The organism is Marinobacter sp. OP 3.4, from assembly GCF_036224885.1.
In the GTDB taxonomy this organism is placed as follows: domain Bacteria; phylum Pseudomonadota; class Gammaproteobacteria; order Pseudomonadales; family Oleiphilaceae; genus Marinobacter.
This window is the reverse complement of sequence record NZ_JAVVLT010000070.1, coordinates 1-50,321: the sequence shown is the minus strand read 5'-3', so window position 1 is coordinate 50,321 and position 50,321 is coordinate 1. Positions and strand designations below refer to the sequence as shown.

Below are 50,321 nucleotides of genomic sequence, written 5' to 3'. Positions count from 1 at the left end.
GGGATGGACCGTGAATTGCGGCGAAGAAACGCCCCCAGACCCCTACTAACCCTCGGACCCGCCCCCCAATCCAAGCACCATTCACAACGAAACCACCACCAACCCTTGACCTATGAGCAACTCACAGGTTCTAGTCTACGCTGACAGATCAACCAAGTTGAGATAACCGATGAAAGTCAGCGAACTGGCAAAAGCAGCCGAGGTAAACCCGGACACCGTCCGGTTCTACACCCGGGAAGGTCTGCTCAACCCCACCCGCAATCCGGACAACAACTACCAGCAGTACGACGCCGAAGACCTGCGCCGGCTCCGGTTTGCCCGCAAGGCCCGGCAACTGGGATTCTCGCTGCCGGAAATCCGGGCCATCCTGGAACAGGCGGACGAGCACCACTCCCCCTGCCCCATGGTTCGTGACGTATTCGAAGACCGGCTGGCCAGCGTGGAGCGGGAAATCGCCGAACTCCAGCAACTGCGCGAGCGCATGAAAAGCGCCCTCAAAGCCTGGCAGGCCATGCCCGACGGCACCCCGGACGGTCATACCATATGCCGGCTGATCGAACACTGGGACGATGACCAACCCCATCATAACGGAGACTGCCACCATGGCTGATGTAGCAACCGTCACACCCGCACTCTCCATATCCGGGGCCAGTTGCCAGGGTTGTGTCGACAGGATCAGGGCCGCGCTGGCTCCCCTGGTGGATAGCCCGGACGATGTGGAGGTCGACCTGGAGCGACAGACCGTGGCTCTCCCCGACCGTGTGAACCTGGACGATGCTGCCGCAAGGGTGACCGAGGCCGGCTATCCGGCCCAGGCCCTGACAGCAGAACCGGCCTCGTGCTGTCAGGTAGGTGGTGCTTCTGAAAAACAGCAGGAAGCGCCCACGCAAACGACAGGGCCCGCCAGCTGGGAAGATCAGATACAACTCGCCGTTACCGGCGCTACCTGTTCCTCCTGCGTCGCCACCATTGAAAAGGCCCTGACCTCCGTATCGGGCATCACCAGTGCGTACATGAACCTGGCCGACAACACCGCCACCGCATACGGCAACGCCGACGCCGAGACCCTGCTACAGGCCGTGGAACGTGCCGGCTACGGCGCCTCGGTGATTGAGGACGCGGAGGCTGCGGATCGCGAAAAGCAGGCACAGGACCGCAGGGACTACCGGGACATGCTGGTCAAGATGGCCGTCAGCCTGGGGCTGGGGATTGGCCTGATGGCCTATGGCATGGGCTTCGGGTCCATGATGGTCGGCGATACCAATCAGCTCACCTGGATCAACCTGGGCATCCTGACCCTGGCGGTCATGGTGGTGACCGGGCGCCATTTCTTTATCGGGGCCGCCAAGGCCTTCCGCCATCACAACGCCAATATGGATACCCTGATTGCCCTGGGCACCGGCACGGCCTGGGTCTATTCGATGGTGGTGTCCATCTTCCCGGGTGTGTTTCCCGAGATGGCCCGCCATGTGTACTTTGAAGCCTCCGCCATGATCATCGGCCTGATCAACCTGGGCCAGGCGCTGGAACTCCGGGCCAAGGGCAAGACCTCCGAGGCGGTCCGCCGCCTGCTCGACCTGCGGGCGAAAACCGCCCGGGTGATCCGCGATGGCCAGGAGCAGGACCTGCCGGTGGAACAGGTTCGCAAGGGCGATCATATCCGCGTACGCCCCGGCGAGAAGCTGCCCGTGGACGGTGTGGTGGTCGACGGTAGCACCCGTATTGACGAGAGCATGCTCACCGGGGAGCCCATGCCCGTGGCCAAGGCCGAGGGTGACAACGTCTCCGCTGGCACCCTCAATACTCACGGTGCCATTGTCTATGAAGCCACCCGCGTGGGCAGCGAAACCGCCCTGGCCCAGATTATCCGGCTGGTGAAGAAGGCCCAGGGTTCCAAGCCCGCCATCGGCCGGCTGGCCGATAAGATCTCCGCCGTGTTCGTGCCCAGTGTGATGTTGGTTGCGGTGATCACGGCTCTGGCCTGGTTCAACCTGGGACCGGATCCCAGGGTGGTCCATATGATGGTGGCAGCCACCACGGTACTGATCATCGCCTGCCCCTGTGCCCTGGGGCTGGCTACCCCCATGTCGGTGATCGTCGGCGTGGGCAAGGCCGCCGAATACGGTGTGCTGATCCGCCAGGGAGAAGCCCTGCAAACCGCCGGCAAGCTGGACCTGGTGATTCTCGACAAGACCGGCACCATCACCGAGGGACGCCCCCGGGTTACCCATGTCCATGCGGCCGATAACGACAGTGAAAGACTGCTGTCACTGGCCGCCGCCCTGGAACGGCACTCCGAACACCCGCTGGCGGAGGCCATCGTGCATCATGCCGAAGCGCAGGCGGTGGCAATGGAAACCGTGACCGGTTTTGAAGCCCTCAACGGCAAGGGCGTAAAGGCAAACCTGGATGGCCAGACCCTGCGTCTGGGCAACCGCCGCTGGCTGGAAGAAGAGGGTATCAACCTGTCCTCCCTGGAAGACGCCGCCCGGTTGATCACCGACGACGCCGGTACACCCCTGTTCCTGGCCAGGGGACCCCTGGTCCTGGGAGTGATTGGCGTGGCCGACGCCATCAAGGAAGACTCCGGTGACGCCATCCGCCGCCTTCACGATGCCGGCATCCGGGTGATGATGGTAACCGGCGACGTGCAGGCCACCGCAGACGCCATCGCCCGCAAGGCCGGCATCGACGACGTCCGCGCCGAGGTGCTGCCCGAGGACAAGGCCGGTATCGTGGAAGAGATGCGTGGCAAGGGCTACACCGTGGCCATGGTGGGCGACGGCATCAACGATGCCCCGGCCCTGGCCGCCGCCGACGTGGGCTTTGCCATCGGCACCGGCACCGATGTGGCCATCGAAAGCGCGGCCATCACCCTGATGCGGGGCTCCCTGCACGGGGTGGCGGATGCCATCGAAGTGTCCCGGGCCACGGTACGCAATATCCACCAGAACCTGTTCGGGGCCTTTGTCTACAACACCCTGGGCATCCCCATCGCCGCCGGTGTGCTCTATCCGGTGTACGGCGTGCTGATGAGCCCGATCCTGGCGGGGGCCGCCATGTCCCTGTCCTCAGTGACGGTAGTCAGCAACGCCAACCGCCTACGGCTTTTCAAACCCGGTCACATAACCACCTCAAAGGAGGGGAACCCATGACAACGTTACTGGTCAACCTGGCAGGGCTGGCGCTGATGGGCGCCATTGTCTGGTGGTTCTGGCTTTCCGACACCGATGCTTCTGATACACAACACGATCACCACTGAGGAACGCACCATGAAACAACGGATCCTGGCCGCCGGCCTTATCGCGGCAATGGCCACCAGCTACAGCGCCATCGCCGAGGAAAACACCCTCTCCATTGAGGTTTACAAGTCCCCGTCCTGCGGCTGCTGTGGTGACTGGGTGGACCACCTGGAAGAGAATGGATTCGAGGTGGATGTCACCGACACCGCCAACCTGAACCAGGTCAAGATGGACGCGGGGCTGACACCCCAGCTATCCAGCTGCCATACCGCCTTTATCGGCGATTATGTGATTGAGGGTCATGTGCCTGCAGCGGATATCAAACGTCTGGTGGAGACGGCACCGCAGGCCCACGGCCTGACCGTACCGGGTATGCCCGTTGGCTCTCCCGGCATGGAGATGGGTGACCGGAAGGACGCCTATCAGGTACTGCTGTTCAACGAGGCCGGCCAGACCCGGGTGTTTGCGGAATATCAGTGATTCGGCCTCATAGGGCCACGCTGACTACGCATTGACCAGCAAGTCGTTTATGATTGGGGCCATTGTCCCGGCCCGTGAATTCACTGACTCATGACAGGGCGCCCAGACCTTCGTCAGGGGGGAGAAAACCCGCCGGGACGCGGTATCCAGTCCGGAAGGAAAACGCCTTGAGCCTCAAGACACGCATTCTGGGCCTGGCCACGGCCCTTATCCTGGTGGCTTCATTCGCCACCTGGGTGGCCTACCGCGCCCTGTCCGAGGACATCATCGAGCGCTGGGGCCAACAGGTGGCGGAGATCCAGGTACGGTACGACAGCGCCCGACTGCTGCAGTCCCTGGAACGGGAAATCGGCCTGGCCCGCCAGATGGCCGACTCCTCCACCCTGATCCAGTGGGCCCAGTCTCCGGATGACCCGGCCCTGGAGGCCGCCGCCATCCGACAGATGGAGAGCTTCCGCGCCAATTTCCACGACAACAGCTATTTCGTGGCCCTTCGGTCCAACGGCCACTACTACTTCAACAACGCCAGCAACGAATTCGCCGGCGATCAGTTCCGCTACGTACTGGACCGCCAGGATCCGGACGACGCCTGGTTCTTCCAGTTGATCGAGGAAGGCCGCGACTTCCACCTCAACGTCAATCCGGACACCGAACTGGGCGTCACCAAGCTCTGGATCGACGTACTGATGCGGGGCTCGGACGGCGAGATCCTGGGCATGGTGGGGACCGGCCTGGAGCTGGATTCGTTCCTTCAGGACATTGTCGATATCGGCCAGGATGGCATCACCACCCTGTTCGTGGACTACAACGGCGCCATCCAGCTCTACCGCGACCGCAACTACATCGACTTTGCCAGCATCATCAAGCCCGAAGGCCAGAAGAACACCGTTGACCTGCTGTTCGACGACCCGGACGACCAGAAGAAGGTGCTGGGCATGCTGCAGATGCTGAAGAACAGCGGCGGCGAACAGGGCAAGGTGACCAGCAGTTTTGTCACCGTGGATGGCCGCAAGCATCTGGCCGGCGTGGCCTACCTGCCGGCCATTGGCTGGTTCGAGATCACCCTGCTGGACCTGGAAACCCTGCTGCCGGTGAGTTACCTGTGGCCGCTGGTGGCGGTATTCCTGGCCACCCTGCTGGTGACCCTGCTTCTGTTCCACCTGCTGATCAGCCGGCGGGTACTGAACCCGGTGATGGCCCTGGAAGAGGCCGTGAAGCAGGTCCGCCAGGGCAATTTCAGGCTGCCGTCGCTGCCCAAGCCCAACAATGAGATCGGCCGGTTAAGCAGTCACTTCGAGCAGATGGCGGCCGCCCTCAAGGACTCCACCGAAGACCTCCAGGGTCAGGTGGACGAGCGCACCCGGGACCTGCACCGGCTGGCGCGCCGGGATCCGCTGACGGAACTGGGCAACCGCCGGGCCCTGGATGAACTGTTCGCCGGCGAGATCGAACGGGCCCAACGGGAGGGTAACGGCTTTGGCGTACTCTGGCTGGACATCGACCACTTCAAGACCATCAACGACGAACAGGGCCACCAGAGTGGCGACGCCATCCTCTGCGATGTAGCTCACTGGCTGCGGGCCAGTCTGCGCCCCTATGACCAGGCCGGTCGCTGGGGCGGCGACGAGTTCGTGGTCATCCTCTCCCCCTGCGACAGCCATACCCTGGCCCACATCGGCCAGCGGGTACGCAGCCATGTGGAAACCCAGAGCCAGGCCATGGGCATGCCGGTCACCATCAGCGTCGGCGGCCACCTGGCCAGACCCGGGGAAACCCTCGACGAGATTCTCAGACAGGCCGATCAGGCCCTTTACCAGGCCAAGCAGTCCGGGCGCAACCGTCTGGTGACCAGTGACCAGGAGGTGCCGGATACCGAGACCAGCGAATAACGGTTAACCCGGCAGCAGCTCGATCGGATAGCGGATGGTGGAGCGGCCAGCGCCATCCTTCTCACCGAAGTTCACCAGTTGCAGGCGGGCGCAGATCTTCGCCTCCAGGGTCGGCTGGTCCAGGGACGACTCCACCACCTTGCAGCTTGAGACCGTACCACTTTCCTCGATGACCAGTTCCGGCGTCACCGTGCCCCGTAGGGAGGGGTTACGCCGCAACGCACGGTTGTAGATGCTGAACACCGCCGCCTTGTTGGCGTCCATGGTGCGGCGCAGTTCCTCACGACTGCGGCTGACCTGCCGGGGCGGCGCCGGGGTGGGCTCGGCCTGGGGAACGGGCTCTGGTGAGGCGGTTTCCCTGGGCGCCTGCACCTGGGTTTCCTGGCGCTGTTGCAGTGCCACCTGCCGGGCCTGTTCCTCTGGCTGGTGGTCGGAGACCCCCTGGGAGCGTTCGCTGGTAGCCTGTTCGGCCAGGCGATCGGTATCCGTGGCCGCCGGCGAATCGCTCCGCGCCCTGGGGCCCTGCAGCGAGGTGTTACCGGAACGCTCCCGCAGGGCGGACAGTTCGCTGCTCATAGCCATGATACCGGTGTTGCGGGCGGTTTCCCGGGCCTGCTCCTCTTCCGAGGGTTGCGGGCTGGGGGGCTCGGGCTCCGGGGCTGCAGCGGTCTGTTCCGCCGGGGCCGGCTGGGGTGCCGGCTCGGGCGCGGGCTCCGGTTCCGGCTCAGGCTCGGGCTGGGGTTCCGGCTGCGATACCGGTTCCGGCGTGGGCTCGGGCGCGGGTTCTGGCTCAGGTTCTGGTTCGGGCTCCGGTTCCGGTTCTGGCTCGGGTTCAGGTTCAGGTTCAGGCTCTTCTTCCAGAATCAGCTCCGCCAGCTGCGGCGGCTCCTCTGTCTCTTTCGGCGGTGGCTCCGGTATCGGCATGAACTCCAGCACCACAATGGCGACCAGGAACACCGGCGCCAGCACCCAACTGATAATCCGCAGACGACGACGGTCGCTGTCACTCTCTTCCCAGGGCAATCCATAGCGGCGCTCAGCCATGTTACGCGCCCTCCGGATTCTTCTGGGTGACCGCCAGGGAAATGGCCGAGTATCCCGCCTCGGTGCAGGAAGCCATCAGCTTGCGCAGCACGGCGTAAGGCAACTCCTGGTCCGCCAGGATATTCACGGGTCGACCCGGCACCGCCTCGTCATCACCGGCGGCAGCGGTTTCCCCGGCCCGCTCGGGCACCTCCAGTGCCGACAGGGCCTGGGTCAGGGGCGGGGCAACCGCCGCTTCACTGGCGTCCAGATCCGCCCGGGTCATGATCAACTGGCCATTGAGCAGGATATTGTCTTCGGTGACGATCAGGGTCGGGGCGTCCTCCGGCGACTGCTGGGATGTGGACTCCGGTAGCACGATTTCCGGGTTGTCGCTGATCAGCTGGTTGTCCGCCGAGGAATTCACCATCAGGAAGAACACCAGGATGGTGAAGATATCCATCAGCGACACCAGGTTCAGCTTACCCTGGTTCTTGGTACGGCGATGATGGCGCCGCAGCCGGCGGGCCCGTGGGGATTCCTTCACGGCGATACCTCCCCGACACGGCCCTGCGGGGCGTCACCCACGGAGATATTGGGGAACAGCTTCACCTCCACCAGGCTGGTCACCTCCACGGTGTGGAACGAGCGCACCGTGTCCATCACCCCGATCAGGGTCTGATAGTGGGTGTCGGGGCTGGATTTGACGGTGATGTCCTCCTGCTCCGGCCATTGCTTCTTGAGCTGCTTCATGACCAGCAGCAACTGGTCGTAGTCCGGCGTTGTCGTGTCGCCTTCGTCAACGTCGCTCACCGGCAGCGGCGGGATCTCCCGCAGCACATGGCCCTCGCTGTCGGTGACCGCAAGTTGCTGCCCGGTGATGATCACCACGGGCCGTATCGGCTGTTCCTCGGCGGCGGCACCGGAACTGCGCGGGAAGTTGAGCTCGATGATGGTGGTGCGGGCAAAGACCACACTCATCAGCAGCACCGGCACCAGCACGATCATCAGATTGAGGAACGGGGTGACGTCCAGGTCCGCTTCACTTGTCAGCCGGCGATGTCTGCGCCTCATGGCGTTCTCCTGACCAATGGCATCCGCGGGAGCACTCAGTTCGAGGGAGTGCCCGTCGCCCTGGGCGATTGCGGCCTTGCCGCCTGGGAAGCCGGCGCGCTGGCCGTGGCCGGATTGGCATCACTGATCAGGTTGAGCACCTTGATGCCCGCCATCTCGAAGCTGTCGACGATCTCGTTGGTGCGGGTCTGCAGCAGGGCGTGGATCAGCAGCAGTGGAATAGCGGTGATCAGTCCGAAGGCGGTGGTGCTCATGGCCAGGGAGATACTGCTGGACAGCATGGCCTGGCGGTTGCCGGCGGCTTCGTCGGCCCCCAGGGCGGTAAAGGCGTCGATCAGGCCGAAGATGGTGCCGAGCAACCCCAGCAGGGTCGCCACGTTGGCGAGGGTCGCCAGGTACTGGGTGCGCTTCTCCAGCCTTGGCATCACCTCCAGCAGCCCCTCCTCCATGGCGTACTCGATATCCTCCCGGGGCTGCTTACGGGCCAGGCGCAGCAGGCCGGCGCCGATCATGGTGGCCATGGCACTGCCGGAGTCACGGGCGTAGTTCAGGGCGCCCTTGAGATCCTTGCGGTGCAGCATGTCGTGTAGCTTGCGGAAATCCCGGCGATTGATGTGTTTCTGGGTGGTCAGGTACAGCCAGCGCTCCACGGCGACAATGAGTCCGATCAGCAGGACAATGGCGATAACGACCATGAAGGGGCCGCCGTCCTGGAAGAAGCCAGCAATGGATTCGATCATGGGGGTTTACTCCTGGGTGTCCTGTGATCGTGATTCAAGTCGGGTCTGGTGGTAGTCGAGGCGCCGGCGGAAGTTCTCCCGCTCCAGCGGTGCCGGGGTCTCCCCCGTCATCAGGCGGCGTTCCATGGGTTCCGGCCCCTCGCTGGCAACCGGTTGCCAGGGCACCAGGTAGAGCACGGTGGGCAGTTCCTGTTCTCCCTGGATGCGGGTACCCTCGATGGTCACCACCTGGCCCTGGCCGCCCGCCTGCTGACTCTGGGCAGGTCCGGCGATCAGTAGCATCAATACCGTCAAGGTTAACGACATCCGCCCGTGGCGACTGTGCCGGGTTTCCCGCTTTTGTGTTCTGACGTTGTTCATGTCACTCATAAGGACCATCAAAGTCGGTTTTTGAGATCGGCTACCCATTGCGCCACCATCGGATCCGGCTCCGGCAGTAGCGCTTGGTATTGCTGGTACAGGTCCAGGGCATCCTGGTGCCGGCCCTGGTACAGGTCCAGCAGGATGCCCAGGTTGCGAATGCTGGGCAGGTGCTCCGGATCGGCGGTCAGCGCCTGTCGGTAGTAATCCTCCGCCTGTCCGAACTCACCGTCCTGGCGGGCCAGCACGCCCAGATGGTTGAGAGCATCCGGCTGTTCGGGATCACTGGCCAGCACGTTTTCAAAACAGGCTTCGGCGGCGTCGGTCTCCCCGGCCCTGAAATCCAGGATGCAGAGGTTCACCAGTGGCCCGGACAGGTCGGGCCGCTCCCGGTGCAGTGTGGTCAGGGCCCGGCGGGCCTGGTCCGGCTCATTCGCCATCAGGGCCACCGCCTGCTGGAAGCGGCCACGGAACTCCGATGAAATCGCGGCCCCGCTGCCAGAGTCATCCCGTCCGATATCCGGTGTCGACGCACACCCGGCCGCCAGCACGACGACCCATAGCCACCCCGCCCGCCAGGTATCATTCCAGTTCATGGACGGCACCTCCGGTCTGTTCCGGCTTGTTGTATCGCGCAGGCAGCAGTTTGCCCAGGGCCTCGAAGCTGCGACGAATCCAGCTGTCATAATGGCCGTCGCGGGTCTGCGCCACGTTCTGCTCGTGGATGGCAATGGCATCGTCCTCGAAAGGGTAGGCCTGTTCCTCCAGCAACAGCTCGTACTGCATCTGCTCCATGTCACTCAGGCCCGGCGGGCGCTCCGACGCCATCAGGTCCCGGGCCAGGAGACGATAGAGCTCCGCCAGCCGGTAGCCCGCCTGGCTGTGGTAGTCCTCGTGGCCATAGGCGGCGGCTTTTTCATAGCCATCGGCGGCCTCGTCCAGGGCATCCATCTTGGCCCGCAGGTTGTCCTGCAGGGGCAGGGTCAGCTGGATGGCCTCGAAATCGGCCCGGGCCTGGTCCGCCAGGGTGATGGCGGCCTCCGAGGCCAGCATGGCGGTACGGTTGTCGGCGCTGTCGCCAAGGCGATCGGCGGTGGCAACCTGCTGTTCCAGCCAGTACCGGCGCTGGCCGTCGTCGCCCTGTTCGCCGCTGAGCTCCGCCAGCCGGTTGGCGGCCTCCATATAGGGTGACACGGGTTCCGGATACTGTTCGGCGTACTGGCGGTAGGCACTGATGGCCTCGGCGCGGTTGCCGCCCCGGTCATAGAGTTCCGCCGCCAGCCAGCGGTTTTCCCGCTGCTGTTCCGGGTCGGTGCTGGCATCCGCCAGGATAGTCAGCTCCTCCGCCGCCAGTTGCCACTGGCCGGTCTCCCGGTAGGCCAGGGCCATGCGGGAGGGCAGTTGCCCGGTCAGTTCGTGGTTGGGCTGCGCCGCGCGCAGGTCATTCATCACCATCAGGGCGTCGTCGTAGTCGCCCATCTCCAGCAACAGGCCGGCGGCGTCGTAGCGGGCGCGGGCGCTGATCTCGGTGCCCGGGGCCGACTGGGCCACCCGCAGCCACTCGGTGACGGCGCCCTGCTTCTCGCCGGCGGCCAGCAACTGTTCACCCTGCTGGTAGACCGACGCCGCCAGGCTGTCCTGCAACTGGCTGCGGCGTGGGTCCTCCGCCGGCATGTCCGCCAGCGCCTCGGTGTAGGCCAGCTCGGCGCTGCGATAGTCGCCGGTTTCGTAGTAGCTCTGGGCCTGCAGCAGCCGGGTTTCCAGGGCCAGGGTGGGATCCTGCAACGGCTGCCAGGACAGCAGGCGATCACCCAGCTCCTGCACGCCCCGGTGATTGCCAACGGCGGCCTCGTACTGCACGGCGGTGTAGAGGATGGATTCGGCCCGGGGATCTTCCGGGAAGCGGGTGGTAAAGCGGATGCGGCTTTGCTGCTCCAGATCCGGCCAGGGGCTGTCGGCGTCGTCGGTGAGGCCGGATTGCCGGTAGGCCAGAATGGCGGCGTAGCCGGCCTCGGCGGCCCGGTCATGCTGACCGTGGTCGTAGGCCACCCGCTCGAAGAGCTCGATGGCATTGCCCCACTGCTCCTGGGCCAGCCGGGTCTCCGCCAGCAGGAACAACATTTCCGGGGTCTTCGGGTGATCCGGGAAGGTGTCGGCGAAATCCAGGTAGTAGGTGGCCGCCAGGTCGTACTCCTGGTCCCGGGTGGCTGGATCGGTCGCGTCCTGGGCCTTCAGGTAGTGGCGGTTGGCCAGTTCCGGCAGCAGGATGATCAACTGGTCGCGGATGGCGCCCCGCACCGTATCCGGGGCCTGTTGCCAGTAGGCACTGCGTACACCGTACCGTTCCACGAATTGGGCCTGGGCCGCCGGAACCGCCTCCGGGAAGTCGCCGGCCCGGTAGATGTCCATGATGCGGACGGCGTAATGGGGTGCCTGGTCGCTGAAGGGGTGGGCGTCGATGTACTGCTGATAGACCGCGATGGCGTCGGTGTACTGCTCCCGCTCCTGGAGGTGTTGCGCATAGCGCTCGTAGACCAGGGGTTCCCAGGGTTTGGGGCCGACGCGCTCGAACAGGTCGGCCACCGCTGGCGCGCCACCCTGGTAGGTGAAGGTCAGGCCCAGCACCCGGAACAGGTCCTCCACCAGGGTGCGGTGCTGGCGGTCCAGGTCCCCGGGGGTGGCGTTGTCCGGCAGTAGCCGGTCCAGGGCGTGGCTGTAACTGATCACCGCCGTGTCGTAGTCGCCCTGGCGGAACTCGGACCAGCCTTTCATATAGAACGAATGGGTGGCGAAGGTCTGCTGGCGTTCGTCCGGTGCACCGTCGCTGGCGCGGATCACGGCCGCATAGCCGGTTTCCGCCGCCGGATAGTCACCCTCGATAAACAGCAGTTCGGCACGGCGGAACTGGGCTTCCACCCACAGGGGCGAGTCCGGGTACTGGTCAATCAGGGCTTCCAGTTCCTGTCGCTGGGCGGCACGATCCCCCTTGAGGTCATGGATGCGGGCTAACTGATAGCGGAATCGGTGGTTCTCACTGTGCGCCGGATTCTCTGCCAGCAGCTTTTCGTAACCGGCGATCACCGGGTCAAAGGTATCCTCGGCGGTATCCGCGTAGCGACGCTCGGCCTCGATGAACATCAGGTCGTAGAGCCGGTATTCCGCGGCGTGGACCGCCTCAGGCTCATCCAGCAGCACCAGCAGTTCCCGGTACCGGGTTATCAGCTCGTCCAAGTTGGCCGCCAGGGCTTCCGGTGCGATTTCCAGGCTGTCCCGGTCCTGGCGGAACTGCTGGTCCAGCAGCCGGGTTTCCGCCAGCCTTGAGGCCAGCAGGTAACGGTGGGCCTGCTGCTGGTCGCGGCGGTAGTAATCCCGCAGTTGCGCCAGCAGGCGGTCGCGGGCATCCGAACGGGCGTCGGCAATGGCACTGGTGAGCCCTTGCAGGCGGCGCTGGCTGTCCTCCACCCGTTGCGACAGGTCGCCGACGGCGCCGGGGCTGGCCATTTCCTGTTCCAACCGGGCCTTGCGGTCGGTGAGTTCGTCCAGGGCGGCGTCGAGACGGTTCAGTTCCCGGCGCACCCGCCAGCGGTTGGGCCCATAGTTGTCCGCCAACTGCCAGGTCAGGGCCGCCGCCACCCGATCCAGCTTGCGGCGCTGCTCCGCCGTGCGGTCATCGTCGGGCAGTTGCGCCAGGCGTTCCCGGGCCCGCTCCAGCCGGTCGCTGAGGGCCCGCTGTTCGCGGGTCATGAAGTAGGCCGCGTCCTCCCCGGCCTCGGCCTGCTCCACCTGCTGGTGGAAGGCCCGCTGGCGCTGGTACCACTGGTCGTCCTCGATGCCCGCCAGGGCTTCCCGGGTCTGGCGGATACGGTCCTCACGCTGCTGGCGACGGGTCTCCAGCATCAGGTTGAAGGAGGCCAGCTTCTGGTCGCCATCCGCCAGCAGCCGCGCCATCTGGTTGAGTTCGTGGAAATCCTTGAGGGCCCGCTGGAAGCGTTCACCGGCTACCAGTTCCGCCAGCCCGGCGGCGTCCTCGTCCACGCCCGGCGCCGGCATGACCTCCAGGCGACCATAGGGATCGGTGACGATAGCCTCGGGGAATTCCAGCAGGGTGGGCCCGGGCAGCCAGCGTTGCTCGCCCCGTTCTTCCGACGCGAACACCACGGCCGCCAGCAGGTCGGCCTCGTCCGGTGCCACCAGGCGACCGGCGGCACCGTCGTAGCGCCCCTGCCAGTAGGATGCCGCATCCCGGTAGGCCACCAGCGCCTGGTCGCGGCGACCGGCTCGTTCATGGAGCACGCCCCGCACCAGGGCCATCTGTTGGGGGGAAGCCTCACCGCTCTCGCTGGCTGCCCACTGGGCCAGTACCTGTTCGGCTTCCTCGCCCTCGGCGGAGAGGGTTTCCAGGCGTCGGGCCCGGGCGCCGAACAGGCTGTCGTCATCGATGCCCGCCAGGATCTCCGGCACCTGGCCATGGTCACCGGACTGGTAGCGCAACGCCGCCAGGGTCAGGCGGATACGGTCCTGTAGGGCCTCGCGCTCGCCGGCGACGGCGTCCTGCCAGTCATCCTCTTCCGCCAGCTCCCCGGCGAGGGAGGCCAGCGCTGGTTCCCGGTTGTCATCGCGACCGGTCAACAGGCGGTTGTAGCGCAGGTAGGCGGCAAACAGGCTGTCGTCCGGCAAGGCGGCCAGTACCCGGTCGAGTTCCGGAGCGCGGTTGCCGCCGTCATCCTGCAGGGCAATCTGCCCCTCCAGGTACAGGGCTTCCCGGTAGAGGGCCGGTTGCTGTTCCCGGAATACCTCCTGGTCGAGTTGCGCCAGGGCGTCGCGGCCGCTGTCGTGGTCCCCTTCCAGGTAGAACACTTTCGCCAGGTAGAACCAGGCCTGGTTGCGCTGGCCCGGGTCCACGGACTCGTCCAGCAGCTGTTCAAAGCGGTCCCTGGCCTCCCCCAGCATGCCCCAGGACAGCATCAGCCCGCCCTCCACCAGATCCGGGTGCCGGCCGTGCCCCTGGATACCACCTTCCTGGCGGGCAACGGCGAGACGGGTCAGGGCATCCAGCGCGTTACCCTGGTAGTACTCATAGAGCACTTCGCCCCAGGCAGGGTCCTGGGCACGGGTTGGCGCTTCCTCCGCCGCCATCACCGACAGGGAAACACCAACCACCAGGGCCACGCTGGCCTGGCGGATGCGCAAGGCCAGGCGATGACGGGTGAAGCCTGGTTTCACGGTTACTCCCACTCCACCAGTTCAACGGCTGGCTGGTAATCCGATGAGCGGTCGCGGATGCGAACCTCCAGGGTGGCGGTGCCGGTCCCCTTGTCGAGCTGGTAGGTGGCCGCCTTGCGATAGGGCCGGTTCTCGGGGCCGATGCCATCCACGAACACGGTCACCTCGTGCTCACCGGTCTTGAGGTTACCCATGTGCAGACGCTGCATGCCGCCCCGGCGCAGGGCATCCACCTGACGGGCGGTATACAGGTGACTGGCCACCACGTCGTCCCCCACCTTGAGCTTGACCGCGTCCAGGGACAGGAACTCGCCGGTCTCCACACTCAGGAACACGGCAAACTGGGTGCTGGCCGGGAACAGCAGGTCCTCTTCCAGCACGAACAGGTCGCGGTTGAGTTCGATCACCTGCTTGCGCAACTGCTCCACCTCCATGCCCACGGACTCTGCCTGGCCGTCGTTATCCTGGGCCATGGACAGGGGCGACCAGGCCAGCATCAGCAGGGCCACCCAGGTGAGGAGCCGACGGTTGGGGGTGCGATGGTCAGGTGTCATAACAGGCCTCGGAAATTCCACTGGTCCGGCCCCCACGGGGGCCGGAGATCGTTCAGTATTCAAACAGGACGGACGCCCGGGTCACCCAGGCATCAAAGCCGTACAGGGGCTCCTGCCCGGGCAGGTAGTCGCCGCTGGCGGTCACGTCACGGAAGTTGTCATAGTCGAAATCCAGGTAGTCCACCAGCAGCCCCAGTTGCAGACGGTCGACGCCGGGCACCGAGATCTGCTCCCACTGGTACTGAACACCGGCACTGAAGGTGATCCCGGAGAAGGTGCTCATTTCCTTGTCCCGGGCCAGGTGGGTCTGGGAGTTGGCGTAGTCGTACAGATCGCTGTAGAAATCCGCCTGGTCCTGGCTGTAATAGCGGATGCCGCCCTCCAGGGTCCAGTTCGGCCCCAGACCATGGACATAGCCCAGCTCCACGGTGTGGGCATCGATGCCCCAGTCATCGGTGAAGTAGCGATAGCTGCCTTTCACCGAAGCCCGCCAGGGCAGGTAATAACGGCCGTTTACCGCTGCCGACACACTGGTCCGGGTATCCGGGTAGCGTTCCGGCTGGTAGAGGTAGTTGGTGGGATCCGACGGGTCGACGTAGCGGTTCACACGATAGGGGTTCTCCAGGAATCCCTCGTCGGTGACCACCTCAAAATCCAGCCCCATCACACTGTTGGGGGTCAGCACCTGGCTGATACCAAGCTGGTAGTTCTGGCGGTCCGCCTCTTCCTCGAAGCTGTCGTTACCCACTTCCATGACCGTGTCCCAGCCCCGGGCGTATCCGATGGTGAGGGTGGTCATGTTGCCGAAGAATTCCTGGCTGATGCCCAGATAGAGGGTGTTGGCCTCGTAGTCGTTCTCGCTACTGTTGGTGTAACTGAGGCTGAGGATGGAGTTCCCCTCCAGGTAGTCCGCCCCCAGGGTGTACTCGGTGCGTTCCTCGGTATAGGGGCTGGCGGTGGCCAGTACATCCACCGAGGCGGCGGATACGGAATCCACGTAGTACTGACCGCTGAAGGAGACCTGGTTGCCAGCCCCCTTGCGGACCAGCACCGAGGGCCCGTCGATGGTCATGCCGCCACCTTCATAGCGATGGTAGAACGCATCCACCTTGTCTTCCGGCAGGGTCGCCCCATGGGCGCCGGTGGCCATCAGCAGGAGCATCCACAGCAGCGCAACGGTGGCAGGGCGACGGTCAGTTACAGCCACAACCACCTCCTGAGCTACCCTCGGCCCCACGGGCGGATTCCCTTGCACCGTAGACGTGCTGGATATAGTTACCGGCTTCGCCCCGGCGGCTGTCCAGCATCACCGGGTCGGCCAGGTTGGCCCGCTGGTAGGGCTTGACCCAGGGTTCCGGCGCGGAGCACCCGGCCAGTAACAACACCGGCAGGACACAGGGCAGGAAACGACGCATGCTGGCGGCCCTCATGATCGGATCACTCCCGGATCAGTTCGCGGATCTGGGTGCGGTAGTCGTCCTCGTACCCCGGCTGGTAACCGTGGTGCACATGACGGGCCTGGCCGTTGCGGTCGATCATCACCGTGGTGGGCATGGCCTGGACGTCGTAGAGCTCACTGACGGTACTGTCGTGGTCCCAGAGGATGGCGAAATCCACCGGCACCGATTCCAGGAAGCGCTCGGCGTCGTCCCGGTTCTGGTCCACATTGACCGCCAGCACCCGGAAACCGTAGTCCCGGAACTCCTCCTCGATGGCGTCCATATGGGGCATTTCCTGACGGCAGGGGCCACACCAGGACGCCCAGAAGTTGAGCATGATGACCTCACCCCGCAGATCCTCCAGGCGAAGGTTTTCGCCGCTGCGACTTTTGAGGGTGAAATCCGGGGCGGTGGTGCCGGACACATCGGCCGTCGCCAGGCCGGAAAAAAGGAAACCCAGTGCCAGGATAATGGCCATTGCCCAATTGGAAGCCTTCACTGTTACAACTCCTTACTTATAAATAACCGTGTCACACTATTGTTGTGACCTGATTAAAAGAAAACAGAAACGGATGTACTGACTTCGGTATTCACAAAGGTTTTGTCATCACCAAGGATATCGCTGTCAAAAAGATACTGACGGACATTCAGATGCAACGACACACTGTCCGTGAACAACACCTGATAACCGGCGCCATAATTGACGGTGAACCGGTTATCACCCGCAAAATCCGTTGCTCCGGCACCGGCGGTCAAATACAGGTTGGTATTGAACACATAATCACCCGGGACAAAGGCTTCACCGGGTAATATCCGGTATCCGAGATTGAGGTTATACCAGCGGTAGTCCCGGTCATCGTCCGGCAGCAGTTCCACATCCCCGGCCAGGCGTTCGAAACTGGTTTCCCCGGCCTCGGCGAAACCGATGCCCCCCTCCACGAAGAAGGATTCGCTGATGTTGTAGCTGAGGCGGGCGCCGTACATAAAGGAGGATTCGAAGTCCTCGATGTTGAGCCAGCCGACCACGGCGGCCACCTCGAAGTTCTCGCTGTCCACCAGCGCCTGTTCCACCGGCTGTGGCTCCACATCCGGCTCGATCAGCGGGGGCTCACGCTCCGCCTGGGCCCGGGCATCTTCCGGTGTGGCTGCCACGGTCATTACAACGGCGACCGCCATGATCAGTTTTAAAAGAAAATACCGAGTCCGAGTTTCCATTCCGTCACTTCTTCGTTGGTTTGTCGTTCGGTGAAGACCTTGTAGTCGCGGACTTCCGCCCGCACGAAATAGCGGTCCGCCACGTAATAGCGCAGCCCCAGGCCGATGTGGGCCGTGGGATTCTCGCGCCGCTCCGTCTGCGCCAGGGTCGCCTTGGGGCTGATCCAGGCGTAGCCACCCCCCATGGTGAGGTAGGGGGTGATCCGCCAGTCCGGGAACGGCTGGTGCTGAATGCTGACATTGGCCAGCCGGATTTCCGACCGGCTGCCCAGCACCTGGGTGGCCTGGAACTCCAGGCCCAAATTGCGGGTGAACTGCCAGCTCGCGACGGCACTGATGGCCGCGGCGCCCTCGAAGTCCCCCATCATGGCAACCACCTCGCCAGTCCGGTTGCGGAAGTCGTCCCGTTCCGGTCTTGGTTCGATGGCCACCTGACCATCCTCGGTCAGGGTGCCGCTGGCCAGGTCATCCTGCAGTACCCAGCCCTCGCGGCCACGGCTGTCACTGACCTTGATCCAGCGGGTTTTCTGCATCAGCAGGGTCAGCCGCTCCCCTCTCTCGCTGGCATGGAACACCGGGTAGCCAATCGCCGGCCCGGTGCGCCATTCCACATAGGGCGCCGTCACCACCACGCCCCCCGGTTCATCGCCGCCGGACCACAGCCAATCCAGCATCCCGGCGTGCGACGGCAGGCTCCAGAGCAGACAGCACATCACCAGCAACCCCTTGCGGGCCATAGCACCTGGACCCATCAGTTCTCCGGCGTGTCAAAGGGGTTGTTGTAATACTGGGCTCCCAGGTCCAGCCACTCGCTGACCAGGCGCCGTTCGGCGTCGGTGAGGAAGTCCTCGTGGATCCCTCCCGTGGCAAACGCGTCCATGAACCCTTCGCTGGCCAGTGCGCCGGCGGTGCTCATGATCGGGTCCACCGGCACCCGCTCAAGGATGGGGATCGGATTGTCGTCCTCATCCAGGATCAGTTCGCCGTCCTCGTCCCGCAGGTATTCGCCGGTATCCACCTGGCGATCCACCAGCACGCCGTCCACCACTTCCTGCTCGAACCGGGTGGCCAGCAACTGCCGGTAGGCTTCCAGGTGACGGGGTTCATCCGACGAGGCGCCATCGGTCAGATCCAGGTGGGCGGCGGGCACCTGGACCGCACCGTCAGAATCGGTGCCGGCATGGCAGCCGGTGCAGGTGTAGTTGTCCACTTCCATGCCGTCGCTATCCAGAATCACCCGCTCCTTGCTCCACAGCGGGTGAATATGGGTCTCGTAATGGATCACCGACCGGCAGTAGGCGCTCCAGTCGGTCATGCAGGACGCGGACACCGGCGCCGGAGTTTCCAGGTCGTCATAGCGCAGGGCATAGGACGGCGCCGGGGTGGTCAGGGCGGAGTCGGCCCACTGGTCCTCGAATTCCACATCGGGAGACAGGCGGCGCACGTCATTGAGGCGACTCCAGGTCTCGGCCATGGTCTCCCCCATTTCCGCCCACAGGGTGCTGGTGGTGCCGGGGAACTCCACACCGGTGGTGGTGGCGCCGGTATTGGCCGCCGCCGGGTCCGCGCCGTAGTGGCCATGGGGCACCTCGCTGTTGGCGGTGTGGCAGCCGTTGCAGGTCAGGGTTTCGCCCGGACGAAGCTGCATCCAGTTCTGGTGCCGGGGCGAGATGCGACGACCCTCGGCGTCCACCACGCTGATGGCAAAGGCCACGTTGGCAGGCACTGCCGCGCGAACGGACCCATCCGGCTCCACCGGCGCATAGCCCAGGATCTCACGCATGCCCTGGCCACGGTTGATGCCGAAATCGGCATTGTCGATCTCCCGCACTTCGTCGTCGGGGATGGAGACCGGCTTCTCGAAACGCACGAACCGGGCCGGGCGGTCTTCCGCCGGGGTCATCACCGGGTTGGCCATGGCGGCGATGCCACTACTGGTGGTGTCGACCCCGTCGATGTCATAGACGCTGCGGATGTGGACAATGCCCAGGCCTTCGTTGACCAGTTCCCGGGCATCCTCCGCCAGGGCGCCGGTATCCACCTCCGGTGGCCGATAGGTGGGCAGCGGGCGGGCACTCATCAGCACTGCCTCGGAAATCTGCTGGCCTTCCTCCGCCGGCTTGATGGGCAACTGGGTACCGTTGCTGGCATCGCGCTGCCACAGCCCGAACAGGGGCGGCGCCACCTCGTAGTCATCGGAGTTGATGCGCTCTTCGGTGCAGGGCAGGTTGGGCTGATCGGCGCTGCTGCCGTCCACCACTTCCCTCACCCGGCAGGGGCTCCAGCTCACCAGGTAGCGGTCGGAACCGTCGAACAGGGGCGTCACCGCATCGAAACTGCCGGCCATGCTGGCGGAGCCGTCCCGGGACAGCCCCGGCACCAGCGGCACCAGGGCGTCACCGGTGCCGCCGTCGACGGTGCGGTCGTGCTCCACGAAGCGGGTGATATCCACCAGGCTGGGGAAGGCGGTCAGGTCATTGTTACCCAGCCCCCGGGCCTGCACCAGGATATCGCCCTGTTCGGTCTGGATGGGGCGAAAATAATGCAGGTTATCGCCGTCCACCTCATGGGAGTGACGACCGAACACATAGGCCAGCCCGGTCCCGTCGGGATTGATCCGGTAGAGGTTGAAGCCGTTGCCCCCGGTCTGGCCGGCGTTGTCCCAGCGGCTGAACAGGATGCGGCCATCGTCCAGCAACACCGGATCCAGGTCGTGGCTCTGGTTGAAGGTGATCTGGCGGATGTCGTCGCCGTCGGTGGTCATCACGTGTAGCACAAAGGCCGGTGAACGCAGGTCCTCGTCCTGGGCGGCGAACATGCCCTTGCCCTCGTCCAGCAGGATGGCCCGGGACGCCCGCTGGCGGGTGGACGAGAACACAATGCTGCCATCGGGCAGGTAGGCGGGGGCAATGTCGTGGGCGGCATCCGCCTCGGTATCCGAGGTAATGAGGCGGCGGAGGGAACCCGAGGTCAGGTCGTATTCCCAGATATTCCAGGTGGGCTCCATCACCTCGTCGCCGGTCACCGGGGCATGCATGGCAAACAGCAGGCGCTCGCCATCATGGGAGACCGAGAGGTCGCGGACGTCATAACGCAGGCGACCATCGTCATCCAGGAATTCCTCCCCCTGGAAGGCGCGGGAACTGATATCCCGGGAGGACGCGGACGGTGCGGCACTTTCCTTGATGAACAGGCGGGCGCCGGGCACAAAGGCGTCCGGCTCACGGCGGTCGCGGGCCACGGGCATGGCGGTACCGTTGTTCAGCACCAGCGGCCGTTCTATATAGGCGACAGCCTGTTCATTCACCACCGGATCGGGATCCTGGCTTCCACCACCGCCACCTTTACACCCGGTTAATGCAAGAGCACCAACAATGAACACAAAGAAACAATGCGTCTTTTTAAGCACCAGATAATTTTTAATTTCCGCGACGCAGTTCACAACGGGTAATCCTTTAATATACCGGTTTCCTGTCTTTTAAAGTATCTCCGGTTATTGCTCACACTCCAATAACTTTATATGTCGTATTTCATTTATCGTGCAGCAGTACACAAAATAGTTAGAACCCCTACCGTAAAATCGAAGTCCTGTTAAACATGTCACACCTTTTTCGGCATGACGAAAAACCGGGGTGACCGATAATCAATGGAAACCTGCAAAGGACATGCGTCATGGACGCCAGAAGTTGGTCTTTCCTGATGAGAATATTCCTGGGGAATCCCCGCTTGAAGCGCATTCCCGGCAACAGATCCGGCCTGCCGGACAACACCCGACCCAAAGCACCGGCACAACAGGCGCCGTTGCTTCTTGCCATGCTGGTGGCCCTGACACCTGCCGCCCTGTACGCCGGCGACCGTGAACAGGCCGCGCGGATGCACAGCCGCCTGACCGGGGTACCGCCCTCCGAAGCCGTATTGCAGCAGATGACCACGGAAATCGACGGCGGCGACCCGGTTGCCGCCGCCTATATCGCCATGGACGACCCCGCCTTCTACAACGTCACGGTGAAGAACCTGGCCGCCCCCTGGACCAACGAGGCCATGACACCCTTCGTGCCGCTGAACGACTACACCGCCACGGTGATCGGGCTGGTCCGGGACGAGGCCGACTTCCGTAACGTGCTCTACGACAATGTGCTCTATATCGGCGATACCGGCGGCCTCCCCGCCTACAACACCAACAACAACGCCCACTACGAGGCGCTGGAAGCATCCGGCGCCGACCTGGGGGACTCCCTGCAGCGGGTCACGCAGTCCACCTACACTGGCCTGCCGTCCCAGGCGACCGCTGGCGTCATGACCACCCGCGCCGCCGCACAGGCCTTCTTTATCGACGGCACCAACCGGGCCATGTTCCGCTTCACGCTGATGAACCACCTGTGCAACGACCTGGAACAGGTGGCGGATGTCACCCTGCCGGTGGACCGCATCCGCCAGGACGTGTCCCGCAGCCCGGGCGGTGACAGCCGGGTGTTCCTCAACAATTGCGCCGGCTGCCACACGGGCATGGACCCCATGGCCCAGGCCTTCGCCTACTACGACTACGAGTACGACGACAACCCCGAGTTGGGGGAACTGGTCTACAACACCACCGGCATGACCGACCCGGACACGGGCACCCGCGTGCAAGGCAAGTACCTGATCAACGCCACCAACTTCGAACACGGCTACATCACTCGGGACGACCAGTGGGACAACTACTGGCGCATGGGCGACAACCGCCGCCTGGGCTGGGACGGCTCGCTGCCCGGCAGCGGCGAAGGCGCCAAATCCCTGGGGCGGGAACTGGCCCACTCGGACGCCTTTGCCCAGTGCAAGGTGCGCCAGGTATTTGAACAGGTCTGCCTGCGAAAGCCCGGAGACGCCGCGGATCGCTCAGAGCTGGACAGCATCGTCAGTAGCTTCAGGAGCAGTGGCTTCGAGCTGAAGCGCGCCTACGCCGAATCAGCCGCCTACTGTATGGGTGAGTAGAGGGATGAGTATGCCCGCGATCAAGGAATACGACATCATCATGAAGATCATCAAACGGCTTCATCAGCCCCTGCTTTGCACCGCCCTGGTGGCCCTGGTCGCCCTGACCGGCTGCAAAAGCGGCGAATCCACCGAGAGCCTGCCCAATACCCAGAATCCGGGCACCGGCCAGTACAGCGGCCCGGCTCCGGCCACCGCCGATGTGCAGGCGTTCAAGCTCAATGTCTGGGACAACCTGTCCCAGGGCAACCGCTGCGGCGAATGCCATAACAGCAGCGGCCAGTCACCCCGGTTTGCCCACGAGGGCGACGTCAATATCGCCTACGCCCAGGCCAACCCGGTGGTGAACCTGGACGACCCGGGCAACTCCGCCCTGGTCACCAAGGTGGCCGGAGGGCATAACTGCTGGCTGAGCAGTGATCAGGCCTGCGCCGACGCCATCACCAGCATGATCACCGGCTGGGCCGGGGGCAGTTCCGGCAGCGTCAACCGGATAGAGCTGGAGGCCCCGGCCCTGCGGGATCCGGGCGGCACCCTGCCGTTTCCGGAGAGCAGCGGCACCTTTTCAACCACCGTGTATCCGCTGCTGACCACCTATTGCAGTGATTGCCACGCCGACGGCGACACCCGGCCCTACCTGGCCAGCGGCAACGTAGACACCGCCTACGATGCCGCCAAAAGCCGCATGAGCCTGACCGCCCCATTCAGTTCACGGCTGGTGGAGCGCCTGCGGGATGACCGCCACAACTGCTGGAACAACAGCTGCGAGGATTCCGCCGATGAGATGGAAGCGGAAATCCAGGCGCTGGCGGACTCGGTGAACCCGGCCGACGTGGATCCGGACCTGGTCACCAGCAAGGCCCTGACCCTGGGTGGCGACGGCCTGCTGGCCAATTCCGGCGGCCGCTTCGAGGATCACGTCATCGCCCTGTACGAGTTCAAGACCGGCGAGGGCACCACCGCCTTCGACACCTCCGGCATCGAACCGTCCATGCACCTGACCCTGTCCGGCAATGTGGAATGGGTGGGTGGCTATGGTCTGAGTTTTGGCCCCGCCTTCACCGATGATGGCACCAGCGTGCGCAGCGGCAAGGCCCAGGCCACCACCGGCAACAGCCGCAAGCTCCACAACCTGCTCACCGCCTCCGGCGAGTACAGCCTGGAAGCCTGGATCGTGCCCGCCAATGTGACCCAGGAGGAGGCCCGCATCGTCACCTACTCCGGTTCCGCCATGGCCCGCAACCTGACCCTGGGCCAGACCCTGCAGAATTACGACGTCCTGCAGCGCAGCACCACCACCGACCAGAACGCGGTGTTCAGCACCGAGGACGGCGCCAACCGCCTGCAGGCCAGCCTGCAGCACGTGGTGGTCAATTTCACCCCGGATCAGGGTCGCGAGATCTACATCAACGGCGAGCACACCGGCGACGTGGACCCGGCCCCCGGCGGCCTGCTGAGTGAGTGGGACAACAACTTCGCCCTGGTACTGGGCAACGAGACCGATGGCAATTCCCCCTGGGAAGGCAGCCTGCGACTGGTGGCCTTCCACAACCGGGCGCTGACGCCGGCGCAGATCCGCACCAACTTCGAGGCGGGCGTCGGCCAGAAGTATTACCTGCTGTTCGGGGTATCCCACCTGATTGATGTACCCCAGGCGTTCATCGTATTCGAGGTTAGCCAGTTCGACAGCTACAGCTACCTGTTCACCCAGCCGTTCTTTGTCAGCCTGGATGATGACGCGGCCCCCAGCGGCATCCCCCTGGAAGGCATGAAGCTGGGCATCAACGGCCGCGAGACCCTGACCGGGCAGGCCTGGTCGCTGCTGGATATCGAGTTGAACAGTGGAGACTACGTGGCCGGCCGTGGGCAGGTGCTGTCCCGGCAGGGCACCATCATTCCGGTGGAGGGTGGACCGGCAGCGGATGAATTCTTCCTCAGTTTCGAGCGCCTGGGCGACCATCAGAACGTGGTGGTGGAGGGTTCGCTACCCCCGGCGCCAACCCTGCCGGAGCTGCCGGAGGCACCCGAGGTCGGCCTGAAGAACTTCGACGCCATCAACGCCACCATGGCCAGGCTGACCGGGGTACCGATGACCAACAACGAGGTCAGCGACACCTTCGATACGGTTCGCCAGCAACTGCCTTCCGTGGCGAACATTGAGGGCTTCCTGGCCTCCCAGCAGATGGCGATCACCCAGATGGCCATTGGCTACTGCAATGAGATGGTGGAAGACACCACCCTGCGTTCGGCCTTTTTCGACACCGGGTTCGATTTCAACCTCCCGGCCGGATCGGCCTTTGACGGCGGCAATCTGGATCTGCTGACCGGACCACTCATCGACAAGATGGTGGGCGACAGCCTGGCGTTCCAGCCCCTGGCTGCCGATCTGGAAACCGAACTTGGGGAGCTGACCGATACCCTGTCTGCGTGCAGCGACTGCAACACCACCGAACGCACCGAAACGGTAGTCAAGGCCAGCTGCGCCGCCGTGCTGGGCAGCGCCACCACGCTGATTCACTGACAACGGCCGTCACGAGAGGATTTGAGCATGTTTATCAAACGTTCAGGGAAGCGGCCACTGGCCAACCACGAGCCGCTGTTCCACGGTGATCACGCCCGCCCGCGCACCCGTCGGGAATTCATCGCCCAGGGCTTCCGGGCCGGTTCGGCAGCGGTCTTTGGCGCCTCCGCGCTCAGCCTGTTTGCCAACCCGCGGCTGGCCTATGCAGACCTTGCCGACGAGATCGCGGACTGCGGCATCGCCGTGAAGGGCGCCGGCAAGATCCCCTTTATCTGCTTTGACCTGGCCGGCGGCGCCAGCATGGCCGGCTCCAACGTGCTGGTGGGCAAGTCCGGCGGTCAGCTCGATTTCCTCACCACCCAGGGCTACAACCGCCAGGGGCTGCCCGGGGACATGCTGCCCAACAACCCGTCGTTCATCAACACGGAGCTGGGGCTGGCTTTCCACTCCGACAGCGGTTTCCTGCGGGGGATCCAGCAGAGCACCAGTGCCGGCACCCGGGCCGCCATCAACGGCTCGGTGATAGCGGCCCGTTCCGAGAACGATACCGGCAACAATCCCCACAATCCCATGTACGGCATCCACCGCGCCGGGGCAGACGGCGAGCTGCTGAGCCTGGTGGGTTCCCAGACCTCGGATTCCGGCGGCAACTCCATGGCCCCCATGGATCTGATGAACCCGGAAGTACGCCCCACCAAGGTGGACCGCCCCAGCGACGTCACCGGCCTGGTGGATACCGGCAACCTGGTGGGTCTGCTGGATCAGTCCGACGCGGTGGCGGTGATGGAATCCATCTACCGCATCAGCAACCAGAAACTGGGCCGGCTGAGTACCGGTGTCACCCGCGATGAGGTGATCAAGGACCTGGTACGCTGCGGCTACGTCAAGACGGCGGACCTGGCGGACCGGTTTGGCGATCCCGCCGCCCTCAACCCGGACCTGGACCCGGAAATCGTCGGCCCGTCCGGCGTCTTTGCCCGCAACGAGTTCGACAGCGAACGGGAATTCCAGAAGACCGCCTCGGTGATGAAAATGGTGGTGGACGGCTACGCCGGTGCGGGCACCATCACCATGGGCGGTTACGACTACCACACCGGGGAGCGAGCCACTGGCGAGCGCCGCGACCTGCTGGCGGGGCGCTGCATGGGCGCGTGCCTGGAGTACGCCGCCCGGATGGGCGTACCGCTGATGCTGTATGTGTTCAGCGACGGCTCGGTGTCCAGCAACGGTCGCATTGACGACTCCATGGACGGTCGCGGCAAGGGTGAGTGGACCTCGGACAACCAGCAGACCGCCGCCTCCTTCTACCTGGTCTACGACCCCAATGGCCGCCCCACCACCATCCGTAACCAGATCGGCTGGATGCGGGAGGATGGCAATGTGGAGACTTCCTCCAGCCCGGCTGCCAACAACGTCAACCAGCTGGTGCAGACAGTGCTGTTGAACTACATGGCGCTGCATGGCGAGCAGGGGCAGTTTGGCAGCCAGTTCGCCGGTCACGGCCTGGGCAACGCCGCCTCCCAGGACCGGCTGATCGGCCTGGCGCCCATCGTCAACGGCACCATCAGCTGACCATCCGCTATCCGCCACGCCCCGCCCGTCCGGTGCGCCACCTGGCCGGGCGGGGCTATTCCCCGGACATCAGCCCCTGTGAATAGTGCATGCGGCGATCCTCGTCGATGATCACCGCGTCGACTCCCTCCAGGTCGTTGATCAACGCCAGCCCGTCCTTTGCCCCCAGCACGAACACGGCGGTGGACAGGGCGTCGGTGGTCATGGCCTCGTCGCCGATAATGGTGACGCTCTGGACCGCCCCGACCGGGCGACCGGTGGAGGGCGACAGGATGTGGTGGACACGCTGGCCCTTGTCGTCGATAAAGAACCGCTCGTAGTCCCCGGAGGTGGAGATGGCGGTGTCGGTCAGGGGCATCACCACCGCCTGCCTATCTTTCTGGCGCGGGTTCCGAACGCCCACCATCCAGGGCCGTCCCCGACGATCCCCCAGCAGGCGCATATCACCGCCGGCACTGAGCCGGGCATGCTCTATCCCCGCGCCGGTCAGCACCCGCATCCCCTGGTCCACGGCATAGCCCTTGGCAATGCCTCCCAGGTCCAGCCTCAGGCCCGGTTTGCGGAAAGTCACGGTGCGCGCGTCCTCGTCCAGCAGGATATCCCGGAAGTTGATCCGGGCCAGCCCTTCCTTCACCGCCTCGTCGTCCGGCTGCCGGCCTTCCCGGAAGTCATACAGGTAGCCCACGGAGGCGAAACTGATATCAAAGGCGCCGTCGCTGAGTTCCGAGATGTCCCGGGCCTTCCGCAACACCGTAAACAATGGCTCGCTGACCGGCACAGGTTCCCCGGCGGCATTACGGTTGACCCGGGACAGCTCCGAGTCCTCCCGGTAACGGCTCATCACCTCGTCCACCCGGGTAAACTCTGCAAACACCCGCCGCCACAGGGCTTCCGCCTGGGCCCGGTCATCGGCCCAGAGTTCCAGATTGACTGGTGTGGTCATGGCACTGTCGCTGAACCGGAACCATTCAGCCCTGGCGGGGTTGCTCGCCAGCATGGCCATAAGCACAAAACCCAGGATTTTCGACAAGATACGGATTGGCGTCACTGTCCACCTCGGAGAACCGGATTAAACTGCCGACATTGTGCCACCGTATAGCGTTGGTTGCCGGACCTTAATCTCACCCACGGACCATCTGACGCGGACGGTCATAACCGGTATACTCCGGCCAACAGTCACTTTCCATCAGCCAGGTTTCGTTCATGCTCAATGCCGACGCGCTCAACCAGTTGCGCCAGCTCAAAACCGATATCAAGGATAACAAGGTGGTCCATTCCGGCACCGTCAAGGCCACCAACGGTCGTTTCGGGTTTGTGGCACTGGATGAGGGCCGCGACGTGTTCCTGCCTCCCGAGGAGATGCAGAAGGTACTGCCCGGTGACCGGGTGACCGTATCCGAAGTACCCGGCGAGAAGGGCCGCACCCAGGGCCTGGTGGAGACGCTGGAAGCCACCAGCCTGACCACCTTCGTCGGCCGCTACCTGGTGAAAGGCAAGGGCCACTTCGTGGCGCCGGAAACCCCCGGCATTGGTCGCTGGATCTTCATTCCCCCCAAGGAACGCCAGGACGCAAAACCGGATGACTTCATCTACTGCCGCATCCTTCGCCACCCCATCAAGGACGGCAAGGGGCAGGCCCAGATCCTGCGGGTGATCGGCAAGGCCGGCGACCCCGGCATCGAACGCAACTTCACCCTGGCCAGCTTCGACATGGACGACGAGTTCCCCGAGGCGGTGCGGAGCCAGGCGGATGCCCTGTCCGAGGAATCCATCACACCACTCGTCGAGGGGCGTGAAGACCGCACCGGACAGCCTTACGTCACCATCGACAGCCCCGGCACCCAGGACATGGACGACGCCCTGCTGGTGGAACCCAATGCCACCGGCTGGCGCCTGTCCGTGGCCATTGCCGACCCCACCGCGCTGGTGCCCCAGGATTCGCCGGCGGACGTGGAAGCCCGGAAGCGGGCCACCGCCATCTACTTTCCCGGTGAACCCCGGCCCATGCTGCCGGACGCCATCAGTACCCGGCTGTGCTCGCTGATGCCGGAGGTGGACCGGCTGGCCCTGGTGTGCGACCTGCAGGTGAACAACGACGGCAGCCTGGGGGAGTTCCGCTTCCACCAGGCGGTGATCCGCTCCCGGGGCAAGCTCAGCTACGAGCTGGTGAACCAGTTGCTGGACGACCAGCACAACGAGGAAACCGACGCCCTGGCCCCGGAGATCACCAACAACCTGGACCAGCTTCACCAGGCCGCCACGGCCCTGCGCAAATGGCGCTCCGACCACGCCCTGCTGAACACCGATCGCCCGGAATTCCGCCTGCGGCTGGACGAGAACCGCCGCATCCGCACCATTGAACCGGCGGTACAGAATGAGGCCCACCGGCTGGTGGAGGAATGCATGGTGGCCGCCAACCGCTGCGCCGCGCAATTCCTGTCGGAGCTGGACCACGGCCTGTTCATCACCCACCCGGGCATTCGTGATGACCGTACTGATAATATCCGCACCCTGCTGGAGCGCTACGCGCCGGAACTGGCGTCCATCGACCCGTCGTCGCCGGAAGGCTTCCGGGACCTGATGGTACGTACCGCCGACCTGGACGCGGAAGTACCGGTCAAGACCATCATCGCCCGCCAGCTCGCCCGGGCCGAGATGGCCTTCGAGGCGGCACCGCACCAGGGCATGGGGCTGCCGGCCTATACCACCTTTACCTCACCGTTGCGGCGTTATGTGGATTTCTACGTGCATCGGCTGATCAAGGCGGCCCTGTGGCAGGAACAGCACCAGACCATGGCCCGGGAGGGGCTGGAGCAACTGCAGTCGGCGCAGATCCAGGCCCGACAGGCGTCCAACAGTCTGGAGAACTGGCTCAAGAGCGACTACGCCCGCCAGCTTGAGGAGGGGGCGACCTTTACCGGGGTAATCACCCGGACCCTGCCCGCCGGTTTCTTTGTCCGGCTGGACGACAATGGCCTGGAAGGCTTCGTCAGCTGCAAGACCCTGTCCGGCAAGTACAGCTTTGATCCGGTGACCCTGCGCCTGGAAGCCACCAAGGGGGCCCGCATCTTCCAGCTTGACCAGGCGGTCACGGTAAAATTCAGTGGTGTGGACGAGGAACGGCGACAGATCCACTTCGAACTGGTGGCGGACTCGGTGGAATCGCCGGCGGAGTGACCGGCATGGTCGGCGGGGCTGAGTCAGTCCCCGCCAGCCTCCTTCAGCATGCGGTCCAGGCGCTCGTCCTTCTCTCGCCACAGGCCCGCCAGCCAGTCCTTGATCCGCCGGCGATAGTCCGCGTCGTTGGCGTAATCCCGCCCCTTGAGGTCGTCCGGAATCGGACGGGTATGGACCTCCATGCGGATCTCGCTGACCCGGCCGCAGAGGAAATCCCAGAAGCTGGGCGCCCCACCCGGATAGGCGATGGTGACATCCACCAGTGTTTCCATGGCATCGCCCATGGCATCCAGCACGAAACCCACACCGCCGGCCTTGGGGATCAGCAGGTGCCGGTAGTCGGATGACTTCTGCTGCCTGAGTTTCTCCGGCGTGGCCCGTGTGCCCTCGACAAAATTCATCACACTGACCGGAGTGAAGCGGAACTTCTCACAGGCACGGCGGGTGGTCGCCAGGTCCTGGCCCCGTTTCTCCGGGTGCTTGAGCAGGTACTGGGAGGAATGCCGCTTCATGAAGGGGAAGTCCAGCCCCCACCAGGCAATGCCGATCACCGGCACCCAGATCAGCTCTTTCTTCAGGAAAAACTTGAGGAACGGCGCGCGGCGGTTGAACACCCACTGCATGGCCAGGATGTCCACCCAGCTCTGGTGATTGCTCAGTACCAGGTACCAGCTTTCCCGCTCCAGCTCCCCGGCGCCGGTCACGGTCCACCGGGTGCGCTGGGTCAGGCGCATCCAGGCATTGTTGCCGGCCACCCAGTTCTCCGCCACCCAGATGATCAGCCGCGTGCAGCCAACCCGGAACCCCTTGTGGGGAACCAGTAGCTTGAGCAGGGCGGGAATATAGAGGAACAGGGCCCAGAACAGGGTGTTCAGGATCAACAGCGTGGTCGCAATAATGCCGATCAACGGCTTCGGCAGGAATCCCAACATCAAATGTATTCCATCGGTCATTGTGGTAAGCGGTGCATCATAGCAAGCCTGGGTAGGGTCGGCGAACACCTGTAAGCCGACCAGTGCTACACTTGACCCATGAAAGCCATCGATCAATCAAACCTGGACACACGCTCCCTGGACGTATTCCTGGCGGTGCTGCGGGAGAACAGCGTCTCCCGGGCCGCCGAACGCCTGGGCATGAGTCAGTCCGCGGTCAGCCATACCCTGGAGAGGCTGCGCCAGGCACTGGGAGATCCCCTGTTCGTAAAGTCCGGTCGCGGCATTGCCCCCACCCGGTACGCCGTCAAGACCGGCCCCCACATCCGGCAGATCCTGGATGAACTGCGGGCGCTGCCAGAGGGGCCGCCCTTCGACCCCGCCACGGCGGAATTCACCTTCACCATAGCCGCCAACGACTACCAGCGCGACCTGCTGCTGCCGCCGCTGATGGCCAGGCTGCGGGAACGGGCGCCGGGCATCAGGCTGCAGGTGATGCCGTCTGGCATTCCCTCCGCCGACATGCTGCGGGACGACGTCTGTGACCTGATCATCACGCCCCATGCACCGGACGCCGGGGACATCATCCAGAAAGGGCTACTCAGGGACCGGATGGTGATTTTCTATGACGCCTCACAACGCCAGGCCCCCGGCGACCTGGCGGAATACCTGAAGGCGAGGCACGTGGATGTGCTGTTCCGGACCGGGGAGCATACCGGCCTGGAGAACTCCCTGCAGGCCCGGGGGCTGAGCCGCCACATCGTGGTGACCGTCTCCAACTTCTCCGGCCTGCCGGAATTCCTGCGGGGAACCAGCCTGCTGGCAACGGCCCCGTCCCGCATGCGTCACCAGTTGCTGCGGGGCTTTGCCACCGCTCCCCTGCCCTTTGACTACCGGGAAGTGAACCTGCTGATGGTCTGGCACCAGCGCTACCATGCCGACGCCGGGCACCGCTGGCTTCGCAATGAACTGGCTGCCACCGCCCGGCAACTGAGCAACTGAGCAACTGAGCAACTGATCGATATTGTTCATAGGTCGTATCGATGCCCGGGTCGTTATCTTTGCCCACCGGGAGCGTAGACTGGCGCCCTGTCATTCAAACACCGATCCGATCATGCTTGCACTGACCAGTATCTGGACCACCATCCTGTTGGCCGCCGCCGTGGCCCTCGGGCCCCTGGCCACCGACATGTACCTGCCGGCCCTGCCGTCCATGGGGGATGCCCTGTCGGCCGGTCCCGACCAGGTGCAGCTGACCCTGAGCCTGTACATGGCCGGGTTCGCCCTGGCCCAACTTTTCTGTGGCCCGCTGGCGGACCGGTTCGGACGCAAGCCGATCATGATTGGCGGCTTCCTGCTGTTCTTTATCGCCAGTGTCGGCTGTGCCCTGGCCACCAATGTGGAAACCCTGCTGCTGTGCCGTTTCCTGCAGGCCATCGGCGGCTCCGCCGGCCCGGTACTGGGGCGTGCCGCCATCCGTGATATCTATACGCCCCGGGAGGCCTCGCGCATCATGGCCATCCTCGCCAGCATCATGGCCCTGGCGCCGGCGGTGGCGCCAACCCTGGGCGGATTCCTGCTGGCCGGCTTCGGCTGGCCCTCCATCTTCATTGCCCTGGGCGGTTATGCGCTGGTCATGATGGTCGTGGTGGCGTTCGGCATCCCGGAACCCATGGCCCCCGCCAACCGCCAGTCCCTGAAGCTTCGGAACCTCGCCCGGAACTACCGGCACATCGGCACGGATCCCAGTTTTATCGGTTACACCCTGACCAATGCCTTTGCCTTTTCAGGGCTGTTTGCCTTCCTGTCCGGATCGTCCTTTGTGCTCATCGACTTTCTCGGAGTGGCACCGGAGCACTATGGCCTGTATTTCGCCTGTATCGTGGCGGGGTATATCTCCGGCAACCTGGGGGCGGTCCGCCTGGGCCGACGGCTGGTGCCTGACCAGATCCTGGTCCGGGGCCTGATGACCAGCGTCGCGGGAGGGGTGGCCATGGCCGGTCTCGCCATGGCGGAGGTCCATAGCGTGTGGGCGGTGATGATTCCCCAGGCGGTGGTGATGATGGGGGTCGGCATGACCCTGCCCCAGACCATGGCCGGTGCCCTGGCCAATTTCCCCACCATGGCCGGCTCCGCCTCCGCCCTGTTCGGTTTCGGGCAGATGGCCCTGGCCGCCGCTGTCGGCGCGCTGGTGGGCCAGCTCTACACCGGTACTTCCCTGGTGATGGCCAGCATCATTGCGGCCTGCTCGGTGGCTGCCCTGGCCGCCTACCTGCTGCTGGTCCAGCGTTATCCGGCACCGGGTTTCGAGCCGGCCCAGGAATCTGCACGGCAAAAAGTCGCGTAAACTCCTGGGGCTTACTGAAATTTCTGGTCGACGGGCCGGAAAAAATACCGTTTACTGAGGACTTTACTGAAACTCAGACCGGGCTTCGAAACCAACCAGCAAGGAGAAAACAATGAGCAAAGTCACCCTGGGCGGCAATCCGCTGGAAGTCAGCGGCACCTTTCCCCAGCCGGGCGACACCGCCCCGGATTTCACCCTGACCACCGGTGACCTGAAGGATGTGGGCCTCGACCATTTCGCCGGCAAGCGCAAGATCCTCAACATCATTCCCAGTATCGATACCGGCACCTGTGCCACCTCCACCCGCAAGTTCAATGAAAAGGCCGGTGGACTCGACAATACCGAGGTGCTGGTGATCTCCGCCGACCTGCCCTTTGCCGCCGGTCGGTTCTGTGGCGCGGAAGGCATCGAGGGCGTGCAGACCCTGTCCACCTTCCGTAACTACAGCTTCCAGCAGGACTATGGGGTGGCACTACAGACCGGACCCCTGGCGGGCCTGTGTGCCCGCGCCGTGGTGGTCCTTGATGAGGACAACAAGGTCCTGCACAGCCAGCTCGTGGACGAGATCAAGAACGAGCCGGACTACGAGGCCGCCCTGGCGGTGCTGTAGTCAGAAAGAATGGGGCGACCGCCATCCGGTCGCCCCGGCAAGTATCAGGACACCCTGACCACCAGCTTGCCCCGGTTGTTCCCCTGGAGCAGTCCCTGGAAGGCGGTCAGGGTGTTCTCGAACCCCTCCACCACGTCTTCCCGATACTTCACCCTGCCCTCTTTCAGCCACTGCCCCATCTCCCGCCGGAACTCCGGCAGCAGTTCGTTATGGTCCGACTGGATAAAGCCCCGGAACATCAGGCGCTTGATCAGGATCTGCCCCATGAAGGGAATGAGCCGGTCCGGGCCCTCCGGCAGCCTGGTCTGGTTGTAATGGGCAATCCGGCCACAGACCGGGATGCGGGCAAAGTCGTTGACCAGGGTCATCACCGCCTCGAACACCTTGCCTCCCACGTTTTCGAAATAGACATCGATCCCGTCGGGGCAGGCCGCCCGGAGCTGTTCCTCGAAATCCTCGTCCTTGTAGTTCACACAGGCATCGAAGCCGTACTCGGTCTTCACGTAATCACACTTGTCCTCCGCTCCGGCAACGCCAACCACCCGGCACCCCTTCATTTTCGCAATCTGCCCGACCACCTGGCCCACGGCGCCGGAGGCGGCGGAGACCACCACCGTTTCCCCCGGCTGTGGACGGCCAAACTCCCGCAGCCCCACATAGGCGGTGAAGCCGGGCATACCGATAACGCCCAGCCAGGCACTTGGCGGGGCGATCTCCGGATCAATACGGTAGAGGCTATCCGGGGTTGCCACCGAGTGGGTCTGCCAGCCGGTACGGGCAATCACCAGGTCTCCGGGGGACAGGTCAGGGTGGTGACTTTCCAGGACCTCGCTGACCGCCTCTCCGGTCATCACCTCACCCAGGGCGACCGGCGTCGCGTAGGAGGCGGTATCGTTCATGCGACCGCGCATGTAGGGATCAAGGGACAGGTAACGGGTCTTCAGCAGGACCTCGCCCTTACCCGCTTCCGGCATGGGGGTTTCGTCCAGACGCAGGTGGGTGTCGTCGGGCATGCCGACGGGACGCTGTACCAGCGTAAATTGTTGGTTTGCTGACATATCATACCTCTCTATATAGGGGGGATTTTTATTGTTGCACCAAACGCTCAGGTCCATGAGAATAGCTTACGAAACATGTTTCCGCGAAACGAAACCAGGAGATAATAATGACAAGTATCGCACTCGAAGAACTGCCGAATTTCAAAGGCAAGGTGGTGGGCCAGAGCCCCTGGAAACACGTCAGCCAGGAGATGATCCAGGCCTTTGCCGACGCTACCGGTGACCACCAGTGGATTCACGTGGACGTTGAGCGGGCCAAAAAGGAGGCACCCTGGGGAGCCCCGGTCGCCCACGGTTTCCTGACCCTGTCGCTGATTCCCCAGCTTAACCAGCAGGCCATGACGGTGACAGGTCCCGCCGCCACCATCAACTACGGCATGAACAAGGTCCGCCTGCCGTCCGCCGTGAAGTCCGGTTCCGATATCCGCTCCACCGTGGAACTGGTGAGTGTTGAGGAGGTGGATGAAAAACGGGTGCTGGCCACCTACAAGACGGTGATCGAGATCAAGGGCGAGGAGAAACCTGCGGTGGTGGCCGAGAACCTGGCCATGTACGTCAAACCATAAATTCAGACAGGTTGACCGGTGAATGCCAGGCATTCACCCGAATCGAAAAAAGGGGGCCGAAGCCCCCTTTTTCATTCAGTGAACTCTGTCCGCAGGGATCAGAATTCCTCTTCGACGATCTTGCCGTCCTTGACGACAGCCATGGTCGGCGCGGTGATAAATCCACCTTTCTCGTCAACGCCTTCCACTTCGTACGGGTTCTTGCTGCTTTCCAGGTTGGCAATAGCGTCGTTAAGTGCGGCACGGATGACTTCCGGATCGGTGCTCTCGGTCTGATCCATGGCGTTTACCAGGCCGTGGAGGGCCAGGTAGTTGAACGCCGCTTCAGAGCCCGGAGTCTTGCCATAGATCTCTTCATAACGCTTGATGAAGTTCTGGGCTGCCTCGGTCTCATATACGCCGAGCGGAACCACACCAACGGTGTCTTCCAGCGGCTCATAGCCACCCACCACGTTGGCGGCCTCATCGATCTTGGCCTGGTCCATCATGATGAACGCACCTTCGTAGCCCAGCTGACGTGCCTGCTGCATCACCAGGCCCGTCGGCTCGGAGGCTCCACCGACGAACATGACGTCCGGCTCTTCCGAGATCAGACGGCTAACACCGGTGAAGAAGTCCGCGGACTTGTTGTAGTCCATCGGATTCTGGGCGACCACCTCACCACCCTTGGCAGTCCAGGCCTTTTCGATCATGGATGCCCAGATCTTGGCATACTCGTGGGTTGCACCGCCCATGGCCAGCTTGGTGCCCCAGTTCTCCAGAGCGTAGTCGGTAAAGGCATTCACGTAGCCATCAAACGTAGGCGGGATCCGCACGGTCAGGGGGTTACCCTGTTCGGTAATGGTCGGAACACTGGTGTAGGCCATTACGAGGAAGTCGTCTTCCACGTTGAAATCCATCAGTGCGAAGATGCCCCCGGAATGGGGAACAAACACCGCCGGCACGTCAGATTCCTGCTTCAGGCGCTTGGCGTTGGTAGCCGCCTGTGCCGGAGAGTACTGGTCGTCCAGAGCGACGATGTTGATGGTGGTTTTCTCACCATCCAGATCGAAGCCACCAGCCTCGTTGATTTCGTCCGCTGCCATGCGCAGGCCGGACAGAACGTTTTCACCATACAGGGCAGCACCACCGGAAAGCGGTCCGGTAAAGCCGATGTTGACCTCGGCCGCCATGGCGGAACTCATGCCCATTGTGGTTGCTACAGCAACTGCCAGTCCAAGCTTCTTCGCTGTTTTCATTGTTTTCTCCTGGTTTTGTTTCGCCTTTGTTTGACAGGCGTTTTGTCAGGGTTGTTGTACAAGCGAGTTTCCGGGGCCTATCAGGCCCCGATGTATGCTTTGCGCACTTCCTCGTTACCCAGCATCGTTTCACGGTCGCCGTCCATAACGAGCTGGCCGTTCTCCATAACGTATGCATATGTGGCAATTTTAAGTGCCGCAAAGGCATTCTGCTCAGCCAGAAGCACCGTGGTGCCAAGGCTGTTGATCTGTTGAATGGTCTCGAACATCTGCTTGACCACCAGGGGAGCCAGACCCAGTGACGGCTCGTCCAGCATCAACAGACGCGGACGGCTCATCATGGCGCGGCCGATGGCAACCATCTGCTGCTGACCACCGGAGAGGGAACCCGCCGGCTGATGGGACTTTTCCTCAAGAATCGGGAACAGTTCCAGCACCTCATTCAGGCGTTTCCTGTTGCCTTCCCGATCCTTGCGATGCACGTAGGCGCCCAGCATGAGGTTATCGTGAACGCTCATCTGCGGGAACAGCTGGCGGCCTTCAGCGCACTGCACCACCCCCGCATTCACTACCGCACTGGCCTTCATGCCATTGAGGATCTTGTCCTCGAACTCGATGTTGCCGGCTGACGGCTTGATCAGGCCACTGATGGCGTTAAACAGTGTGGACTTGCCGGCACCATTGGCACCCAACAGTACCACCAGTCCGCCGGTATCGACGGTCATGTTGATGTTGTTCAGCGCCTTGAAGCTACCATAGTGGACGTCGACATTCTTAAGCTGCAGCATCAGCATCACTCCCCAGGTAGGCTTCGATAACCACCGGATTGTTCTTCACTTCATCCGGCGTGCCTTCGGCAATCTTTTCACCGTGATCCAGCACCATGATCTTGTCGGCAATGCCCATGATCATATCCATCTTGTGCTCGATCAGGCACACGGTCAGCCCGTGTTTAACCATTTTTTGCATCAGTTGCGCCAGACCTTCGGTTTCCTCGGGGTTAACCCCCGCCGCCGGCTCGTCCAGAAGGACGATCTTCGGATCCGTTGCCAGGGCCAGGGCAAACGCCACACGCTTGCGCTCTTCCTGGGTACAGTCGGCGATATAGCGGTTTTCCGCGTGGTTCAAGCCAACAAAGTCCAGCGCGTCCCGCGCCTTTTCCCGGGCGGCTTTCTCTTCCGCCTGCAGGCGCCTGGAGTTGATCAGCACGTCCCACAAGCCGGAACGGGTACGCAGCCGGTAACCCACAATCAGGTTATCCAGAACCGTCGCGGTTTCAAACAGATTAGTAGTCTGGAACGTACGGCCAACACCCAGTCTGGCAACATGATCGCAACGCATCGAAGTGACATCGGTGCCATCCAGAAGGATTTTTCCAGACGTAGGCTGATACATGCCGGAAATCAGGTTGAAGAAGGTACTTTTCCCGGCCCCGTTGGGGCCGATGATGGCGTTGATCTGATTGGCGCCAAATTCCACGGATACGTCATTGACCGCAGCCAGGCCGCCAAACATCTTGGTGAGGTGCTCTATTTTAAGCATTGTTACTAGCCTCCTGACTGCTGCTATTTACCTTGCTCTCAGCCTGGACTTTCTTTGGACCCAGCCCCAGGGCCTGGGCCTTGCGATGCATCCAGGTCAGGAAGGAACCACACACACCCAGCGGGAAGAAAATGACCAGCACCACCAGAAGCGGCCCGAAGATGATCATGCGATATTCTTCGAGGAACTGGAGAGACTGGGTGATCCACACGATTCCCACGGTGCCGACCAGGGGCCCAAACAGCGTACCGATACCACCGACAAGCATGTACATGATCATGTTGAAGGTGTGCAGCACATTGCCGTCCTCAGGCCCTACGAAGCGGATCATACCGGCATACAATGCACCGGCGAGACCTGCATAGGTGGTGGAGATCACGAAAGCCAGAATCTTGGTCTTCATCAGGTTGATACCAAGGGATTCCGCCAGTTCGTCACCGTTACGGATGGCCACAAAGGTACGGCCGACCAGGGACTTCTGGATCCGACCGGTGAACCAGATGATAAACACCAGGAAGAACAGAACCAGGTAGTACAGCGGCATGGTCTCGCGGAAGTTCACCAGACCAAAGCCATCCGGCGCGGCGATGTTGCGCACGCCCAGTGCGCCATGGGTCAGTTCTTCCCACTTGTCCAGAAGCAGGTAGATGATAAAGCCGACACACAGAGTGAAGATGGCGAAGTAGTGCTCCTTCAGGCGCAGGGAGACCGCACCCACCAGGAAGCCCAGAAAGGCGGTCAGGAACAGGGCGGCCAGGAACGCCGGCCAGAAGTTCCAGCCGGCATCGGAGGTCAGCAGTGCCACCGTGTAGGCCCCGATGGCGAAGAAACCGCCATGAGCCAGATTCAGCTGGCCACAGAAACCGGTAATAACGTTAAAACCGTATACGGCAATGGCCCAGATGAAGGCGGTCGCCATCACATAGACCTGATATTCGTTTGATGCCAGGGCCGGAAAGACCAAGGCCAGGGCCAGCAGTACGTATTTGCTGGCCGGATGCATTAACAGGGCTCCAAGCTTGAACATCATGATTAGTGTGCCCCCTTGGCAAACAGACCTTGTGGACGGATCGACAGGATAACCACCAGCAGGGCAAAGGCGATGACGTCCTTGTAGGCGGTGGAGATATAATAGCCGCCGAACGCTTCGGCAAAGCCAATGATCATGCCTCCGACAATGGCCCCCGGGATGCTACCCATCCCCCCCAGGATGATAATAACGAAGGCCTTCATGATTACCAGATGCCCCATGGCCGGGTACACCAGGTTCATGGGGGCATACAGTGTGGCGGCGACAGCGGCCAGAACGCCGGAGATAGCAAAGGTCATCATGGCAACGCGGTTGGCGTCGATACCGACCAGGAACGCGCCTTCCCGGTTCTGGGCCATGGCGATAATCGTGGCACCCACCATGGTCTTGCGCAGGAACAGGTTCAGGGCCACGACCAGGACAACGGTGGAGGCAATGATCAGCATGCCCTGTTCACGCAGAAAGACACCGTCCAGGTTTACCACACCGCCAAACGGGGTGGACATGCGGCGGAAATCAGAGCCCCAGATCATATGCACAACGGCTTCCAGGAACAGGAGGATACCGATTGCGGCAATCTTGTCGTGTATCGGGGGTGAATTGCGCAACTGATGGAAAACCAGGCGTTCACAGACGACGCCCAGTACGGCGACCACGACGGCGGAACCCGCCATGGCAATCCAGTAGTGGACGCCCAGGTCCACCATGAAGAAGTACGACATGAACGCGCCTACCATGTAGAGCGCACCATGTGCGAAGTTCGGGATGTGGAGGATCCCGTAAACAAGGGTCAGACCGAGCGCTACGAGACCGTAGATGCTGCCCAGGGTCATCCCGTTGAAAACCTGTTGGAGAAATGTAGTCAAACCGGCCCCTCCCGTGGCGACGTTGTTTTTGTAGAGTTGCCGTTACCGCAACTGTCATTGATGTTATTGGGTTTCGTTTTCTGCTTTATTGATTTTCTTTTTAGTTAGACGTATTGGCAGAATGCCTCACGCCGATGCACAAGAGTACACTGCACGCATATACTGTCAATAGACAGAATGCGATTTCGCTATGCGAACCTAATTGGTAATTTCAATGATGAAAATGAAATTCTGGCAGGTTCTCGAATCACCCCATGATAGGCGGAGATCCGAACTCAGGTCAGGCACCCCACCAGCCATGCTGGCCAGTGGGGTGGTCACCGATGTGTCGCCTGGCTGATTTGTTAACCAGACGGGATACTTACATCAGCCCTGCTTCTTCCACTCCTCATCCTGCAGGGCCCGCCACATCAGCTTGCCGGTGGGGGATTTCGGCAGCTCATCGACAAACTCCACAACGGAGGGGACCTTGTAGGCGGCCATCTGTTCCCGACACCAGGCGATAATATCCTCCTCACTGGTGTTGCCGACCCCGTCCGGAGACAGTACCACCACCGCCTTGACGGTTTCACCGCGCTTCTCGTGGGGGGTGGAGATAATGCAGACCTCGTGGATGGCGGGATGTTGGTACATCATGCTTTCCACTTCCGACGGCCATACCTTGAAGCCGGAGGCGTTGATCATCCGCTTGACCCGGTCAACCATGTAGAAGTAACCGTCTTCGTCATAGTAGGCCAGGTCGCCGGTACGGAAGAACGGCTTGCCATCGAGCTCGACAAAGGCCGCCTCGGTTTCCGCCGGCCGGTTCCAGTAGCCCACGGTCACCTGGGGTCCGTTGGAGACAATCTCGCCGACCTCCCCCGGCCCCTTCTCTTCCAGGGTTTCCACATCAATGATGCGGGAGTCCACATCAAACACCGGAATACCCAGACACTGGGCCCTGGGGTTGTTGGGTGGATTGATGTGGGTGGCGGCCATGGTTTCGGACAGGCCGTAGCCCTCGACGTAGTCCAGGCCGGTCAGTTTCTTCAGCTTGCCCGCGACGGCCTCCGGCATGGCGGCGCCACCGCCGCCGATGGTCACCAGTGAGCTGATGTCGTACTTCTCCAACTCCGGGTTGGAGAGGAAATCCACCGCCATGGTGACGATGTTGGTCCAGCCGGTCACCTTGTAACGTTCGATCAGCTTGCCCGCCACCTCGCGGTCCCAGCGGGTCATGATGACCATGGTGGACCCGGCGTAGATGGGGCTGTTCATGGAGCCGGTCATGCCGGTGACATGGAAGAATGGCAGGGTACACAGCTGTACGGAATCGGTCGTACTGATGTTCCAGAACGCCCTATGGACCGCCGTGGCCATGGGCCCCCGATGGACGTGCATGCACCCCTTGGGCTGGCCGGTGGTGCCGGAACTGTAGGGGATAACGGCCAGGTCATCCGGTCCGGCGGTATGCCGGCCAGGCTCGTGTCCGGCATTCAGGGCATCTTCCCAGGACAATAGCCCGGGGGCATCCAGGGGTTTGGGGTCGGCCGCCACCTCGGCGGGCAGCGCCAGGTCGGTGGGCTCGCGCACATAGGTGCCATAGGCGGCCACCACCACACGCTCCAGGTAAGTCTGGCCCACCAGCGGTGCGATAAAGCCCGCCAGTTCCATTCCCGCCAGGCACACCGTGGCCTTGGTATCGGAGATGTAGTGTTCCAGCTCGGACGCCCGGTTCATCGGATTGACCGGAATCACCACTGCGTCAGCACGCAGGATCGCGTAGTAACCGATCACGTACTGGGGAGAGTTCTGCATGTAAAGAAGCACGCGGTCGCCCTTGCCGACACCATTCTCCTGCAGCCAGCCGGCCAGGGATTCCACCTCATCAAACAGTTCCTGATAAGTGATTCTGGTGTCGTAGTAGATGATGGCGGTATGGTCCGGATACCGCAGTGCCGAAATCTCCAGGTTGGTAAACAGACTGGTTTGCGGCAGGGTCATGGTCTTGGGCAGCTCTCTGGGCCAGACCTTGTGGTGTCTTGTAAACATTCGGTACTCTCCCGTTAAATCACTTGCAGACTGCAACCGCCCCTGCAGGCCTGTCACCAGCCAACGCAGGGGCGGTTCTGTCATGTTTTCCGCAGGGGAACGGCGACCTTGTTATCGGGCAGCCGGTGCTCCCCCCGCAATGGCGATGCCGACACGCCCCGACGCCTCAGTACCGCCACATCGGCATCGTCCGGCACCTGGTGATCGGTATGCCGGTCAAAACCCAGCCACCAGTATGACAGCCCCCGGCTGTCCTGCCCCGGCAGCAGCCGCGGCCGGGCGATGGACCCGGCCGATTGCGCGGCATACTCCATGGCGCCCACCTGATCCACGGCACAGGCGGGGAAATTCACGTTCCAGCAGCACTTGCTCTGGGTGGCGGTGGGCCACAGGGCACGGATGGCTGCCTCACCCAATTCGGTGACCGGTGACCAGTCGATCTCGTCCCGGTTCGCGAAGGCCTGGCTCAGGGCAATGGCGGGGATGCCCAGGTGCTCGGCGCTCAACACGGCACCGACGGTGCCGGAATACTGGACCGAGTCGCCGATATTGCCCCCGGCATTGATGCCCGACAGCACCAGGTCCGGCGGTGTCTCGCCGAACCATTCCGCCAGGGCATAGAGCACGCAGTCGGCGGGGGTGCCGGACACGGCGTAATGACGCTCGCCATGGCGGTACACCCGCAGCGGATCATGCAGGGAAATACTCTGTCCCGCGCCGCTGCGGTCATGCTCCGGCGCCACGATCCAGACTTCCTCCGCCAGACGGCGGGCAATGTCCACCAGGATCTTCAACCCCGGGGCGGCCACACCGTCATCATTGGTAATCAGGATGCGGCGAACCATGGGGTCCGCCGCGGTCGGCTGGTTCATACACTGATTCCCTTGCTGCCCTTCTGGGCCACGGACCAGCCGGCTTCCGCCAGGATGCTGGCACGCTTGCCCACTTCCAGGGCATCGGCGTTACTGGCATTGCCCGCCAGTGCCCGGGCATAGACCCCCTGCACGATCGCCGCCAGGCGGAACAGGGAGAAGGACACAAACACGTGCCAGTCGTCGATGCCATCGCGGCCTGACGCCTTGCAGTAGCGCTCGATGGTTTCCTGCTCGGTGGGGATGCCGATCTCGCCGAGATCCTCACCCACCACACCGCGCATGCCCTCGAACCCGGAACTCAGGTGGTAGGGCAGGCAGTAATAGGCCAGATCCGCCAGTGGATGGCCCAGGGTGGACAGTTCCCAGTCCAGGATGGCGATGACTTCCGGCTTGTCCGGGGCCAGCATCAGGTTGCCCAGGCGATAGTCACCATGGGCAATGGCGCACTCATCGTTCTTCGGAAGGTTTTCCGGCAGCCACTTCATCAGGTTGTCCATGGCCGGCATGTCGTCGGTCTTGGAGGCCTCGTACTGCTTGGACCAGCGGGCCACCTGGCGGGCGACATAGCCTTCCGGACGACCGAAGTCCCCCAGGCCGACCTTGTTCACGTCCACGGCGTGCATCTTCGCCATGGTATCAATGGCCGCCTCATGGACCGGGCGACGCTCGGCCTTGTCCAGGTCCGGCAGGGCCGGGTGGCTCAGCACGCGGCCTTCCATGAAGTCCATGACGTAGAACGGAGTGCCGATCAGGTCGCTGTCCTCGCACAGCACCCGAGCCTTGGGCACGGGCACATCGGTGTTGTCGGACAGGGCGCGGATCACCTTGTATTCCCGCTCCACCATGTGGGCGGAAGGCAGTGTCTTTCCAGGCGGCTTCTTGCGCAGCACGTAGCGGTTGCCGCCAGAGGTCAGCATGAAGGTGGGGTTGGACTGCCCACCCTGGAACTGCTTGACCTGCAGGTCGTCACCAAAGTCGGGAATTTCCTTCTGCAGCCACGTCAGCAGGGCTGCTTCGTCAAACCGGTGAGCGTCGAGGACGTCGACCAGGTTGGGTCCAGTACTCATAGTAACCTCAGCTAATGGTTTCGCCGCCGTCCGCCACAATCACCTGACCGGTGATGTAGGCGCTGGCCTTGGTGGACAGGAACACCGCCAGCCCGGCGATATCGATCGGGTCGCCGATGCGACGCAGCGGGGTCTTTTCTTCAGCGCGCTTGATGCGAACCGGATCTTCAGTCAGGGCCTTGGCGAAGTCGGTCTTCACGATGCCCGGGGCGATGCTGTTGACGCGGATGCCCTTCGGCCCCCACTCCACCGCCAGGTTGCGGGCCAGGGCCGCTTCCGCCGCCTTGGACACGCCGTAAGTACCGATAGTGGTGTTGCCACGGATACCGGCAATGGAGGACAGCAGTACCACGGCCCCCTCGCCACGCTCGGCCATGCCCGGCAACACCATATTGGTCAGCCAGAACGTGCCTTTAACGTTGGTGTCCATGATCTTGTCCCAGGCCTCGTCGGTCATTTCGGCGGTGGGGCCGTAGACCGGGTTGGTGGCGGCATTGCACACCAGTACGTCGATCTTGCCCCAGGCTTCGATGGTCTTGTCCACCAGGTTCTGGAGCTGGTCCTTCTTGCCCACGTGGCAGGGGATGGCGATGGCTTCGAAGCCTTCCGCCTTCAGCTCACCGGCCACCTGCTCGCAAACCTCGGCCTTGCGGCTGGAAATCACCACCCTGGCGCCCTGACGGGCCATTTCCTCGGCGATGGACCGGCCGATGCCCTTGGTGGACCCGGTAATAAGGGCCACCTTGCCGGTCATGTCGAATAATGGATTGCTCATGTTTCGGCTCCTGGCTCAGTGGGTACGCGGGTAGTTCTTCAGTTCCAGCTTGGCGATGGAATCCAGGTGAACCTCATCCGGACCGTCCGCCAGGCGCAGGGTACGCACGCTGGCGTAGGCGGCCGCCAGGAAGGTGTCCTGGCTGACGCCGGCACCGCCATGAACCTGGATGGCACGATCCAGCACCTTCAGGGCCATGCTGGGCGCGATCACCTTGATCATGGCGATTTCCTGACGGGCCACCTTGTTACCCACGGTGTCCATCATGTGCGCCGCTTTCAGGGTCATCAGGCGGGCCTGCTCAATCTCGAGGCGGGAGCGGGCAATGTCCTTGCGGATGGAGTCGAACTCCACCAGCGGGCGACCGAAGGCCTCACGGGCGTTGGCGCGTTCACACATGGCTTCCAGGGCACGCTCGGCCACACCGATGGTGCGCATGCAGTGGTGGATACGGCCCGGCCCAAGGCGACCCTGGGCGATCTCGAAACCACGGCCCTCACCCAGCAGGATATTGGACGCCGGTACCCGCACATTGTTGTAGTGCACCTCGGCATGGCCGTGGGGCGCATGATCGTAACCGAATACGGTCAGCGGACGCACCATTTCCACGCCCGGGGTGTCCAGCGGCACCAGGATCATGGACTGCTGCTTGTGCTTCTCGGCGGTGGGATCGGTCTTGCCCATGACGATGGCAATCTTGGTGGTGGTGGTCATGGCACCGGAGGACCACCACTTCTTGCCGTTGATCACGTACTCATCGCCCTCGCGGCGAATCTCGGTACCGATGTTGGTGGCATCGGAGGAGGCCACGTCCGGCTCGGTCATGGAGAAGCACGAACGGATCTCGCCTTCCAGCAGCGGCTTCAGCCACTTCTCTTTATGTTCCTCGGAACCGTAACGCTCGATGGTTTCCATGTTGCCGGTATCTGGTGCGGCACAGTTGAAGACTTCCGGCGCCATATGGGAGCGACCCATAATCTCGCACAGGTGGGCGTACTCCAGGTTGGTCAGGCCGGCACCACGCTCGCTTTCCGGCAGGAACAGGTTCCACAGGCCAGCACTCTTGGCCTTGGCCTTGAGCTCTTCCATGATCTCAGTGGGAGCCCAACGGTCCCCCTGGTCCACCTGCTCGTGGTGCTTGTGCTCGTTCGGATAGATGTACTGATCCATGAACTCCAGGAGTTCTTTCTGCAGCTTCTTCGCTCGCTCGGACGGTTCGTACAACATCGTTGTGCCTCTCTTTTATTGGTTGCAGGGACGCCTTCAGATGGGAACGCCCTCGGGGTTCTCGCTGCCGGATCGAATCCTGAACGTACCTTCGGCAATGGCAAGCAGGTTGCCCTTGTCATCGTGGATCTCGCCGGTGCTGTTGAAAATTCGGGTACCGCCGGCACGCTTGATGCCAGTGGCGGTAATGGTGCCACCAGAACACTGGCCGGTAAACGTGGTGGTCAGGGTCAGGGTGATGGCCTTGCGCATGCGACCAGGGTAAGGGCAGTAGGTGCCGGCCTCGGCCAGCACGATATCGAGCAGGGACGAGAGCACGCCCCCATGGATGACCCCGCCCAGGTTCAGGTGCCTGGGTTCCAGGTCCAGCGCAATGACCGCTTTGTCCTCTTCCCAGGACACCTGTCGGTACCCCAGCAGGTTGTGAAAGCCGGGCAGATCCTTGCCACCGCTGATGTGGAGGTTCTGTTGTGCTTCACTCATTACACTTTCATTCCAGGCATGTTCAGTGAGGCGGTGTTGCCGCCATCCACGGGCAGGGCCTGCCCGGTGATGTAGCTGGCGTCGTCGGAGGCCAGGAAACAGATCGCTGCCGCCAGTTCTTCCGGCTTGCCGTAGCGACGCAGTTCACAGCGGGTGCCCAGCTTGTGCTCTTTCTCATTGGCACGGGCGTAATCGAACACGGCCTTGGTCATGCCGGTTTCCACCAATCCCGGGCATACGGCGTTCACACGGACATTAAAGCCGCCCAGGTCGCAGGCCGCGGTCTGGGTCAGGTTGATCACGCCGGCCTTGGACGCGCTGTAGGGATTGCCGCCAGCGCCGGACCGGATACCAGCCACGGAAGCGGTGTTGACGATGGCGCCCTGCTGGCGCGCCTGCATATGGGGCGCCACGTGCTTGATCATCAGCATGGCACCGATCAGGTTGACCCCCAGGATCTTCTCCCAGTCCGCCTTCTCGTTCTCGGTTACCGGAGGATAGCTGCCGCCGGAGATGCCGGCGTTGTTCACCAGGATATCGACCTGGCCGAACTGTGCCACCACGTCGGACACCAACGTCTTGACGGCATCCTCGTCGGACACATCCAGCTTGCGTTCGATATGGGTGGCTTCGGGGGGCATTTGCGCGGCGGTTTCCAGCAAGCCTTCCTCGGACCAGTCCGCCAGGACGACCGTGGCGCCCTCGCCGGCTAGCCTCAGGGCGGTGGCGCGACCAATACCACTGCCGGCGCCGGTAACGATAGCGACCCGCTCAGTGAAACGCATCATAGAGTATGCTCCTTTAACCTTGCACGGGAGCCTGCGCGGTAACACGTTCCAGACTCTCAGGCTTTTGTCGTTGTAGGTTCTGGTGCTTATCAGCTTGATTCGGAATGCATGGTTCCGAAGGAACTGCGTGGGACAAAGCCCCGAAATTCGTTAGGGTGCTTTTCAAATGGCCAAACAGGGCGTTTAATTTGTCACGGCTTCCAGTTTTGAGTCAATATATTCGAAAATAAATTTCACTAGTCAAAACACAACAACGATTGAGGCCCCCAAAATGAGACAAACCGTTGCGGCGATGCCGAATTACGCTCCAGCAATCGAGCAGGAAACCATGGACCCCATCGGCCGTCACCTCCAGGGGTTCGCCCGTACCCAGGGTGAAAAGCCCGCCATCACCGATGAAAAAGGGACGCTCACCTGGGCCGAAATGCTGAGCCGCGCCAACCGCATCGCCAACCGCCTCCGGGAAGACGGCCTGCAGACCGGCGATACCGTGGCCGGCCTGTCCGAGAACAGCAACAACTATATGTGCCTGTACCTGGGCACCCTGATTGCCGGCGGCTGCATGGTGCCCCTGTCCGGCATGGCCAGCGGCGAGGCCCTGGCACTGATGGTGAAGGATTGCGACAGCCGTTTCCTGTTCGTTTCCGAGAAGAACCTGCCCCTGTTCAACGAGATCCGTGACGACCTTGACCGGGTGCAGCCGGCCCAACGGATCGGCCTCGACACCGACGCGGTGGACAGCGGACTGGACCTGGATGCCTGGCTGGGCGACATCACCGATGCCGCCAACCCGGCCGAGGTGACGCCGGACGACCCGTTCAACATTATCTATAGTTCCGGCACCACCGGGACTCCCAAAGGTATACTGCACGACTACCGCTTCCGCCAGCGGCAGTTCGATCGCCTGTCCCGGTTCGGGCTGGACGGCGATGCCATCAACCTGGTGTCCACGCCACTATACTCCAACACCACGCTGGTATCCGCCCTGCCCACCCTGTTCCACGGCGGCACCCTGGTGCTGATGGGCAAGTTCAACGCCCACCGTTTCCTGGAACTGGCGGAGGAACACCGGGTGACCCACGCCATGCTGGTACCGGTGCAGTACAGTCGTATCATGGCCGAGCCGGATTTCGACCGCTTCGACCTGTCCAGCTTCAAACTCAAGCTGTGCACCAGTGCCCCCCTGCGCTCCGACGTGATTGCCGAAGCCATGGAGCGCTGGCCAGGCAACATCCGCGAAGTCTATGGCCTCACCGAGGGGGGCATCTCCACCAGCCTGGATTGCGCCGCCAACCCCACCAAGTGGGATTCCGTGGGGGTCCCGACCGAGGGCGCGGAAGTCCGCATTATCGACGACCATGGCAAGGAACTGCCCCAGGGTGAAATCGGCGAGATCGTCGGCCGGGCCATCTCCATGATGCGCGGCTACTATCATCGCGAGCAGCAGACCAACGAGATGCTGTGGACCAGCCCCGAGGGCCTGGTGTTCTATCGCAGTGGTGATATGGGACGCCTGGACGAGGATGGCTTCCTTTATATCCTCGACCGCCGCAAGGACATGATCATCTCCGGCGGCTTCAACATCTACGCCGTGGACCTGGAGAAGGTACTGCTGGAACACCCTGCGGTGGCGGATGTGGCCGTGATCGGTATTCCCAGCGACCACTGGGGCGAAACCCCGCTGGGACTGGTGGTGCGCAGGGCCGGCGAAACCGCCTCCGAGGACGATATCCTGGCTTTCGCCAACGACAAGCTGGGTAAGACCCAGCGGCTGGCGGCGGTGGAATTCCGGGATGAGCTGCCCCGTTCCATCATCGGCAAGGTCCTCAAGCGGGAACTGCGGGAGCCATACTGGGCCGACCAGAAGAAGTAGCCTTTCGCCGTCCAGTCCCCGTCGAAGAGGCGACCCACCAGCGGTCGCCTCTTCTGCTATGGGCGATTGCGGACAGCCAGGCCCTGCAAGGGCTGCTAGAATCCTCCCTTTCCGACTCCATGCAACCAACGACGTAACGGAATCCCGTGACCGATCCAGAGCCGTCCACCAGCAGCCTGCCCCGCCAGCTGTTCTCCATGACCTGGCCGATGCTGTTCGGGGTCCTGTCCCTGATGTCCTTCCAGTTGGCCGACAGTATCTTTATCGGTCAACTGGGCCGGGACCCGCTCGCCGCCCTGGGTTTCACTGTCCCCATGCAGCAACTCATTACCGGCCTGCAGGTCGGCCTGGGTATCGCCACCACCGCCATTATCTCCCGCACGCTGGGGGCCGGGGACGAACAGCGTGCCGTGCGCCTGGCCGGCCTGGTGGTCACCACCGGCGCCACCCTGGTGTGCCTGCTGGCCCTGGGCCTTTGGCTGCTCCGGGACACCATCATGACCCTGCTGGGGGCCGAAGCATCACTGCTGCCGATGATCCGGCTGTACTGGATGCCCTGGCTGGTGGCCGCCTGGACCGGCGCCGTGCTGTATTTCGGCTACAGCATCTGCCGCTCCCACGGTGATACCAAGCTGCCCGGGCTGATGATGATGGCCGCCAGCCTGTTGAACATCGCCCTGGACCCACTCTACATCTTTGTCTTCGGGTGGGGCCTGCCGGGCGCGCCGCTGGCCACCATCACCTCCTTTGGCGTCGGCTGCCTGGTGATCTACCCGGCCCTGTTCCGGCGGGGCTGGATCGCCTTCGACCTGGCCCGGCTGGAGCTGGGCCAGTCCATCCGCCAGCTTGGCGGCATCATGGCCCCGGCCATGGTCAGTCAATTGATGCCGCCGGTGTCCGCCATGCTGGCCACCGCCCTGGTGGCGGGCTTCGGATCCGCCGCCGTGGCGGCCTGGGGGCTGGGCACCCGGCTGGAGTTCTTCTCCATCGTGGTGGTGCTGGCCCTGACCATGTCCATGCCACCCATGGTGGGCCGGCTGCTGGGCCAGGGGGACATCGGCACCATCCGCAAACTGGTGCGGCTGGCGGTACGCTTTATCGTGGTCTGGCAACTGGCCATTGCCCTGCTGTGGCTGACAACTTCGGGACTGGTGTCCGAACTGTTCACCGCCGACCGGCAGGTCAGTGATGTGCTGGGTGACTACCTGCTGCGGGTGCCGCTCAGTTACAGCGGCCTGGGGGTATGCATGCTGATGGTATCGGTCAACAACGCCCTGGGGCTGCCCATGCGGGCACTGCTGATCTCCACCCTGCGGCTGTTCGCCTGCTACCTGCCCATGCTCTGGCTGGGCGGTCAGCTAGGTGGTCTCACCGGGCTGATGAGCGGCGCCCTGGCCGGCAACCTGATGGCCGGGGTTATGGCGTACCTGCTTTACCGGCGGGGGATGAAGACACTGTCAGCGGCTAGTGTCCCGTCTGGGTAATTCGTTAGCCTACTGCGTGACGCTGAGGCTTCTGGCCAAGGCGCCAGTC

At 63.1% G+C, this 50,321-nt stretch carries 43 protein-coding genes; 14 read left to right on the top strand and 29 right to left on the bottom strand.

The window, feature by feature from the left end; genetic code table 11:
• Positions 1-169: 169 nt before the first annotated feature.
• The 4 genes from RO069_RS12565 to RO069_RS12550 all read left to right on the top strand — a co-directional run bounded on the left by RO069_RS12565 (position 170) and on the right by RO069_RS12550 (position 5,611).
• Positions 170-610, top strand: a complete 441-nt coding sequence (locus RO069_RS12565; protein WP_328187940.1) for a MerR family transcriptional regulator — start codon at positions 170-172, stop codon at positions 608-610.
• Entirely contained in the window at positions 603-3,155 is a 2,553-nt protein-coding gene (locus RO069_RS12560; protein ID WP_328187938.1) for a heavy metal translocating P-type ATPase, read from the top strand. Before RO069_RS12565 ends, RO069_RS12560 begins: the two co-directional genes overlap by 8 nt.
• Positions 3,156-3,272: 117 nt before the next feature.
• Positions 3,273-3,722, top strand: a complete 450-nt coding sequence (locus tag RO069_RS12555) for a DUF411 domain-containing protein (protein ID WP_328187936.1) — start codon at positions 3,273-3,275, stop codon at positions 3,720-3,722.
• 167 nt (positions 3,723-3,889) lie between these two features.
• Entirely contained in the window at positions 3,890-5,611 is a 1,722-nt protein-coding gene (locus RO069_RS12550; RefSeq protein ID WP_328187935.1) for a sensor domain-containing diguanylate cyclase, read from the top strand.
• 3 nt (positions 5,612-5,614) lie between these two features.
• On the opposite strand, the gene RO069_RS12545 is transcribed toward RO069_RS12550, so the two are convergent.
• The 14 genes from RO069_RS12545 to RO069_RS12480 are packed head-to-tail and all read right to left on the bottom strand — an operon-like array spanning position 5,615 to position 20,549.
• Positions 5,615-6,655: an AgmX/PglI C-terminal domain-containing protein gene (locus RO069_RS12545; RefSeq protein ID WP_328187933.1), complete on the bottom strand. Its 1,041-nt coding sequence runs from the start codon at positions 6,653-6,655 to the stop codon at positions 5,615-5,617.
• Between the two features lies 1 nt (position 6,656).
• A complete protein-coding gene (locus RO069_RS12540; RefSeq protein WP_328187931.1) occupies positions 6,657-7,181 on the bottom strand; it encodes an ExbD/TolR family protein in 525 nt (174 codons plus the stop codon).
• The gene (locus RO069_RS12535) at positions 7,178-7,708 is read right to left on the bottom strand and encodes an ExbD/TolR family protein (RefSeq protein WP_328187930.1); all 531 of its coding nucleotides are present in this window, start codon (positions 7,706-7,708) and stop codon (positions 7,178-7,180) included. Before RO069_RS12535 ends, RO069_RS12540 begins: the two co-directional genes overlap by 4 nt.
• Before the next feature lie 35 nt (positions 7,709-7,743).
• Positions 7,744-8,448 (bottom strand): MotA/TolQ/ExbB proton channel family protein, encoded by a 705-nt coding sequence (locus RO069_RS12530; RefSeq protein ID WP_328187928.1) that lies wholly within the window; start codon positions 8,446-8,448, stop codon positions 7,744-7,746.
• Between the two features lie 6 nt (positions 8,449-8,454).
• Positions 8,455-8,808, bottom strand: a complete 354-nt coding sequence (locus RO069_RS12525) for a hypothetical protein (protein ID WP_328187927.1) — start codon at positions 8,806-8,808, stop codon at positions 8,455-8,457.
• Between the two features lie 17 nt (positions 8,809-8,825).
• A complete protein-coding gene (locus RO069_RS12520; RefSeq protein WP_328187925.1) occupies positions 8,826-9,404 on the bottom strand; it encodes a tetratricopeptide repeat protein in 579 nt (192 codons plus the stop codon).
• Positions 9,391-14,031, bottom strand: coding sequence for a tetratricopeptide repeat protein (locus RO069_RS12515; RefSeq protein ID WP_328187923.1), 4,641 nt, complete (start codon positions 14,029-14,031; stop codon positions 9,391-9,393). The genes RO069_RS12520 and RO069_RS12515 overlap by 14 nt, the downstream gene beginning before the upstream one ends.
• Before the next feature lie 2 nt (positions 14,032-14,033).
• Complete coding sequence (locus tag RO069_RS12510) at positions 14,034-14,585, bottom strand: AraC family transcriptional regulator (protein WP_328187921.1); 552 nt, start codon at positions 14,583-14,585, stop codon at positions 14,034-14,036.
• 52 nt (positions 14,586-14,637) lie between these two features.
• Positions 14,638-15,792 carry a DUF3570 domain-containing protein gene (locus tag RO069_RS12505; protein ID WP_328187919.1) on the bottom strand — a complete coding sequence of 385 codons (1,155 nt, stop codon included), beginning with the start codon at positions 15,790-15,792 and terminating at the stop codon, positions 14,638-14,640.
• Positions 15,779-16,015, bottom strand: coding sequence for a DUF4266 domain-containing protein (locus RO069_RS12500; RefSeq protein WP_328187917.1), 237 nt, complete (start codon positions 16,013-16,015; stop codon positions 15,779-15,781). Before RO069_RS12500 ends, RO069_RS12505 begins: the two co-directional genes overlap by 14 nt.
• A gap of 7 nt (positions 16,016-16,022) precedes the next feature.
• Positions 16,023-16,523, bottom strand: a complete 501-nt coding sequence (locus RO069_RS12495) for a TlpA family protein disulfide reductase (RefSeq protein ID WP_328187915.1) — start codon at positions 16,521-16,523, stop codon at positions 16,023-16,025.
• A 53-nt stretch (positions 16,524-16,576) separates the two neighbouring features.
• Positions 16,577-17,182 carry an outer membrane beta-barrel domain-containing protein gene (locus tag RO069_RS12490; RefSeq protein ID WP_328187914.1) on the bottom strand — a complete coding sequence of 202 codons (606 nt, stop codon included), beginning with the start codon at positions 17,180-17,182 and terminating at the stop codon, positions 16,577-16,579.
• A gap of 26 nt (positions 17,183-17,208) precedes the next feature.
• Complete coding sequence (locus RO069_RS12485) at positions 17,209-17,991, bottom strand: hypothetical protein (protein ID WP_328187912.1); 783 nt, start codon at positions 17,989-17,991, stop codon at positions 17,209-17,211.
• Positions 17,991-20,549 (bottom strand): hypothetical protein, encoded by a 2,559-nt coding sequence (locus RO069_RS12480; RefSeq protein ID WP_328187910.1) that lies wholly within the window; start codon positions 20,547-20,549, stop codon positions 17,991-17,993. Before RO069_RS12480 ends, RO069_RS12485 begins: the two co-directional genes overlap by 1 nt.
• Positions 20,550-20,911: 362 nt before the next feature.
• Between RO069_RS12480 and RO069_RS12475 the strand changes: the two genes are divergently transcribed.
• From RO069_RS12475 to RO069_RS12465, 3 genes are read left to right on the top strand one after another with little or no spacing between them, the layout of a single operon-like run.
• Complete coding sequence (locus RO069_RS12475) at positions 20,912-22,210, top strand: hypothetical protein (RefSeq protein WP_328187909.1); 1,299 nt, start codon at positions 20,912-20,914, stop codon at positions 22,208-22,210.
• A 4-nt stretch (positions 22,211-22,214) separates the two neighbouring features.
• A complete protein-coding gene (locus RO069_RS12470; protein ID WP_328187908.1) occupies positions 22,215-24,731 on the top strand; it encodes a LamG domain-containing protein in 2,517 nt (838 codons plus the stop codon).
• A 27-nt stretch (positions 24,732-24,758) separates the two neighbouring features.
• Positions 24,759-26,303 carry a hypothetical protein gene (locus RO069_RS12465; RefSeq protein ID WP_328187906.1) on the top strand — a complete coding sequence of 515 codons (1,545 nt, stop codon included), beginning with the start codon at positions 24,759-24,761 and terminating at the stop codon, positions 26,301-26,303.
• 55 nt (positions 26,304-26,358) lie between these two features.
• Here RO069_RS12465 and RO069_RS12460 read toward each other — a convergent pair whose 3' ends face one another.
• Positions 26,359-27,306 (bottom strand): FAD:protein FMN transferase, encoded by a 948-nt coding sequence (locus RO069_RS12460; protein WP_328187905.1) that lies wholly within the window; start codon positions 27,304-27,306, stop codon positions 26,359-26,361.
• Positions 27,307-27,506: 200 nt separating this feature from the next.
• Here RO069_RS12460 and RO069_RS12455 point away from each other — a divergent pair, with 200 nt between their 5' ends.
• Positions 27,507-29,480, top strand: a complete 1,974-nt coding sequence (locus RO069_RS12455; protein WP_328187903.1) for a ribonuclease R family protein — start codon at positions 27,507-27,509, stop codon at positions 29,478-29,480.
• 23 nt (positions 29,481-29,503) lie between these two features.
• On the opposite strand, the gene RO069_RS12450 is transcribed toward RO069_RS12455, so the two are convergent.
• On the bottom strand, positions 29,504-30,412 hold the full coding sequence (locus tag RO069_RS12450) for an acyltransferase (protein WP_328187902.1): 909 nt from the start codon (positions 30,410-30,412) through the stop codon (positions 29,504-29,506).
• 99 nt (positions 30,413-30,511) lie between these two features.
• On the opposite strand from RO069_RS12450, the gene RO069_RS12445 reads away from it, so the two are divergent.
• The 3 genes from RO069_RS12445 to tpx all read left to right on the top strand — a co-directional run bounded on the left by RO069_RS12445 (position 30,512) and on the right by tpx (position 33,369).
• Positions 30,512-31,414, top strand: coding sequence for a LysR family transcriptional regulator (locus RO069_RS12445; protein WP_328187901.1), 903 nt, complete (start codon positions 30,512-30,514; stop codon positions 31,412-31,414).
• A gap of 112 nt (positions 31,415-31,526) precedes the next feature.
• Positions 31,527-32,759 carry a multidrug effflux MFS transporter gene (locus RO069_RS12440; protein ID WP_328187899.1) on the top strand — a complete coding sequence of 411 codons (1,233 nt, stop codon included), beginning with the start codon at positions 31,527-31,529 and terminating at the stop codon, positions 32,757-32,759.
• A gap of 112 nt (positions 32,760-32,871) precedes the next feature.
• On the top strand, positions 32,872-33,369 hold the full coding sequence (gene tpx, locus RO069_RS12435; RefSeq protein ID WP_328187898.1) for a thiol peroxidase: 498 nt from the start codon (positions 32,872-32,874) through the stop codon (positions 33,367-33,369).
• A 44-nt stretch (positions 33,370-33,413) separates the two neighbouring features.
• On the opposite strand, the gene RO069_RS12430 is transcribed toward tpx, so the two are convergent.
• Complete coding sequence (locus RO069_RS12430; protein ID WP_328187896.1) at positions 33,414-34,427, bottom strand: NADP-dependent oxidoreductase; 1,014 nt, start codon at positions 34,425-34,427, stop codon at positions 33,414-33,416.
• Positions 34,428-34,534: 107 nt separating this feature from the next.
• Between RO069_RS12430 and RO069_RS12425 the strand changes: the two genes are divergently transcribed.
• Positions 34,535-34,993: a MaoC family dehydratase gene (locus RO069_RS12425; protein WP_328187895.1), complete on the top strand. Its 459-nt coding sequence runs from the start codon at positions 34,535-34,537 to the stop codon at positions 34,991-34,993.
• A gap of 98 nt (positions 34,994-35,091) precedes the next feature.
• Here RO069_RS12425 and RO069_RS12420 read toward each other — a convergent pair whose 3' ends face one another.
• From RO069_RS12420 to RO069_RS12365, 12 genes are all read right to left on the bottom strand, one after another.
• The gene (locus tag RO069_RS12420; RefSeq protein WP_328187893.1) at positions 35,092-36,231 is read right to left on the bottom strand and encodes an ABC transporter substrate-binding protein; all 1,140 of its coding nucleotides are present in this window, start codon (positions 36,229-36,231) and stop codon (positions 35,092-35,094) included.
• 80 nt (positions 36,232-36,311) lie between these two features.
• A complete protein-coding gene (locus RO069_RS12415; RefSeq protein WP_328187891.1) occupies positions 36,312-37,019 on the bottom strand; it encodes an ABC transporter ATP-binding protein in 708 nt (235 codons plus the stop codon).
• Positions 37,006-37,773: an ABC transporter ATP-binding protein gene (locus RO069_RS12410; RefSeq protein WP_328187889.1), complete on the bottom strand. Its 768-nt coding sequence runs from the start codon at positions 37,771-37,773 to the stop codon at positions 37,006-37,008. The genes RO069_RS12415 and RO069_RS12410 overlap by 14 nt, the downstream gene beginning before the upstream one ends.
• A complete protein-coding gene (locus RO069_RS12405; RefSeq protein WP_328187887.1) occupies positions 37,766-38,803 on the bottom strand; it encodes a branched-chain amino acid ABC transporter permease in 1,038 nt (345 codons plus the stop codon). Before RO069_RS12405 ends, RO069_RS12410 begins: the two co-directional genes overlap by 8 nt.
• 2 nt (positions 38,804-38,805) lie before the next feature.
• Positions 38,806-39,669, bottom strand: a complete 864-nt coding sequence (locus tag RO069_RS12400; protein WP_328187885.1) for a branched-chain amino acid ABC transporter permease — start codon at positions 39,667-39,669, stop codon at positions 38,806-38,808.
• A gap of 366 nt (positions 39,670-40,035) precedes the next feature.
• Positions 40,036-41,700, bottom strand: a complete 1,665-nt coding sequence (locus RO069_RS12395; protein WP_328187884.1) for a long-chain fatty acid--CoA ligase — start codon at positions 41,698-41,700, stop codon at positions 40,036-40,038.
• A gap of 80 nt (positions 41,701-41,780) precedes the next feature.
• Entirely contained in the window at positions 41,781-42,572 is a 792-nt protein-coding gene (gene surE, locus RO069_RS12390; protein ID WP_328187883.1) for a 5'/3'-nucleotidase SurE, read from the bottom strand.
• Positions 42,569-43,642: a phosphotransferase gene (locus RO069_RS12385; protein WP_328187881.1), complete on the bottom strand. Its 1,074-nt coding sequence runs from the start codon at positions 43,640-43,642 to the stop codon at positions 42,569-42,571. The genes surE and RO069_RS12385 overlap by 4 nt, the downstream gene beginning before the upstream one ends.
• A gap of 7 nt (positions 43,643-43,649) precedes the next feature.
• On the bottom strand, positions 43,650-44,417 hold the full coding sequence (locus tag RO069_RS12380; RefSeq protein WP_328187880.1) for an SDR family NAD(P)-dependent oxidoreductase: 768 nt from the start codon (positions 44,415-44,417) through the stop codon (positions 43,650-43,652).
• 15 nt (positions 44,418-44,432) lie between these two features.
• A complete protein-coding gene (locus RO069_RS12375) occupies positions 44,433-45,644 on the bottom strand; it encodes an acyl-CoA dehydrogenase family protein (RefSeq protein WP_328187879.1) in 1,212 nt (403 codons plus the stop codon).
• A gap of 36 nt (positions 45,645-45,680) precedes the next feature.
• Positions 45,681-46,127: a PaaI family thioesterase gene (locus RO069_RS12370; protein WP_328187877.1), complete on the bottom strand. Its 447-nt coding sequence runs from the start codon at positions 46,125-46,127 to the stop codon at positions 45,681-45,683.
• Positions 46,127-46,915, bottom strand: coding sequence for an SDR family NAD(P)-dependent oxidoreductase (locus tag RO069_RS12365; protein ID WP_328187875.1), 789 nt, complete (start codon positions 46,913-46,915; stop codon positions 46,127-46,129). Before RO069_RS12365 ends, RO069_RS12370 begins: the two co-directional genes overlap by 1 nt.
• Positions 46,916-47,186: 271 nt before the next feature.
• Between RO069_RS12365 and RO069_RS12360 the strand changes: the two genes are divergently transcribed.
• The gene (locus tag RO069_RS12360; protein WP_328187874.1) at positions 47,187-48,788 is read left to right on the top strand and encodes a class I adenylate-forming enzyme family protein; all 1,602 of its coding nucleotides are present in this window, start codon (positions 47,187-47,189) and stop codon (positions 48,786-48,788) included.
• A 197-nt stretch (positions 48,789-48,985) separates the two neighbouring features.
• Positions 48,986-50,272, top strand: coding sequence for an MATE family efflux transporter (locus RO069_RS12355; RefSeq protein WP_328187941.1), 1,287 nt, complete (start codon positions 48,986-48,988; stop codon positions 50,270-50,272).
• Positions 50,273-50,321 lie beyond the last annotated feature (49 nt).

What these genes read in the sequence shown, in the direction of transcription:
- RO069_RS12565 (WP_328187940.1), top strand. Translation starts at nt 170, where the DNA reads ATGAAAGTCAGCGAACTGGCAAAAGCAGCCGAGGTAAACCCGGACACC.
- RO069_RS12560 (WP_328187938.1), top strand. Translation starts at nt 603, where the DNA reads ATGGCTGATGTAGCAACCGTCACACCCGCACTCTCCATATCCGGGGCC.
- RO069_RS12555 (WP_328187936.1), top strand. Translation starts at nt 3,273, where the DNA reads ATGAAACAACGGATCCTGGCCGCCGGCCTTATCGCGGCAATGGCCACC.
- RO069_RS12545 (WP_328187933.1), bottom strand. Translation starts at nt 6,655, where the DNA reads ATGGCTGAGCGCCGCTATGGATTGCCCTGGGAAGAGAGTGACAGCGAC.
- RO069_RS12535 (WP_328187930.1), bottom strand. Translation starts at nt 7,708, where the DNA reads ATGAGGCGCAGACATCGCCGGCTGACAAGTGAAGCGGACCTGGACGTC.
- RO069_RS12530 (WP_328187928.1), bottom strand. Translation starts at nt 8,448, where the DNA reads ATGATCGAATCCATTGCTGGCTTCTTCCAGGACGGCGGCCCCTTCATG.
- RO069_RS12525 (WP_328187927.1), bottom strand. Translation starts at nt 8,808, where the DNA reads ATGAACAACGTCAGAACACAAAAGCGGGAAACCCGGCACAGTCGCCAC.
- RO069_RS12520 (WP_328187925.1), bottom strand. Translation starts at nt 9,404, where the DNA reads ATGAACTGGAATGATACCTGGCGGGCGGGGTGGCTATGGGTCGTCGTG.
- RO069_RS12510 (WP_328187921.1), bottom strand. Translation starts at nt 14,585, where the DNA reads ATGACACCTGACCATCGCACCCCCAACCGTCGGCTCCTCACCTGGGTG.
- RO069_RS12500 (WP_328187917.1), bottom strand. Translation starts at nt 16,015, where the DNA reads ATGAGGGCCGCCAGCATGCGTCGTTTCCTGCCCTGTGTCCTGCCGGTG.
- RO069_RS12490 (WP_328187914.1), bottom strand. Translation starts at nt 17,182, where the DNA reads ATGACCGTGGCAGCCACACCGGAAGATGCCCGGGCCCAGGCGGAGCGT.
- RO069_RS12485 (WP_328187912.1), bottom strand. Translation starts at nt 17,991, where the DNA reads ATGGGTCCAGGTGCTATGGCCCGCAAGGGGTTGCTGGTGATGTGCTGT.
- RO069_RS12475 (WP_328187909.1), top strand. Translation starts at nt 20,912, where the DNA reads ATGGACGCCAGAAGTTGGTCTTTCCTGATGAGAATATTCCTGGGGAAT.
- RO069_RS12470 (WP_328187908.1), top strand. Translation starts at nt 22,215, where the DNA reads ATGAGTATGCCCGCGATCAAGGAATACGACATCATCATGAAGATCATC.
- RO069_RS12465 (WP_328187906.1), top strand. Translation starts at nt 24,759, where the DNA reads ATGTTTATCAAACGTTCAGGGAAGCGGCCACTGGCCAACCACGAGCCG.
- RO069_RS12460 (WP_328187905.1), bottom strand. Translation starts at nt 27,306, where the DNA reads ATGGCCATGCTGGCGAGCAACCCCGCCAGGGCTGAATGGTTCCGGTTC.
- RO069_RS12455 (WP_328187903.1), top strand. Translation starts at nt 27,507, where the DNA reads ATGCTCAATGCCGACGCGCTCAACCAGTTGCGCCAGCTCAAAACCGAT.
- RO069_RS12450 (WP_328187902.1), bottom strand. Translation starts at nt 30,412, where the DNA reads ATGTTGGGATTCCTGCCGAAGCCGTTGATCGGCATTATTGCGACCACG.
- RO069_RS12445 (WP_328187901.1), top strand. Translation starts at nt 30,512, where the DNA reads ATGAAAGCCATCGATCAATCAAACCTGGACACACGCTCCCTGGACGTA.
- RO069_RS12440 (WP_328187899.1), top strand. Translation starts at nt 31,527, where the DNA reads ATGCTTGCACTGACCAGTATCTGGACCACCATCCTGTTGGCCGCCGCC.
- tpx (WP_328187898.1), top strand. Translation starts at nt 32,872, where the DNA reads ATGAGCAAAGTCACCCTGGGCGGCAATCCGCTGGAAGTCAGCGGCACC.
- RO069_RS12430 (WP_328187896.1), bottom strand. Translation starts at nt 34,427, where the DNA reads ATGTCAGCAAACCAACAATTTACGCTGGTACAGCGTCCCGTCGGCATG.
- RO069_RS12425 (WP_328187895.1), top strand. Translation starts at nt 34,535, where the DNA reads ATGACAAGTATCGCACTCGAAGAACTGCCGAATTTCAAAGGCAAGGTG.
- RO069_RS12420 (WP_328187893.1), bottom strand. Translation starts at nt 36,231, where the DNA reads ATGAAAACAGCGAAGAAGCTTGGACTGGCAGTTGCTGTAGCAACCACA.
- RO069_RS12415 (WP_328187891.1), bottom strand. Translation starts at nt 37,019, where the DNA reads ATGCTGCAGCTTAAGAATGTCGACGTCCACTATGGTAGCTTCAAGGCG.
- RO069_RS12410 (WP_328187889.1), bottom strand. Translation starts at nt 37,773, where the DNA reads ATGCTTAAAATAGAGCACCTCACCAAGATGTTTGGCGGCCTGGCTGCG.
- RO069_RS12405 (WP_328187887.1), bottom strand. Translation starts at nt 38,803, where the DNA reads ATGATGTTCAAGCTTGGAGCCCTGTTAATGCATCCGGCCAGCAAATAC.
- RO069_RS12395 (WP_328187884.1), bottom strand. Translation starts at nt 41,700, where the DNA reads ATGTTTACAAGACACCACAAGGTCTGGCCCAGAGAGCTGCCCAAGACC.
- surE (WP_328187883.1), bottom strand. Translation starts at nt 42,572, where the DNA reads ATGAACCAGCCGACCGCGGCGGACCCCATGGTTCGCCGCATCCTGATT.
- RO069_RS12385 (WP_328187881.1), bottom strand. Translation starts at nt 43,642, where the DNA reads ATGAGTACTGGACCCAACCTGGTCGACGTCCTCGACGCTCACCGGTTT.
- RO069_RS12380 (WP_328187880.1), bottom strand. Translation starts at nt 44,417, where the DNA reads ATGAGCAATCCATTATTCGACATGACCGGCAAGGTGGCCCTTATTACC.
- RO069_RS12375 (WP_328187879.1), bottom strand. Translation starts at nt 45,644, where the DNA reads ATGTTGTACGAACCGTCCGAGCGAGCGAAGAAGCTGCAGAAAGAACTC.
- RO069_RS12370 (WP_328187877.1), bottom strand. Translation starts at nt 46,127, where the DNA reads ATGAGTGAAGCACAACAGAACCTCCACATCAGCGGTGGCAAGGATCTG.
- RO069_RS12365 (WP_328187875.1), bottom strand. Translation starts at nt 46,915, where the DNA reads ATGATGCGTTTCACTGAGCGGGTCGCTATCGTTACCGGCGCCGGCAGT.
- RO069_RS12360 (WP_328187874.1), top strand. Translation starts at nt 47,187, where the DNA reads ATGAGACAAACCGTTGCGGCGATGCCGAATTACGCTCCAGCAATCGAG.
- RO069_RS12355 (WP_328187941.1), top strand. Translation starts at nt 48,986, where the DNA reads ATGACCTGGCCGATGCTGTTCGGGGTCCTGTCCCTGATGTCCTTCCAG.